This is a genomic window from Bifidobacterium sp. ESL0769 (assembly GCF_029395495.1).
Lineage (GTDB): Bacteria > Actinomycetota > Actinomycetes > Actinomycetales > Bifidobacteriaceae > Bifidobacterium.
This window is the reverse complement of sequence record NZ_CP113918.1, coordinates 2,306,858-2,364,528: the sequence shown is the minus strand read 5'-3', so window position 1 is coordinate 2,364,528 and position 57,671 is coordinate 2,306,858. Positions and strand designations below refer to the sequence as shown.

The 57,671-nt window shown below is 55.2% G+C and carries 38 protein-coding genes (2 of these 38 running past the window's edge); 24 read left to right on the top strand and 14 right to left on the bottom strand.

Annotated features, from left to right (window positions below):
* Positions 1-270, bottom strand: partial view of an InlB B-repeat-containing protein gene (locus OZX72_RS09140; RefSeq protein WP_277158380.1) — the 5' portion only. The gene continues 2,451 nt to the left of window position 1, outside the view; the window shows 270 of its 2,721 coding nt (coding positions 1-270); it begins with the start codon at positions 268-270; its stop codon lies off the left edge, out of view.
* Between the two features lie 597 nt (positions 271-867).
* Here OZX72_RS09140 and OZX72_RS09135 point away from each other — a divergent pair.
* The 16 genes from OZX72_RS09135 to OZX72_RS09060 all read left to right on the top strand — a co-directional run bounded on the left by OZX72_RS09135 (position 868) and on the right by OZX72_RS09060 (position 23,856).
* Entirely contained in the window at positions 868-2,886 is a 2,019-nt protein-coding gene (locus OZX72_RS09135) for a trypsin-like peptidase domain-containing protein (RefSeq protein ID WP_277158379.1), read from the top strand.
* A 296-nt stretch (positions 2,887-3,182) separates the two neighbouring features.
* Positions 3,183-8,222 carry an SdrD B-like domain-containing protein gene (locus OZX72_RS09130; protein ID WP_277158378.1) on the top strand — a complete coding sequence of 1,680 codons (5,040 nt, stop codon included), beginning with the start codon at positions 3,183-3,185 and terminating at the stop codon, positions 8,220-8,222.
* A gap of 232 nt (positions 8,223-8,454) precedes the next feature.
* Complete coding sequence (locus OZX72_RS09125) at positions 8,455-11,019, top strand: heavy metal translocating P-type ATPase (RefSeq protein ID WP_277159427.1); 2,565 nt, start codon at positions 8,455-8,457, stop codon at positions 11,017-11,019.
* Between the two features lie 159 nt (positions 11,020-11,178).
* The gene (locus tag OZX72_RS09120) at positions 11,179-11,622 is read left to right on the top strand and encodes a DUF1310 family protein (RefSeq protein WP_277158377.1); all 444 of its coding nucleotides are present in this window, start codon (positions 11,179-11,181) and stop codon (positions 11,620-11,622) included.
* 31 nt (positions 11,623-11,653) lie between these two features.
* Positions 11,654-12,883 carry a hypothetical protein gene (locus tag OZX72_RS09115; protein WP_277158376.1) on the top strand — a complete coding sequence of 410 codons (1,230 nt, stop codon included), beginning with the start codon at positions 11,654-11,656 and terminating at the stop codon, positions 12,881-12,883.
* Positions 12,880-13,293 carry a hypothetical protein gene (locus OZX72_RS09110; RefSeq protein ID WP_277158375.1) on the top strand — a complete coding sequence of 138 codons (414 nt, stop codon included), beginning with the start codon at positions 12,880-12,882 and terminating at the stop codon, positions 13,291-13,293. The genes OZX72_RS09115 and OZX72_RS09110 overlap by 4 nt, the downstream gene beginning before the upstream one ends.
* Positions 13,286-13,627: a hypothetical protein gene (locus OZX72_RS09105; protein WP_277158374.1), complete on the top strand. Its 342-nt coding sequence runs from the start codon at positions 13,286-13,288 to the stop codon at positions 13,625-13,627. The genes OZX72_RS09110 and OZX72_RS09105 overlap by 8 nt, the downstream gene beginning before the upstream one ends.
* A gap of 8 nt (positions 13,628-13,635) precedes the next feature.
* Positions 13,636-14,082, top strand: coding sequence for a DUF1310 family protein (locus OZX72_RS09100; protein ID WP_277158373.1), 447 nt, complete (start codon positions 13,636-13,638; stop codon positions 14,080-14,082).
* Between the two features lie 65 nt (positions 14,083-14,147).
* A complete protein-coding gene (locus OZX72_RS09095) occupies positions 14,148-14,546 on the top strand; it encodes a DUF1310 family protein (RefSeq protein WP_277158372.1) in 399 nt (132 codons plus the stop codon).
* Positions 14,547-15,021: 475 nt separating this feature from the next.
* The gene (locus tag OZX72_RS09090; RefSeq protein ID WP_277158371.1) at positions 15,022-16,692 is read left to right on the top strand and encodes a PTS transporter subunit IIC; all 1,671 of its coding nucleotides are present in this window, start codon (positions 15,022-15,024) and stop codon (positions 16,690-16,692) included.
* 135 nt (positions 16,693-16,827) lie between these two features.
* Positions 16,828-17,829, top strand: coding sequence for a LacI family DNA-binding transcriptional regulator (locus OZX72_RS09085; protein ID WP_277158370.1), 1,002 nt, complete (start codon positions 16,828-16,830; stop codon positions 17,827-17,829).
* A gap of 13 nt (positions 17,830-17,842) precedes the next feature.
* The gene (gene rpe / locus OZX72_RS09080; protein WP_277158369.1) at positions 17,843-18,523 is read left to right on the top strand and encodes a ribulose-phosphate 3-epimerase; all 681 of its coding nucleotides are present in this window, start codon (positions 17,843-17,845) and stop codon (positions 18,521-18,523) included.
* 276 nt (positions 18,524-18,799) lie between these two features.
* Positions 18,800-19,705: a ribokinase gene (locus OZX72_RS09075; protein ID WP_277158368.1), complete on the top strand. Its 906-nt coding sequence runs from the start codon at positions 18,800-18,802 to the stop codon at positions 19,703-19,705.
* A 218-nt stretch (positions 19,706-19,923) separates the two neighbouring features.
* Complete coding sequence (locus OZX72_RS09070) at positions 19,924-21,225, top strand: adenylosuccinate synthase (RefSeq protein ID WP_277158367.1); 1,302 nt, start codon at positions 19,924-19,926, stop codon at positions 21,223-21,225.
* Between the two features lie 414 nt (positions 21,226-21,639).
* Positions 21,640-23,214 carry a ClC family H(+)/Cl(-) exchange transporter gene (locus OZX72_RS09065; RefSeq protein ID WP_277158366.1) on the top strand — a complete coding sequence of 525 codons (1,575 nt, stop codon included), beginning with the start codon at positions 21,640-21,642 and terminating at the stop codon, positions 23,212-23,214.
* A 477-nt stretch (positions 23,215-23,691) separates the two neighbouring features.
* Entirely contained in the window at positions 23,692-23,856 is a 165-nt protein-coding gene (locus OZX72_RS09060; protein WP_277158365.1) for a hypothetical protein, read from the top strand.
* Positions 23,857-24,291: 435 nt separating this feature from the next.
* On the opposite strand, the gene OZX72_RS09055 is transcribed toward OZX72_RS09060, so the two are convergent.
* Positions 24,292-24,750: a type II toxin-antitoxin system antitoxin SocA domain-containing protein gene (locus OZX72_RS09055; RefSeq protein WP_277158364.1), complete on the bottom strand. Its 459-nt coding sequence runs from the start codon at positions 24,748-24,750 to the stop codon at positions 24,292-24,294.
* Between the two features lie 353 nt (positions 24,751-25,103).
* On the opposite strand from OZX72_RS09055, the gene OZX72_RS09050 reads away from it, so the two are divergent.
* Complete coding sequence (locus OZX72_RS09050) at positions 25,104-26,147, top strand: DUF3039 domain-containing protein (RefSeq protein WP_277158363.1); 1,044 nt, start codon at positions 25,104-25,106, stop codon at positions 26,145-26,147.
* Between the two features lie 66 nt (positions 26,148-26,213).
* On the opposite strand, the gene OZX72_RS09045 is transcribed toward OZX72_RS09050, so the two are convergent.
* The 7 genes from OZX72_RS09045 to OZX72_RS09015 all read right to left on the bottom strand — a co-directional run bounded on the left by OZX72_RS09045 (position 26,214) and on the right by OZX72_RS09015 (position 32,828).
* Positions 26,214-26,657 carry a helix-turn-helix domain-containing protein gene (locus tag OZX72_RS09045; RefSeq protein WP_277158362.1) on the bottom strand — a complete coding sequence of 148 codons (444 nt, stop codon included), beginning with the start codon at positions 26,655-26,657 and terminating at the stop codon, positions 26,214-26,216.
* A gap of 930 nt (positions 26,658-27,587) precedes the next feature.
* On the bottom strand, positions 27,588-27,752 hold the full coding sequence (locus tag OZX72_RS09040; protein ID WP_277158361.1) for a hypothetical protein: 165 nt from the start codon (positions 27,750-27,752) through the stop codon (positions 27,588-27,590).
* Positions 27,753-28,072: 320 nt separating this feature from the next.
* Entirely contained in the window at positions 28,073-28,426 is a 354-nt protein-coding gene (locus OZX72_RS09035) for a hypothetical protein (protein ID WP_277158360.1), read from the bottom strand.
* Between the two features lie 264 nt (positions 28,427-28,690).
* Positions 28,691-29,848, bottom strand: coding sequence for a hypothetical protein (locus tag OZX72_RS09030; RefSeq protein ID WP_277158359.1), 1,158 nt, complete (start codon positions 29,846-29,848; stop codon positions 28,691-28,693).
* A 296-nt stretch (positions 29,849-30,144) separates the two neighbouring features.
* The gene (locus OZX72_RS09025) at positions 30,145-30,780 is read right to left on the bottom strand and encodes an Abi family protein (RefSeq protein WP_277158358.1); all 636 of its coding nucleotides are present in this window, start codon (positions 30,778-30,780) and stop codon (positions 30,145-30,147) included.
* Positions 30,781-31,419: 639 nt separating this feature from the next.
* On the bottom strand, positions 31,420-32,466 hold the full coding sequence (locus OZX72_RS09020) for an Abi family protein (protein WP_277158357.1): 1,047 nt from the start codon (positions 32,464-32,466) through the stop codon (positions 31,420-31,422).
* A 140-nt stretch (positions 32,467-32,606) separates the two neighbouring features.
* Positions 32,607-32,828, bottom strand: a complete 222-nt coding sequence (locus OZX72_RS09015; protein ID WP_277158356.1) for a hypothetical protein — start codon at positions 32,826-32,828, stop codon at positions 32,607-32,609.
* 632 nt (positions 32,829-33,460) lie between these two features.
* On the opposite strand from OZX72_RS09015, the gene OZX72_RS09010 reads away from it, so the two are divergent.
* From OZX72_RS09010 to OZX72_RS08995, 4 genes are all read left to right on the top strand, one after another.
* Complete coding sequence (locus OZX72_RS09010) at positions 33,461-42,196, top strand: InlB B-repeat-containing protein (protein WP_277158355.1); 8,736 nt, start codon at positions 33,461-33,463, stop codon at positions 42,194-42,196.
* Between the two features lie 508 nt (positions 42,197-42,704).
* Complete coding sequence (locus OZX72_RS09005) at positions 42,705-44,135, top strand: ATP-binding protein (protein WP_277158354.1); 1,431 nt, start codon at positions 42,705-42,707, stop codon at positions 44,133-44,135.
* A gap of 381 nt (positions 44,136-44,516) precedes the next feature.
* Positions 44,517-44,663, top strand: a complete 147-nt coding sequence (locus OZX72_RS09000; RefSeq protein WP_277158353.1) for a hypothetical protein — start codon at positions 44,517-44,519, stop codon at positions 44,661-44,663.
* Between the two features lie 167 nt (positions 44,664-44,830).
* The gene (locus OZX72_RS08995) at positions 44,831-46,462 is read left to right on the top strand and encodes an LPXTG cell wall anchor domain-containing protein (protein WP_277158352.1); all 1,632 of its coding nucleotides are present in this window, start codon (positions 44,831-44,833) and stop codon (positions 46,460-46,462) included.
* A 368-nt stretch (positions 46,463-46,830) separates the two neighbouring features.
* Here OZX72_RS08995 and OZX72_RS08990 read toward each other — a convergent pair whose 3' ends face one another.
* The gene (locus OZX72_RS08990) at positions 46,831-50,103 is read right to left on the bottom strand and encodes a BspA family leucine-rich repeat surface protein (RefSeq protein WP_277158351.1); all 3,273 of its coding nucleotides are present in this window, start codon (positions 50,101-50,103) and stop codon (positions 46,831-46,833) included.
* A gap of 112 nt (positions 50,104-50,215) precedes the next feature.
* On the bottom strand, positions 50,216-51,658 hold the full coding sequence (locus OZX72_RS08985) for a DASS family sodium-coupled anion symporter (protein ID WP_277158350.1): 1,443 nt from the start codon (positions 51,656-51,658) through the stop codon (positions 50,216-50,218).
* 539 nt (positions 51,659-52,197) lie between these two features.
* Between OZX72_RS08985 and OZX72_RS08980 the strand changes: the two genes are divergently transcribed.
* Positions 52,198-52,404: a hypothetical protein gene (locus tag OZX72_RS08980; protein ID WP_277158349.1), complete on the top strand. Its 207-nt coding sequence runs from the start codon at positions 52,198-52,200 to the stop codon at positions 52,402-52,404.
* A 7-nt stretch (positions 52,405-52,411) separates the two neighbouring features.
* Here OZX72_RS08980 and OZX72_RS08975 read toward each other — a convergent pair whose 3' ends face one another.
* On the bottom strand, positions 52,412-52,978 hold the full coding sequence (locus OZX72_RS08975) for a PBECR4 domain-containing protein (RefSeq protein ID WP_277158348.1): 567 nt from the start codon (positions 52,976-52,978) through the stop codon (positions 52,412-52,414).
* A 562-nt stretch (positions 52,979-53,540) separates the two neighbouring features.
* Positions 53,541-53,906: a PaaI family thioesterase gene (locus OZX72_RS08970; protein WP_277158347.1), complete on the bottom strand. Its 366-nt coding sequence runs from the start codon at positions 53,904-53,906 to the stop codon at positions 53,541-53,543.
* Positions 53,907-54,039: 133 nt separating this feature from the next.
* Here OZX72_RS08970 and menB point away from each other — a divergent pair, with 133 nt between their 5' ends.
* Both menB and OZX72_RS08960 read left to right on the top strand, forming a co-directional pair.
* Positions 54,040-54,897 (top strand): 1,4-dihydroxy-2-naphthoyl-CoA synthase, encoded by an 858-nt coding sequence (gene menB / locus OZX72_RS08965; protein WP_277158346.1) that lies wholly within the window; start codon positions 54,040-54,042, stop codon positions 54,895-54,897.
* A 94-nt stretch (positions 54,898-54,991) separates the two neighbouring features.
* Positions 54,992-56,914: an AMP-binding protein gene (locus OZX72_RS08960; RefSeq protein ID WP_277158345.1), complete on the top strand. Its 1,923-nt coding sequence runs from the start codon at positions 54,992-54,994 to the stop codon at positions 56,912-56,914.
* A 177-nt stretch (positions 56,915-57,091) separates the two neighbouring features.
* On the opposite strand, the gene OZX72_RS08955 is transcribed toward OZX72_RS08960, so the two are convergent.
* Positions 57,092-57,671, bottom strand: partial view of a hypothetical protein gene (locus OZX72_RS08955; RefSeq protein WP_277158344.1) — the 3' portion only. Its footprint extends 227 nt past the window's final position; 580 of the gene's 807 nt are visible here — the last part of the coding sequence; its start codon lies off the right edge, out of view; its stop codon occupies positions 57,092-57,094.

Genomic DNA, 57,671 nt, shown 5'->3' with positions numbered 1-57,671 from the left:
CAGGTAGGCGCGGAAAGCTGCGTCGGGGAAGCAGTCTTTGAAGGTGCTTGTGCCCTCGGTGCAGGCGTAGGGCGTCTCACCCTGAGCGCTTGGCGCGGCTGGTGCTGCAGGTGCAGACGTCCGCGTTTCTGGCGTCGTGGGCTCCTGCCGCAGGGTTTGCTGGCCGGGGGCCGGCTTTTGCGTGGCACTTTGGCCCGCTGCCGGTTCTTTCGGCGCAGATGTGGTTGGAGTGTCGGCCATGGCTATTGCAGGCGACAACGTTAATGCCATTGCGGCAACGGCTGCTGTTATACCAGTCAGAAGTCGCGCCGGACTGTTCAACTTCGAATTCCGCATAATTTCTAGCTCTCTACTACCATTTTTGTTATGAATGATAGTAATTATTCTATCATGACGTAGTGCAATTAGAACGTTAGACGTAACCTGAAAAAATGGCTTTTACTGCGTAATTATCGATAAATAATCGTTTGAATTCTTCGTCTGTTTTTATGGTTTGATGCAGCAAAAATCCGTGAGATAAGCGGGAATATAACACAAAAGAATAACTCTGATTATGCGCAGTGAAGGTGTCTTCTCGAATCCGGTTTTATGGTTTGATATCTCATAGAATTTTGCTTTCGGCAGAAAACTTGGCATGAATAACCAAGAAAAAGCGCTCGGAATCGGTTTATGGCAACGGTTATTATGTCTAACTGATGCCGATTTAGTGGACATAACGGTGATGTTTCGTAGTGCTGGGATTATTCTTTCAAGAAATGTTCAGGAAACATCCAGACCGGGTGTCTTTACTCATTATTAAGGCTCAGGGGTGGCTTTCGTGACGGATGTCGCCGATGGCATACCCGTTGGAGGAAATAAGGAGCAGCAATGGCTGAAGACAATAAAGACGAGTGGAGCAGCGGTCAGCCTGCACGTCCCAATCAAGACAATATGAATATAACGCCGGATTTGCCGGACTTTCCCGGCAGCGCTCACACGGATGAAGCGGCGGGGAACGGCAATGACGCGGCTGCATCGGGCGAGAACCAGACGGATGCCACGCAACCGACGCAGCCCGTGCAAGATACGCAGGGCTTCAATAGCGAACCGGACGCGGATTCCAGCAGCTCATCCGGCAGTGCCTCCAATGGCACGTCGACGGAAGTGTTCTCGACCGGGTACCGGCCTGACACCACCAATTCAACGGATGTCGCCTCCGCAAACACCCCTTCGGACAATCCCTACGAGACTTCCGACCTGGTGAATTTCGGCAACGCGAGCAACCCTAACAGCGATGCCAGTGCGTACCGTCCGGCGCCGGAATATGGCGCCTATGGTCCGCTGCCTGACCACATCGGCAATAATGACAACGGCGGTAACTTCGGCAATGGAAACGCGCCGTTCGGTGCGGGTAATGCCTCTTCCTCGAACGTCCCGGGCGCCAACGGCCCGAGCATGCCGTGGAACGGTATTTTCGGCAGCGCCGGCCAGAACCCGAACGTCGGCCAGAACGGTGGCAACGACGGCAACAGCCAGAACGGCAACGGCGGTCCCTACAACGGTGGTCCCGGCAGGCCCGATGGCCCCAATGGCGGCAACTTCGGCGGGCCGAATGTGCAGGGCGGCGGCTATGGAAACGGTTACGCGGAACCCAAGTCGCACAACAATATCATCACTGCCGTCGTCGCGGCCGTGGTGACCGCGGCGCTGTGTTTGGGAATCGGCTACCTCGGGATTTCCAAGGGATGGGTCACGATTCCGGCCTCCAGCACCATGTCCGGCATCACTTCCAACAAATCCGGATCCGGCTCCGCCACCGTCAAGGGCGGCCAGGCCCCGGACTGGGCCGCCGTCTCCTCGCAGGTCTCCAATTCCGTGGTCTCCATTACCACGCAGGTCAGCCAGGGCATAGCCAAGGGCTCCGGCGCGATTATTGACGACAAGGGCCACGTCGTCACCAACAACCACGTTGTATCCGGCGGATCCAACATCCAGGTCACGCTTTCCAACGGCCAGATGTATAAGGCCGATGTCGTCGGCTCAGACAACACCACCGATCTCGCCGTAATCCAATTGGAAGGCGCTCCGAGCGGTCTTAAGCCGGTGCAATTCGCAGATTCCAGCAAGCTTGCGGTCGGCGAGAACGTGATGGCAGTCGGCAACCCGCTGGGTTACGACGACACTGCCACCACCGGCATTGTCTCGGCGTTGAATCGCCCGGTCTCCGTGATGGACGACAACAATTCCGAAATCGTGACCAACGCGGTGCAGATTGACGCGGCCATCAACCCCGGCAACTCAGGCGGCCCGACCTTCAACGTGGCCGGCCAGGTCATCGGCATCAATTCCTCGATTGCCTCCGCTTCTTCGTCGTCCGGCCAGTCCGGCTCCATCGGCATCGGCTTCGCAATCCCGTCGAACCTCGTCAAGCGCGTGGCCGACCAGATCGTCTCGAAGGGCTCCGTCGATCACGCCATGCTCGGCGTGACCATCAAGTCCGCGAACGCCGAATCCGACGGCATCACCCGCGGCGGCGCGCAGATTACCTCGCCTACCGGCGGCGGCTCGGCCGTCGTCAAGGGCAGCCCGGCAGACAAGGCCGGCCTCAAGGCCAACGACACCGTGGTGGCCTTCAACGGTCAGGCGGTCGGCAGCAGCTCCGCATTGCTCGGCTACGTCCGCGCGGCGAGCCTTGGCGACAAGGTGAAGCTCACCATTGTGCGCGACCACAAGACCATGGACGTCGACGTCACCCTCGACCAGAAGGAAAGCAGCGTCAAGGGCAGCAACCGTTCAGAAAACCAGAAGCAGAACAGCAATGGCCAGAACGGTCAGGGCCAAAACGGCCAAGGCGGCAACAGCAACGGAGACGGCGGCGGTCTCTTCGATCCCTTCGGTTTCTGGTAAAGCGAGGCTGTTGATCGGCATATGCATTCGGCCTGCCGGCTGATGTGCAGTGCCGGAGTTTGTGATTGGTTCCGGGTTATTCCGCATTTTTGGGATAGCCTGGAACCATTCGTATTTTGTGGGCGATGAGGCGCATTTAACTTAGAAATAATAAGATATTTATTATTCATATGTCGTATTTTGAATATATAATTCAGCCGCTGCTTAAAGGTAATGCAACCTTTGGCAAAATTGGGGAATTTAGAAAGACTGAATTTATTTTGTCGCGCTTTAAATTTGTGCATATTTTAATTAGTGTGGTCAGCGGTGTCATCGTGTTGGGAATGTTCGCTCCTTCTGCGGTCTGTGCTCCGAATACGATTGGGAACAATGGCGAGGAAGCGTCGGTGTCGTCGCCGTCCAATCCGTCGTCTGGCAGTGAAACGTCCCAGGTTTCTTCGCAGCAGGTTTCGTCGCAGACGGGAGGCCGGATCGTCGTTGATTCCCAGAATGCGCAACAGCAAGGTTCGGGTTCCGCCGCCAGCAGTCAACTGATTCGCGGTTCGCTGAGCAACAAGTCGGCGGTTTCGCAGCAGAACGGCGGTTCATCGGTATCGAATCCTGACATTACCCGCAGCGGCAACTCCTCGGCCAAACAAGCCGATGGCGGCTCCAAGGCAGGCGTGCCATTGGTCAGAGACGGCACTATCGTTTCCCATGACGTCGCCACCGCTGCCGACAACATCACCGTCAGCAGGCTCAGCCTCGACAGCATGCACACCGGGCAGGCGCCCTTCGACTCCGACGACAACCCTGGCGATGATTCCAGCGCCAGCAATGCCATCGTCCGCTCTTTTGACAAAGTCACCTACGATTACAATTACACGCTCACCCCGCAGTCCCCGATGGACTATTATCGCGACGCTCGTGTGCGTTTCGACGTCCACATCCCGGTCGATAAGAACAAGGCGGTTCTGGACACCGATGACATGAGCTGGATCGACCAGAATCCGCAATATCCCAGCACCCATACGGACAATCCCGACGGCTCGCAGGACTACGTCTTCTGGCGCCACACCACCGCCTCCCGGCCGGGCACCTACGTCGCGCCGGGCACCGCCACGGTGACCATCGTCCTTAAGATCAACGTCATGCTCAACGGCCAGACGCTTGCACCGAGCGTCAACGCGCGTTCCGAATATACCGGTGACACCGTCGGCAAAACCGATACGCCGCGCACGCTGACCATCAGCGCCAAGACGAGCCTTGATATTCGTATTGGCAATTTCGCCGGTGATTCCACCGTCACCCAGGCCTCGCCCATCAGGAAATTCGATTTTGACAAGCCCGATGCGGCAGGTCAGCTCAACTACGGTCTGGGCAAGAAGCGCGGCTACATCACCGGCATGCCTTGGGCCGTCGATCTGCGCTGGCCCAACGCCGATATCGTCCGCGGCAAGGGGATGAAAGGATTGGAAGCCCCGCAAGGGCCGATCACCTTCAACCTGAGCACCACCGACAAGTGGAACAAGGACAACGGAGACGTCGCCGATGCCGGAGCGGACGTGCAATCCAGATTTTGGGGCCTGGCACCGGTGACGACGCCGACCATGAGCCATGCGGACGCGGCCGCGCAACAGGCGACGCCGTCGACGCCGGGCAGAGAACTCAACAACGACACACAGAACTATGTGCCGCGCTCGGACAACTATAAAATCGCCGGTGGCTTCCGCTCCCATACCGACAGCAGGGACCACAACAGGACCTATGACAACGGCGACTACCAGGTCACCCAGGAGATCGGTGCCGACTACACCGCCTACCATTTCACGCTCAGCGGTTACGCCATCGGCCCGTTTTGGCCAAAGCAGGGGAGCTCTCCCCAAGCCGGCTCGTCATGCAGCGATGAGTTCATGGGCAACAATTGCAACGTCCAGAATATCGGCGAGATTTCCACTGGTTATCTCTATCTTTTCCATCCAGTAAACAAGAGCGACAGCCAACTCCAGGCGGCCTATGGATCCGGCGTCACCGTGACCCTTACCGCCGACGAAGGCGGCATGAGCTACACCGATGTCAGCGGCGTGGCTTCCAATACCTCCGGCTCTGATCGCAGCAATCAGGCGGTCAACGACCACAATACCGACGGCAGCACGGTCAATAACGACAACTGGCGGCCGGACAGGTTCAGCCTCGTCGTGCCGGGTTCCGTCGCGCCGTTCTATGCCTATGCCTGCTCTACCGATCGTGCCTATGAGGAGAACGGCCTCGATTGTGCAGGGTGGACGGGCGACGACAACCGCAAAGACACTGATGTGGCCACGCCGGGCGATCCCATCCGTATTTCGGCCACATACGTATTCCAGCAACCCGATGCGAAACTGCCTGTCGGGCACATGATGCTTATCAAGATCGATCCAACGGTCATCGATCTGGCGGATGAAAACCATCTCGATGCCGGAGGTTCCGGCGGTTCGGGAGCGGATACGGGGAAAACCGGGTTCTTCCACAGTTGGAATGATCCCGATCCCTTCTTCAACCGGGCCACTTCGGTCAAAGCCAAATACGCGGTCAAGCCGAATGGTTCGGGATGGGCTAACGATACTGAGGAACGTACCGCCGTGCTCGGCGATCTTAGGTATTACAATTCCAAAGCCGAGGCCCAGAGTCACGGCACTATCGTCGGCGTCCTGCTCGCTTCCAACCAGCCGGCATACAGCCGTAGCGCAGGCATCGAGACCAAATTCAGTATGGGCAATATCCGTGCGACGGTTCGCAGGGACGCTCCGGACGGCTCGGTAGCTCAGCTCAGCGCCATCAGCTATATGTATACGCGTCAACAGATGAAGACCGCGAAGGGCCTGTCCTTTTCCGTCGAAGGTCAGGACTCCGATTGGAACGATTGGGCCATGACTCAAAACCCCATGGATTGGTATTTCAACGACCATCTGCAGGGTGCCGTCGATACCGATATATTCCAGCGGAAGCCATATGTAAAGCCGTCGTACACCGCCGCTGGCTATCAGGCAGGCTCCGGCACCCACGAACGTCAGTGGGGCGATGCGCTTTATGTGGCGGGCGAGCAGCCGGCGGTCGACATCTCCGTCGCACAGAAAACTGGCGGGCATCCCAAAGACGAGTTCGATCTCGACAATCGGCAGCGTACCGTGGATTGGAAGATTGGCGCCAGAATCCGCAGTATCAGCGGAAGAGGCACCAGCAACGCCATTGTCACCGCCACCTTGCCGGTTGGCCTGCATTACCTGGCGAATTCATCCAAGCTCGACGGTATATACACGGAGCATACGCCTGACGCCGGTACGGTGATCGGCGGCACGGACTTCGAGCCGACCGTTACCAATAACCCCAATGGCACCACCACCCTCGTCTGGCATGTTCCGGATATTCCGCGGGACAGCCGTGACCGGACCATCCATTTCAGCACCACCATCGGCAATGAGGATGACTCCAGCCAGGACGCGAAAAACAATGACCACTTTACGGTCAGTGCGTCCATCTCCTCTGACGGCTACCGTGTCGCGCCGAACACCGAAAAGGGGACTCTGAGTTCGGCGAGCATGGGCGTCTCCAAGCTCCGGGAGGCAGGACTCGCCACGCGAGCGAAGACGCTGATTAACGAAATCGGCCGTCCGTTCGTCTACCGCTCGATGTTCGGCAATTATTCGCAGAGCGGCAAAGCCAACCCCTTCTCCGTGGAGATTATGCCGCACCATGGCGGCAACGATAGCCTATCCACCTTCCATGGCACCTACCAGATCCAGAGTGTGCGCATCAAGGCGCAAGGCAGCGCTTCGCTGAGCGGCTTGGTGGTGCGCTATTCCACCGATACGAGCCTGCAGGGAGCAGGCGTGAGCCCGGAAGACATCACTCGTACGCAGATCGATACGCATGCGGATGTTTGGAAGACGGCTGATGCCGTTCCCGACGGTGCCGACGACTTGGTCCGCATCGATTTCAGCAGGTCGCTTAGCATGCCTTCCAGCGGTGTTACGGCTATGGCGTTTGAGCTTCCGACGTTGCCTGCCGGCTCCAGTCTGCTCATTGATACCACGTTGAAGCCCCAAAGCAACAAGGCGGGAGATTTTTACGAACAGCAGTGGGCCGATGGCGCCAACAATGTCATCGCGCTGACCCAGACCTGCAACCGCATCGTCAGCGGCACGGTGTGGTATGACTCCAACAGGAATGGCCTCAACGATCCCGGCGAGCCCGTCGTCCCCAACGCCTCGGTGAAGTTGGTTGATGGTTCGGGCCATATCGTGACGGATACGGGTGGCCATCCGCTGCAGGGCGTGACCGACAGCCATGGAAACTATAGGTTCGACGATGTCTCATCGGGGTCAGGGTATCGCGTGCTCGTCAATGGGCCGAGGGGCCTGACGCCCACCACTGCTCATGTTGGTGGCGACAGGACCATCAACAGCAAGGCCGACGAGCACGGCTCCATCGCCATCGCCGGCATACCGTCATTGGCGAGAATGGTCAGCCCGACTTACGAAGATGACTATGAGAACGAAGGGCTCGTCGGCCCCTTGGATGCCGGAGAAACCGGATTCGTCATCGTCAAGAGGCTTCTGGGCCGTGATTGGCTGCCTGGCGAGCAATACCGGTTCAATATCGCTCCCATCGGCGGCGCGCCGGCCACGGGCGAGGGGCAAGCGGTGCCTTCCAGCGTCCGCGTGGGAGGCTCGGGCAGTGCTGCTGGGCGGAAGACGGTACTCGTCGACGCTTCCAAGTTCACGCTCCCAACGACGGCTCACTACACGTTCAGATACAAGATCACGGAGGACAGTACGGATCATCATGCGCGTGTCACTCCGGCTCCGGGCACTCCCGTCGAGTATGTGCTGACGATTGTGACCTACGATGATTACGTCGATTTCACCCGTCATGTCACTGCGACGTTGAGCGATGCCAGTGGCGTCAGCGTCCGTACCGCGGTTTTCATCAACAAGTACACGCCGGCTTCGTCTGGGCCGGGTATCGGCGGCCATGCGCCCAGTGTGCCTGGGCCTGGTTCCGGCAACGGCAACGGGCATGCGCCTAGCGTGCCTGGGCCTGGTTCCGGTTCCGGCAATGGCGGCACGCACGGACTTGGCTCCGGCAACGGTAATGGTGGCGGATTCATACCGTCTAAGCCGGTGCTCGGCAGTGTCAATGGGCCGGTTTCGCTGAATCCGGTTCGCAGAAACGGTGCCTCTGCCCGGTTGAGGCCGGTGAAGAAGGCGCTGGCGAAGACCGGAACCGAGACGTTTGTGATTGTACCGGTTGCCTTGCTGACTGCGGCTTTGGGAATTCTGATTATCTGGCTCAAGAGGTTGCGATACAACGCATGACAACGAAAATCCAGTGATGTGCTTGGGCCGTTGGCTTCGGCTTGCGGCCCTGCGACCCGCACGAGTTTTTGGGACTGATTGTCGGCATGGTTCCGCTATACTGTGTTCCATTATCTTTACGCCGTGTATCGGGGGTTTGCGCCGCCGGTGGGTTAACAAGGCGTGACCAACTTGCTTGGTCGCGCAACTTGTGCGTCCGGGCAGTACACGCGCAAGGAGAATCATGCGGATTATTCGCAGAATCGGCGACATCTGCCGGCAAGTACCAATGCTTCCCATCACCATCGTGGCTGCGATTTTCGTGGCTTTATTTTGGAATTATCGGCCTTGGTTTAACGGCATCGGGGCGCTTGATATTGGCAATTTCGTTGCCGCTCCGCCCGACGCCGGGACATGGCATATCGGGCCGTTCGCGTTCAATCCATCTGTCGGCCAGCTCATTGTGGTGCTGCTCGTTGCCTATTCGGTTTTCGATTCGGTTCGCGGCATGATCGCCTCGCTCAAAGCCGGGCACGTGGGCATCGACGTGCTGGCGATCTTGGCGTTGCTTTCGACATTGGGTGTTCAGGAGTACTGGGCCAGTTGGGCCGTGGTGCTGATGATCTGGTCGGGCGAAGCCATCGAAGAATTCGCGCAGACCAGGGCCGAAAGCAATCTGAGCGCCCTGATCGCCGCCGCTCCGCAGATGGCCCATATCTCCGATTTGCCGGGAATCGGTGCGGCTTTGAACGATGAGGGTGGAGTTCGAAGCCGCACTTCTAAAACGAACGAGGACGCCGATACCCGAAAAGCTCATCTTACGGCATTATTTGCCGATAACAACAAGCGTTTGGCCGATGGTTTCCGCGCGACTTTGGCTGCCGCGTTGCCGCAAGTGGACGTGCGCGATTTGGAAAATAACGTCTGCAGAATTGACGCGAAGGATTGCAGTTGTGAACTTGCGTCCGTAGCCAAGGATGAGGCTGGAAGTTCACAGACTGGTTCTCAGGGCCGACATTCGCAGATTCCTGGTTCTCTGGCTCGGCATACGTTCATCGGAGGTTCGCTCGCGCGCAATTCGCAAGCAGTGAAGATTATGGAATCGCAGGCCGCGCAGGATGCGCATTTCCGCACTGTTCCTGTCGATCAGGTCGCGCTGGGCGACGTGCTGGTGGTCTTGCCCGGCGAAACGATTCCCGTCGACGGCAAGCTTCTGAGCGGCACGGCAACGCTCGATCTAAGCACCATCAACGGCGAACCGTTGCCTCGCACCGTCTTTGCGGGCGCTCGCGTGATGTCCGGGGCGATTAACGGTTCGACGATGATCGTAATCCGCGCCACGCAGCTGGCCAAGGATTCGCAGTACCAGCAGACGATGCAGCTGGTCGATTCCGCACGTTCCTCGCGTGCGCCCGTGGTCAAAACCGCCGACGTGCTCGCGGTGCCGTTTACCATCATTTCGTTGGTCATCGGCATTGTTGCGTGGATTGCTTCCGGCACTCCGGAACGCTTCGCGCAGGTGCTGGTACTCGCCACGCCCTGCCCGTTGCTCATCGCCGCGCCGGTAGCGTATATGGCCGGAACCGGGAGGCTTGCGAAGGCAGGAATCCTGACGAAAACACAGGAGGTTCTCGAAAACCTCGGCAAGGTTTCGCATATCTTCTTCGATAAGACGGGAACGCTCACGGTGACGAAGCCGCAGGTCGTGCGCGTTGACGTGCCCGAAGCTGCGCGTAAGCGGTTGCCGGTCGTGTTCGATTTCGATGTGAAAAAGCCGGGGTCAAATTCCGTGCAATATATAAAGGACATCATTGTCGAGCTCGCCGCGGTGGTGGAGACCTATTCGGTGCATATCCTCGCGCAGGGCATCGTGGCCGCCGGAGCCGCCGCGTCGAAGAAGTTGCACAACGGCCGCACGGCTTTTCCGGTGGTCAAGGGCGTGCACGAGGATGCCGGCAACGGCGTGCAGGGGATGGTCGAAGGCCATACGGTTCGCGTCGGGCGACTGAGTTTTGTGATGAGCGCGAGTGGTGATAACAGCGTCGACCGGCCTGAAACCAAGACGGCCATGGATTCGTCGGTTTCCCAAAATTCAATTTCTGTATTGTCTTCGGATGAGGCCTTTCCGACTTCGCAATTCAAGCCGCGTTCGGCCGATGAAATGGTAGCGTATGTTTCGGTCGACGGGATTCTCGCGGCCCGTATCGTGCTGCGTGACGTGCCGCGCGATAATGCTCGCGAATCGTTGCAACGTCTGCGTTCCATGGGCATCGGCAAGGTGACGATGTTGACCGGGGACTCCCGCAGTTCCGCCGACGTGATCGCCGACGAGGTCGGTATCGACGATGTTCGAGCCGATTTGCTCCCGCAAGACAAGGTATCCGCGGTCGAGGCGGCCTCGCAAGAAGCGCTGCAACAGCCGTCGAAGATCGAAGCGTTCCTCGACCGGCTTTCCGGCCAGCCCAAGCCGCGTCCGATTTCGGTGATGGTCGGCGACGGCGTCAACGATGCGCCCGTTCTGGCCGCGGCGGATATTGGCATCGCCATGACCGACGGCACTTCCACTGCCGCCTCGCAAACGGCCCAAGTGGTCATCATGAACGACGACATCGCCGACGTGCCCAAGGCCGTGGACATCGCCCGCCAGACCAAGCGCACGATGCTGCAGGCCGTAGTAACCGGTCTCGGCCTCGCGCTGGTCTGCATGGTTGCCGCCGCGTTCAATTTCATTCCCGTGGTCGTCGGCGCTTTCACGCAGGAGGCCATCGACGTCGTCTCGATTCTCTGGGCGCTGACCGCGCTGCGCGAGCGTGGGTGATGAATGCGACTCTTTGTTGGCCGTATGCCTGAATCGATGTAAAAGATATTATTTTGTGTTCAAGGGTTTTATGCTAGGCGATTAGTTGAATAGAGGAACCCTATGGGTGTTATTGTGTTTTAATACTTATTATTGATTAATGATGATATGGTAGCTAGTATGCAAAGTGTTCAAAAAAGCCATGGCGGCAAGATTGCATTGATTGTTGTTGCGTGTGTGCTTGCTGTTGCCGTAGTAATTGGGGGAATCGTGGTCAAGCGTCATAACGATCAAGAGCGGTGGATGCACGACGTTGTGTATAGCAAAGAAGCCGACAAGGTTTTTAGAGACACGTTGGTAACTCAATATGATTCAAAAGCTTTTTCTAAAGACGGCGTCATCCAGTCTTATAAAGTTGACGACAAGAGCATTAAACATAGTCCTATGGGAGGAATATTAGGGGTCCTTATTATTAATGACAATCCGGACCTATATGTGTATTTTTCTCTTGATAAAAATATTGAAACTGGTGCGTTGAAGGGCGGCGGGGGAGGTAACTCGGCTGCACTCGGAAAACTTTTGAAGAATGAACAAAAAGGTACAAGTGGACCGTCCGTTTCGTAATAACTGATTTTAGCTGGAATCGAGGGTATGCATGGCTTTCACTGATGAAGATAGGGTCTCGATTGCGAATGATGAGTATAACGACTATACGCTTGGTAGCGAGGTAAAGACGGATAGTGGCGCTCGAGTTGGCTATGTGGCAGAAGTGCATTATGACCAATCAACAGGGGAAAACTCGTACATTATCGTTGACACTGATCCAACTGCCAAGGGTTACAAACCGAGTGACGTAAAACATGTCACCGTTCTCTACCAAGGGTCATCTACTAATTTCACAGGGGATACCGGAAATGCTTTGAACGATTGGATCCAGAATGATGTCCCCCTGGCGGTTGGGTCTATATTTGGCGGAAAACCTACGCCGCAGATGAAGTCTGGTGCGGCGACTTTGCAGCGAGTGCTATCGGAATATAAGAACGCCGATGTGGATGTATACGGCCATTCGTTGGGCTCATCGGTAGGGCAGTATGCGATTGCCTCTATTGATCCAAAGGATGTTGATAGGATAAGTGGCGCTTGGTTTTATGAAGGTCCCAATTCATGGAATTTCCTGACTCCTGAACAGAGAAAAGTGGCTGATGAGCTGACTGCCAAGGGTTTGATACACAACTATATCGATCGCAAAGACCTTGTGCCGATTGGATATGGTAATAATGCCAGACACATCGGCGATTTAGGGATTGTTGATTCCGAAGATGTTGGGGATATTTCAAATCAGCATATGTGGAAAGGCTATCGCTATTATAAGGATGGACGGCTGAAACTTGTAAGCTTCCTTGATGAAGCTTCGGAACTGGCCGACAAGGAACTTGGCGCTGTCGACGATGAGCGCAAGGCGCTTGCGAAAAATAATGGCGGCAAACTCACCGGCGCGGAAACGATTTATTTGGACGAACAGGAAGCTGGCGCAATCGTCAACGGTATTCATCCCCTGACGCAAAACGAATTACAGGGGATGCAGGGATGGTGCAACGCAGCGTGCGCCAAAGCCGGTGAGGAATGGCAGGGAACGTTGCATGATGCCACCGTTGTCGGGCAAAATCTTTCTGCAGGAGAGGTAATGGACGCCTTGGCAGCGGGCAGCGCGACCGAAGAGCGTATTGCCAGCAATCCCCAAGCGCAGTATCAGGCTGAACTCAACGGTTTCGTCGGGCAGGTGAGTGTCTTCGACGACCTTGCCAGGAAAATTAATCAAGCGGCACAAACTCTGGTATCAACCGATCAGCAACTTGCGTTGCAGCTGAGGGCCATCGGGCGATGAGCAGGGCGGAAGATGAACAGCGGGAACGGGAGATTCGCAGCCGTGCGGTTGAGCTGCGGGATGCCAGGGATCGCGAATATGAACAGTATCGGCAGCGAGACAAGCAACTGGATAGTGCCGAAGATGAGGTTCGTCGTGCCCAGTGGGATTTCAATGAGCAGCTACAGGATTTGGGCACTCGGGTTGTTGCGTTGTTGAAGCAGGGAGACGGTGATTCTGGCGATGCCATCGAAAAGGCCGTGACGGTGATTGAACAGAATCGTCAAAGCGGCGAAGCCGTGATCAACGAAAAACTTCGTTATATCGATGACGCCCGTGAACAGCTTGCCCAGTCTCATCGCGAATGTGAGCGGGCTTTTGAACGCGGAGAAGAAGATAACCGTAAACGAGCGAGAGGGAACAATGGCTAATTTCTGGGATCAGGCTACTGCTGAGGCCGATCGGCTCTGGAATGGGGTGAAAAAAGATTGTGAACAGGCTGTTGCGGATGCGCAGGCGATGCTCAATAGATGCCTCAAGCAAGCACAGACGGGTATTATCAAGGACGTTGTGGCTCCATGGCATACAAGTCTCGCCTCGATTAACGTCAACCAGAACGAACGCGACAAGAATGCGTTTCTTCGCTCGGTTGCCGATGATTGGAGCAGTTATGCCGATAATATTGATGTCGGCGCTCAAGGTGAGTGGGCGACTCGGACCAAGCAAACAATGCAGGATGAAGCTACGAAAGTTCGCCCAGAATGAGCGGAATTATGGCGGATTCGCGCGGCCGTAAGGGGCATGCCGGCAAGATCGCATTGATTGTTGTAGCGTGTGTGCTTGCCGTTGCCGTAGCGATCGGTGGGATTGTGGTCAAATATCATCACGATCAAGAGCAGTGGATGCGCAGCGTTGTGTATAGCAAAGAAGCTGACAAGATTTACAGGGAAGGAATTAAATTCTTTGATCCGAAAGCACTTACCGAAGACGGCATTATCCGTTCCTACAAAGTTGATGATGCCAGCATTGGTCATGATCCGATGGGCGGGATTGCGCTTGAACTTGTTGTGAACGATGACCCGGATATGGAGGTCGATGTCAAGCTTGATAAGAACGGTGGTACGGGGCCTTTGGAGGGAGGGGCTACGAGCGTATCGCTGAAGCTTCAAGACTTGTTGGATAAGGCCTATCCGCATCTGCATGATGGCAATGCTGGCTGAATGCAAGCGCTTCTTATGCCATCGTTTTGGTCATATGTTATTAATCCATAGGGAAGGTAGAAGATATGCGTCGTCGTGGCAAAACCGCGTTGATTGTTGTGGCGTGTGTGCTTGCCGTTGCTGTGGCGATCGGTGGGATTGCGGCCAAATATCATCACGATCAAGAGCAGTGGATGCGCAGTATTGTGTATAGCAAAGAAGCTGACAAGATATACAGGGATATTTTTAAGTATGATGATCCAAGCGCTTTTACCGAGAAGGGGAAAATTCGTACATATCAAATCGACGACAAAAGTATTCGACATAATCCTATGGGTGGCATCAATCTCACGCTTTATGTAAATCGCAGAAATGATTTGTGTGTATATGTCACGCTGAATAAAAACGGGAGTTCCGGGCCTTTGGGGGATAGTGTGGGTGGTTATTCCAAGGGATATTCGGATTTAATCGGTGCTAAATCGTAAAACCGTTAGAGAAATGTGTTGATGGCTCATACCGATAAACGGTGTAGGGAAATCGCAAATAATGGGTACAACGATTATGTACTAAAGCAAGAAGCGACGAATAGGAAACATCGTGAAATCCATATCGGCTATGTTGTTGCGGTAAGTCATAATTCTTCGACTGCGTTGATAGGGAATAACTGACAGAGCTTTGTCGTCTTTATACTAGTCGCGCAAAAATAGAGTAATCGGTTTCGTAATTTACTGTTATTTATTTTGTGATTTATTCTTTTCGACATGTCATTTATATTTTTTTGAACTAAATAAAACGCTGCAATAGAGCCATTTTATAAGTTTCATATCAAGAAATTTGCTGCTCGGCTTGCAATTTTCAAAAAACGACATATAGTGTTATTTACGTAACCGGTTACGTAAAGGGAAACCGGCGGAAAACCAACGAAGAGATATCGAAAGCTCTACGAGGAGGTAGGTATCAATGGATTTCTCCAAAGTCGTGGGCGCATTGGACCAAGGTTTCAATTGGTTCATCAGCTTGGGCGGTGCGGCGATGATGTTCATCATCATCACTTTGCTGTCGCTCGCATTTGGCGTCAAACTCAGCAGGGCGTTCGAGGGCGGTCTGCGTATGGCAATGGCCCTGACCGGCATGAGCGCTGTGATTTCATTGCTGACCACAGCATTCGGCCCGGCGTTGAAGGCATTTGTCTCCTTCACCGGTCTGCACCTGTCAATCAGTGATTTGGGTTGGGCGCCGATTGCAGTGATTACGTGGAGTTCGCTGTATACGCTGTATTTCGCGTTCATCTGCATCATCACCAATTTGGTGATGTTGGCGCTCAAGGCCACGAATACGCTGAACGTCGATCTGTTCAACATCTGGAACGTATCGATTCTCGGTCTGCTCATCAACTGGAGCTCGGGTGGCAATTTCTTCCTGATGTCGATATTCGTGGTCTTCATCTATGCACTGATGCTGTTCAATGCCGACGCAATGAAGCCGACTATCAACGACCTGCTTGGTTATGATGAAACGAATATCACCACCACCGCGCACCCCGAGCTGTTGGTCACGCCTATTGTGGTGCTGCTCGACAGGCTGATCAGCAAGATCTTCCCCTTCATCGACAAGTTTGATTTCGATGCGGAAACGCTTAACAAGAAAATCGGTTTCCTTGGCAGCAAGGGTGCGATTGGTGCGTATCTTGGCGTGTTCGTCGGTCTGCTCGGCCGTCAGGATGCCCCGCATATCTTCACGCTGGCGTTCACCGCAGGTGTGGCTCTCGAACTTTTCGGCATCGTGGGTGATTGGTTTGCCCCGGCCATTGAACCGCTTTCGGAAGGCATCACCTCCTTCATGGAGCGCAGGATGCACGGCCGCAAGCTCTACGTCGCCATTGACTGGCCGATTCTCGCCTCCCGCGCTGAAATCTGGGCCGTGGCAAACATCCTGGCACCAATCCTCCTGATTATTGCCATGGTGCTTCCGGGCAACAACGTGCTTCCGCTGGGTGGCATCATCCTCACCGTCCTCGCCCCGGCGCTGCTTATCGGCACTCGTGGCAAGGTTGTGCGCATGACGCTGATCGGCACCATCATGATCCCGATCTTCCTGTGGGCTGCGACGCTGATTGCGCCGTTCCTTACGCAGACCTCGAAGGCTATGAGCGTCTTCCCTGCTGGTCTCGGCAAGAACGAGATGTTCAGCGCCGTCGATTCCGACCCTATCGAAAAGATGCTTGCGTTGCTCTTCGGCAATGCGGCGAAGACGCTTGATTGGAAGTTGATTCTTTGCTCCGTGCTCGCGTTGGTCGCTTATGTCGGGCTATTCATGTGGTATGTGCATACGTTGCGTAAGGAAGCAAAGCTGCGTGGTGAGAACAATACTCCGACAGTTGCGGTGACTGCTCATATGGCTTCCAAAGCCGTTGAAGAAGATGAAGCAGATGTGGCTGCTCAGTCCAATGAATCCACTGGTTCAGTTGAAAAGGATGAATCGTCTCAAAAGAGCAAAAGAACTGTTGGCGCTCGCGTTGCGATGACATCAATGGTTCCGTCCTTGTTGGCTTGGATAAAGGATTCTGGTTCGGGCTCTTTACGTAATCGTTTACGTTCATTTATCCCGCGTGAACCTGTCGCAGTCGGATGACCTAAAACTTGGAATACGGCCGCGACTCTGACAAATCTTGAATTTTGGCCGTATTCCCCGTTGGATGCTTGCCAAATCATGACTCCGGTTTAGTGTGAAGATACCTGACCCTATCCGATACCTGACTAGAAGGCAATGATGGCAACGATAAAAGACATCGCGCAAATGAGCGGAGTGTCCACCGCAACCGTATCGCGCATCATCAATCAGAAAGGGGGAGCGAGTGAGAAGACCATAAAAAAGGTCAATGCCGTAATCAGCAGACTTGGCTATGAACCTGATTTCGTTGCAAAAACATTGTCGCAGAAGGCTTCGGACCTTATCGCTTTGCTCGTTCCCAATCTGACCAATCCCTTTTTTGCGGAATTGGTCAGCAGTATCGAGAAGGCGGCGGATGCACACGGCTATCGCGTGTATCTGTGCAACAGCGAAGACGACCGAGACAAAGTCGAATATTACCTGAAGTTCATGTGCAATATTCGAGTTCGGGGAGCGATTATCAATTCGCTTTACGTTGATGAGGATGATCTTGAGGTTCTCAGCAGCCGCGGGATTGTGCCGTTGACGATCGATAGGGCATGTTTTTCGCATCCTTATGCAGCAATGGCGGTCAACAACGTAAGCGGTTCCTACCAAGCAACCAAGTATCTGATTCAGGAAGGCCACAGTTCGAGACTGGTCTTCATCTCGGGGCCGCAAGGAGAAAAAAGCTCTGAGGACCGATATGAAGGTTATCTGAAGGCCATCAACAAATGCAGTGCCACACATGTGGCCAAGCTTTACAGCGACTTTTCGGTCTCCGAAGGCTACCGGACAGCCAGTGACCTGTTCAAAGTTCGCAGGGATATCGACGGGATTGTGTGTTCTGACGATGCCATCGCCTTGGGGGTACTGAGAGCGGTCGCGGACGCGGGCTTGCGGGTTCCTGAAGATATACGAGTAATCGGTTACGACAACATCGAAATGAGCAGGTATTCGGTTCCGCGTCTGAGCACGGTCAACCAACTTCCCGAAAACATTGGGGATCTGGTGTTGGACATGTTCGAGAAAAGCGTTGAAGCCGGAAACAAACCTCAAAAAAACGTGATTGAGCCGCACCTTGTCATACGTGACACTTCTCAGACAAGGAGCGCATAAAGGAGTGTTATAAATGTGTGAGATAGGTCCCTCGTTGATGTGCGCGGATCTGGGTAATCTGGAGCGCGATGTCAAGCAACTTGATGCCGCAGGAGTTGATTTCTACCACATCGACATCATGGATGGTTCGTTTGTCCCCAACTTCACGCTCGGCCCCGATTTGGTGAAAAGTGTGCGTGGCATGACGGAGAAGCCGTTGGATATGCATCTGATGGTCGATAAGCCCGAGCGCTACATTTCCATGTTTGCCGATGCGGGTGCCGATAGAGTCGCCGTGCACGCTGAGTCCACGAACAATCTGCAAGGTACGCTTACTGCGATCCGCCAGGCTGGCATGGAAGCCGGTGTGGCGATCAGCCCAGCCACGCCTCTGGAAGCTCTGGATTATGTCTATGACGTCACCGATTACGTCATCATCATGACCGTCAATCCAGGGTTCGCTGGGCAGAAATTCATCGATCCGATGTACGATAAGATCGGTGATCTGTCCAGCCGAATTGCGAAACGTGGTCTTGTCATTCCCATTGAGGTGGATGGCAATATCGGTGCAGAGACAATCCCGGAATGCGTGCGCCGCGGAGCCACAAGGTTCATCGGCGGGACCAGTGCGATTTTCCGCAAGGGGTCTACGCTGGCCGACAATGTGAAGGCGACCCGTGCATTGTTTGGCAAGGCCATGGCCGGTTCGCGCTGATAAACCGAGAATTCTATAAGCCTCAAATTGGCTTGTTGGTTGCACGGTTCTGCAATCCAAATCCGGCTTTTCAAAAATTCAGTAGCCGATAGTTTCATAATCAAATAATCGAATAAAAAACACAACAAATTCCATCACAGGTGCATGTTTTTCGACCAAAAAACGTGTACCTCGGCGAAAGCTATACCTTTTTTCGGCATAAACGTTCGTTAAAAGGTTACGTAACCGGTTACTGCATAATCTTGCAGGCGATGGAGCACAAGAAGGAATACAGCAATGAACATGAAATACGATGTGGTGGTTCTTGGCAGCATGCACCTTGATATCAAGGCGTTCACCAAAACATATCCCAAGCACGGAGACACCGCGACCGCCAAAAGCATCACGATGATTCCTGGCGGCAAAGGCGCGAATCAGGCTGTTTCAGCAGCCAAACTCGGTGGGAAAGTAGCTATGCTCGGCAGTGTTGGTGATGACGGTGCTGGAAAGCAAATTCTGGACGATTTGGCTTCGTGGAATGTCGATACCAAATTCGTCAAGCAGACCAAGGAGCTGGGGACAGGAACGTTCATCGTCGAAATCGACGACAGCTCCGAGAACACGATGCTCGGCACGATGGGCGCGGATAACGCCACCACCGAGGAGGATATCAAGACCGCGATAAGCCAGATTGACGCTCCTGTCCTAGATCTGCAGCTGGAGACTTGCAAGGAATCGGTGATGGCCGCGCTCAAAGAGGGCAGGAGAAAGGGCATGTATATCATCCTCGATCCCGCACCGGCCGACAACTACTTCCCCGAAGCGATGCAATATGCTGACTGTGTGACTCCCAATCAGCAGGAAACCGAGAAGATTACCGGCATCAAGGTTAACAATCGCGTCGATGCCATCAAAGCCGCAAAGGCAATTGTCGAACTCGGTCCGAAAACCGCCATCGTCAAAATGGGCGGCAACGGCAGTGTCGTTTATCATGACGGCCAAATATACGAAATCGATGCGGTAAAGGTCAATGCGGTCGACAGCGTATGCGCGGGCGATGTGTTTGCAGGTGCTCTGGCGGTTCATTATTCACAACACAATGATTTCCTTGCCGCCGTGAACTTTGCCAACCGAGCTGCAGCGGTAAAGGTCAGCCGTGTCGGCAACCACGCTGCTTTCCCGACGCTCGCCGAAATGAAGTAACCGGTTAACTAGAATTAAGCAGAGGTTCTCTTCGCCGGGCCGTCCTACCGGGGAATGCCTGACGAAGAGAACAAGCCGGCCGGGTTTGACGCTTGGGCCGGGTACGTCATAAATAACAAACGCATATTTGGTTGGGAATTCGAATATTCGTCAAACGCTGGTATAGGCGTGACGGTAGGCTAATAACGGCGGAATAACGCGTATCTCGGGAGGTTAGTATGCCTGGAATTGTTCTGATTGGTACCCAATGGGGAGACGAAGGCAAAGGTAAGGCCACCGACCTCATTGGCACGAAGGTCGATTATGTCGCTCGCTTCAACGGCGGCAACAATGCGGGCCACACGGTGGTGGTCGGCGACGAAACCTATGCGCTGCACCTGCTGCCTAGTGGCGTCGTGAACCCTCACGTCACGCCGGTTATCGGCAACGGCGTGGTGGTCGATCCCGAAGTGCTGTTTGAGGAGATCGATGGGCTGCAGAAGCGTGGTGTCGATTGCTCGCACTTGAAAGTTAGCGAATCAGCGCAAATCATCGCTTCCTACCATCGCGTCATCGACAAGGTGACCGAGCGCTTCCTCGGCAAGCACAAGATCGGCACCACCGGCCGTGGCATCGGCCCGGCCTACGCCGACAAGATCAACCGCGTCGGCATTCGCGTGCACGACCTCTTCGACGCCGAGCGTCTGCGTGACAAGGTCGAGGCGAGCCTGCACCAGAAGAATGAGATGCTCGTGAAGCTCTACAACCGCCGTCCGATCGACGTTGACGAGACCACCGACGAGCTGCTGAAACTCGGCGAACGCCTGAAGCCCTATGTTGCCAATACGTCATTACTTTTGAATAACGCACTTGATGAAGGCAAGACCGTGCTTTTCGAAGGCGGTCAGGCCACCATGCTCGACGTTGACCACGGTACTTATCCGTTTGTGACATCCTCGAACCCGACCGCCGGCGGCGCCTGCACCGGCACCGGCGTCGGCCCGACGAGGATCGACCGCGTCATCGGCGTGGCCAAGGCCTACGTCACCCGCGTGGGCGAAGGCCCGTTCCCAACCGAGCTCAACGACGACTCCGGCGAATGGCTGCGCACGCAGGGCCACGAGTTCGGCGTGACCACCGGCCGTCCGCGTCGCTGCGGCTGGTTCGACGCCGTCGTCACCCGTTACGCCACGCAGGTCAACGGTTTGACCGACATCGTGCTCACCAAGCTTGACGTCTTGACCGGCTTGAACGAGATTCCGATTTGCGTCGCCTACGACGTCGACAACGGCGACGGCACCCACACGCGTTACGACGACATGCCCATCGACCAGGCTGCGTTCGCCAAGGCCACCCCGGTCTACGAGACCATGCCCGGCTGGACCGAGGACATCTCCAAGGTGCACAAGTTCGAGGACCTGCCGGCCAACACCCAGGCCTATGTCAAGCGTCTCGAGGAGATCTCCAACTGCCGCATCTCCGCCATTGGCACCGGCCCGCAGCGCGACCACATCATCGAGGTGCGCTCGCTCGTCGACTGAGCGTTGGAAGCCTCCCCATTGCTGAACGCATGCTATTGATGTCAGCGTAAGAAAAGTGCACTTTACGATTGCTAAGGTGCACTTTTCTGGCATTGGCGTCGAATTAATGCACATTGGAAGCGTTAGGGTGCACTTTTCTGACAGCAACGTAAAAATAGTGCACCGTAGGGGCGCTAACTTGCACGTTTTATACGGTACCGTTGAATTGATGCTCTGATGAGTGACATAGTGCACTTTCGACGGTAGCGTTCCAATAGTGCACCTAAGGACTGCTAACTTGCACGTTTTATACGGTGACGTCAAGATAATGCACTTTGGGCATGCTAACTTGCACTTTTTTGACGCTAGCATCGGGGAGGTGCGCAAGGGAACGACGGTTTTGTTGAGCGACAGTGCAGGAAGGGTTCGGTAGCAATGGCAACAGTAGGCATATCGCGGCGCAGCCAGTGGATTGTGGCGGCGCGTGCGGTGATCTGTGGCCTGATTGCCGGGGTGCTGGTTACCTGCTACCGTCAGGGCATCGAATGGGGCACGCAGTTCGCGCGCTGGATGTATCCCCAAATCCGTAGCAATCCGTGGCTTCTCGCGCCTTGGGCGCTCGCAGCAGTAGCAGTCGGTTTCTTCGTCGCTTGGCTGGTCAAACTCGAACCGATGGCATCCGGCAGCGGCATCCCGCAGGTCGAAGGCGTGGTGAGGCTGGGCCTTAAAATGCGGGCGGGAATCGTTCTGATTGTTCGCTTCGCCGGTGGTCTACTCTGCGGGATGTTCGGCCTTTCGCTTGGCCGTGAAGGCCCGTCGATTCAGATCGGTGCCGCGGCCAGCCAGGGTGTGGCGCAGGGGATGAGGAAACTGCGACATAAAGGTAAATCCGTCGCGGATTCGGTCAATTCAAATGGTTCCGGTCGCGTGGATGTTAAAGCCGGTATGGAGGCGAATGAGAAGCCAAGCAAAGTCTCGAACGTAAATCTGCGCATGAATAGAGCCAAGGACACGAGCGTAAATGCGGGCACGAATACGAGCAGGACCACGAACGCTGATGATGAGTTTGCTAGTGCTGGTTCGTCTCGTCAGCGCGTAGACGGCCACGAAGGCGCGGGCGGCAGCAAAACCGCCGAAACGAACATCCTCATCACCGCCGGTGCCGCAGCAGGGCTTTCGTCCGCGTTCAACGCCCCGCTTTCCGGCATGATGTTCGCGCTTGAAGAAGTACACCACAACTTTTCCCCGGCCATCCTGCTTTCGGCGGCCGCAGCTTCGATAAGCGCTGATTTCGTCTCGAAATACTGGTTCGGCCTGAAACCGGTGCTCGATTTCGCGCGTCTTTCGCAGCTGAGTCTGCCGCAGTATTGGTGGATGATTCCGCTCGGCCTCATCGCCGGCCTGATCGGCGTGGCGATGAACAAGCTGCTGCTCGGTTTCCAGACGCTATACAACAAACTGCCGTGGCAAATCCGTCCGATGATCTCCTTGGCCATCGCGCTGCCGGTCGGTATCTTCCTGCCGCAAGTCTTGGGAGGCGGCGAAAGCCTGATTGGTTTCGCAGAACGTGCCACTAACGGCATCGCATTCCTGACAATCCTGTTAATCGTCAAAATGCTCTTCACTTCCACGAGCTTCGGCAGCGGTGTTCCCGGCGGTATTTTCATGCCGATTCTTGCGGTCGGTACGTTAACTGGTTCCATTTTCGGGGTCGCTCTTCACACGGTGACCATCAACGGAAACCCGCTCGTTTCAACGAAAATCATTCCGCTGTTCGCCGTCTGCGCGATGGCGGGAGCGCTGACGGCCTCCGTCAAAGCCCCGATGACTTCAATTCTGCTCACCGTGGAGATGAGCGGCACCCTGATGCACATGCTCCCGGTCGCCGCGTGCAGCTTCATCGCCCTCTTGGTCTCGGATCTGACAAACACCGAGCCGATCTACGACGCCCTTCTGGATCGCTATATAGCGGGCCATCCTGAACAAGTTTCTAAAACCGCTGGTCTATAAACCCCGGAACGCATGTTCCCCTGGTCGTGTGGCCGGGGGAACATGGAATTTATGTACCGTCTTGCGGTGAATACTTGACATAGTAAATCAACCCACAATTTGGCCTATAACCCCGAAAACGGATTCTAAAACCAAATATTCTGGCCTATAACTCGATTTTAAGGAGGCCGGGGTACACCTCGGCCCCGGTGTTCGTTTCCGAGCATCGGGGCCAGCGGCATTAGTAGCGGGATGTAACAGGCACCCCATCCGTTGCAGCCTCGCTGAGTAAAAGCTTTAATGGCCGGCTGAAATCTCAGCGAGTTACCCTGCCGCAACTGATACCGACATCATATCACAGGCGGTAATATTCCTTTTATCGGATAGAATGAAACCGTCGCTAAGCCCTTTACCCGGGTGGAAACGACCGTGCGGCCTTCCGGCCGTATCGACCCCGCCGCGCTCGTCGTGGCGCGGCATAAGCAGCAAGGACATGTTATGTCCCATAACAGAAAAGGCTCTAACGGCCCTGAGGCTATCCAGGCCATCGTGGCGTTGGTCGTCGTTTTGGCGGCCAACGCGGATAACGCGGTGGTTGACGTGCTGCTCGCGATCGTTGTCGGTTGCGGGTTGGTGGTCATCTGGAGGTGTCGCAGGCGTTAGTTAGGGCCGGCCCGGCGCGGGGCCGACCCGTGCCGGGCACTTCCTTCTTACTGTCCTTGTTCCTTGTTTCCCGGTTCGGGGGTTATCGGCCAGATGGGCGGTGTGCGGCTGCAGTTCTCTTGGAGCGCTCGGTTGTCGTTGATGCGTCATAGTAAGCCCACTCGCCGCTGAGTATAAAAAATGCCACCCTAGGGTGTCCGTAACGAAACGATAAGAACCGTTTCTTTTATTGTTACGATAAGTCTGGTGGCTTGAGCAATTCTTTTATATCACTGAAGGTAAGACAACATGTCTGGATTGATGTAAAAAGCGGGTTATAGGCCAAAAAGCGCGGAAGCCGGGTCCCGTACCAACGCTGGCTCCCCGGCTTCTGCTTCCGTACCTTCTCGAAGGCTGGCATTACGCCACAGACCATAATTTTAAAAAACAGCGCTGTCAGGCGGGTTGCATATTCAAGGCCGATGGATTCTGCGAATAGAAAGTCCGGATGGAGTCCTTGCTGATAATCGTCTTGGAACGTGCCGTCGGCGGCAAACCGCCGCGGGCCGTCTTCCAGGGCGCCTCGCTATGGGTTTTCCGGCTGAGCTCGTTGCCGCTCATCCGGTCGAATTGCGCTATGATGAAGCCGGTTTGCCGGCGCTCTGTTGCGGTCAGGTTCCCCGAATTGCCGGGGAAATCCTTGGCGGTGATGCTGAAGTATCCGCGGTGCTGCCTAAAGAGGTCGGGCGCGGCGGGACCGTTGGCCCACGCCTCGAAATCGGATTCGAATAACGGCTTTCCGGAAGATGCCAACGAATACGCCTGGGAATAAAAGGCCAGTTTTTGGAGCTTCATCGTGGTCTCGCGCCCGCAGCGTTCGAGGATATGCTTCGCCACATCAACGATGTCTGCCACGTCCATCACCTCCTACAGTTTTGAGATACACAGCCTATTTTAAGATAAATGTATGACCGCTGTTTTCACGGCTGATTTTCTGGACACGCGACCGGATTGTGTTGTCGTCAAAGTTATGGTTTCATAAGTTGTGAATGCAGCGCTCAACGTGTTGGATCTATCGAGGCTTCGGGTGCCGTGCCAGCGTAGCGAAACGGCTCCCTTCAAATTTCTGGATGCAAAGGTTGCAACCCTACAAAATTTGGCCTATAACCCTTATAACCCTAAATTGTCGATATATAAGGATTGTTCTCATTGGTTGCAAATCAACCTACCGAGGTATCGTAAATTTCATGAGACCTGTACGACCGACGTTGAAGGCATTGAACCAGTTGCGTTTGCTACCTGATGATTTGTTTCTCGCTGGCACCCCCTGGAAGCTTCTGAAGGAAAACATACGTAGAGGGGAGTTGAATCCCTTTTATGGAATCGATTTGTCGTCCTTGCGGCACCGTCTGCTGCTCAAGGCGAATTCGATTGTGGATAGTGGATTCAATAGTGATAGATATCAGGCGGCTAGTAGATCGGCAGGTCGCCAAGTATATGAAGTGAGGGATCACGCTTCGGGCTGCCGTGGAGCCATGGTACTTGATGATGACGGGAATCCATGGCTAGTCTATGCGGGTCTGCACGATTGGTCTGATGCAAAAGTTGCTGCGGAGCTTAAGAAGTCAAGGTCCCAGTATTGGATGCCTACCGATGAGGATATGGGAATTCGTCGTGCTGAGGATGCATGGCTGTCTTCGAGGCAAGAGGCGGTGGATATTCTGGATTCTTTGGTCCGTACTATCCACGACGCTCTTCAATCGCCAAATGAGGTTAGTGAATTTGCCGTGTCTGGAGCCAGCGGGGAGGCTAAGGAACTTGTACAGGTCGAGGTGATTTCTTTTAAAGGGCAGGATCTTCCCATAGAACAGGCTGGTACCACTGATGCGTTTCTTAATATTTCCATCCAAGGGAAGGGCTATGACTATGAGTCTCGTCAACGGTTGAAACGTGCGGTGTCTTATCTGAAGCCTAAAGACATTAAGTCTGATATTGTGCGCGAGGATGGCTCCGTGTATATGGAAGTGATACTTAGCGAAGCGGTTGTGACGCAGCTTTTCGCTTCTGTTTGTTTGTCGCCGCCAGCGACACGAGTCAAGCAATTGCCTCCCATTGATTGTGATGCGCAACCGGTTCTCCATTACATCGATACGACAAGTTTTGATCAAGGTATGATTTCTGGTAAGGCGGCGCTTTCTCTCTGTGGAGTTTGGTTTATTCCTCGTGAGGATGAGTCCTCGGGGAAGCCGATTTGTCGTGATTGCGAGAAAATCAGACCTATATTTGCTGGGTTGCACCCGTCAAAAGGATGAAGTTAAACAGAGTCCGTCAACTAACGGTTTTTGAAACCGACAAGTGACGGACTCTGTTGGTCCGCTTTACAAATCGGCAAACATATCAGCAATATGTGCCGATTGCTGCTTGGTGAGGCCTGAAGCGGCATTGGCGATGCGACGGTCCTGTTCGTCCTGCGTGGTCGTGGCGGCTTCGGCGTATTCGGCCATGGCCTGTTCGTGACGTTTGATGTAGTCGGCGAGATCATGGCTTGAGATTTTGAAATGAGTACCTTTCTTGTCGGCCTTAAGCAGGCGCTTGTCGATGAGATGACGTACGTAAGGGCGGCTCACGCCCAGGACTTTCGCCGCATCCTCGGGAGACATATCCTTCTCGGCGACAAAGATGGAAGCCTCTCCGGCCAGCATTTCGCGCAATGCAACGGCGACTGGCGAATCGGCGCGCATGTGAGACAGAGCTTCTTTGAGGTCTTCGATGTCCTGTTGTTCCATTTCGTTGGTTGCAACGTGTTCGAGTACTTTTGTCATCTTTCCCAACATTCCTGTGTAGAGGATAGTTGCATCACCGCTAACTGTAATAACTGCAATAAATGCAACAACTGAAATAACTATAACACAGGAAATTGCTCTCCGAGCGGATTCTTGAATTATCGGTCGAAAAATATTCGGGTTAAAGTCGGAATTTCGGGTTGTCAGGCCAGCGGTTTTTGGAAAAACGATGCGCCTTTTCCTCTAATAAGAGCAAATGCTCAACTTGCATATTCTTTCTCCTTGTGATGTGTCTTCGTTGACTTCTCATCCAGTGAGAACACTTCTTTTATTGTGGCGTTCTGGGGAACTGCCGATGCAGTAATTTCGACGGGGCTATGACCCATGCCTCATCGTTTTCTGTTGAGAGCTTTAAAAATGCGTTATCTATTTTGACCTATAACCCATAACCCCCGTATTCTAGCCTATAACCCAACTTTCCTTGGTAAGTGATAAAAAAGAGCCGCCTTACGACGGCTCTCAACAAGTTGATGACTAATAGAAATCAGCCTGTGATCTCAGCCCAATTACCTGAAAAATTTAATGACGGCGATGATGGCGGTCTATTAGGCAATTGGTCGAATAGCTTCAATCACTGAAGCCCAAGTATACCAAAACGTACTACACAGTTCCCTGTTTTTCTTTCAGCATGTTCCTGTTTTTACGCTTTCCCCCTACTGCCTATGGCTCGTTTTGGCCTATAACCTCTTATTTCCGGACCTCGAGCTAGGCCTCCAAGCTACCGGGAGCGACTATTTGCGAAACAATCCATGCTTTGGGTCTATAACCCCATAACCACGGAAGAAAAATGAGGACCGCCCCTAAGCCATGTGCATGGCATCAGGACGGTCGTAACGCTATCGGAATACCGAAAAAGTGGATATGTGCGTCAAACGGGGGTTATAGGCCTATAACCCGATATCCCGGTGTTCAGGCGTTTTTCTTCCGGAACAACAACGCGGAGAGCTTGTTCTTCCCGCTCACCATTTTTACAGCGTCCTCGTAAGCCTTTCGCATCTCAGGGTCTTTCAGATTATTGGGATCTATGACCTTGTTGAGACTCGGGGCGATTTTACTGCTGCTCGTCTTGTTCATTGTTTGTTGGTCAAGCCAGAACATTCAAGTAAGCGGAACATTCCGGAATGGCAGTCATCGCCTTCTCTCTGCTATCTTCTCTGATTTTACTTCAGGCTACTTTTTACTTCAGACATGGAAGTCGATGAGGATAAAAACATATTCTGGCTTATAACCCCGAAACGCATGTTCCCCCGGTCGCATGACCGGGGGAACATGGAATTTATGCACCGTCTTGCGGTGAATACTTGACATAGTAGCATCAACCCCAAGGCCTTCCAGACGAGCCGTCCGACAGGAGGGGCGTTTGAGGGTGCCTGACCGGTGTGGCGGGCTATTCGTTAGTCAAGATTCCCCTCTATGACTCTTAGCGAGCCTTTACCGATGTAGTGATTGGCAAGGACTTTGAATTGGTTGACGGTTTTGATGGCGTTGAGAACGAGTTCAGGGCTGTATGTGCCTCTTATGTCGTGTATGTTGCGCCGTGTTGTCACCTGTCCGCTGCCTGATAGTTTTATGCCGTATCTTTTCAGGATCTGGTTTACGCGGCTCAGGAAGTCTTTGGTGGCGGCGGGGATATCAAAACTTGCTGTCCCTTCCATCTCGTTTGCTGCTTGAGTCAGCAAGCTCTCAGCGCTTTCGTAATGGCTGAAACATAACCAGATGTTGTCTTCGATGACTGTTTGTTTAAACATCGTGTGCTTTCTTGATAATTTACGTAGTGGGTTGTAAGCCTCATATTCTGGCTTATAACCCTTCGAAACGAGTTAACAGTTTTACGTTGCAAGGTAATTGTATGACGATTAGCGGGCTTGTCAATTCGGCATTAAGCTGTAGTTGTTATTGGTTGGGGCGCGGAATGGGAACATCTCCGACTTTTCGTCCGCACCCCGTAATTTGTCAATTGTAAGTGACTCTGAAAATTAAAAATATAAACAAGCTGCTAATTTGGCTCGTCGTTATTGTTTTCTGGCTTTCAGCGTATTGATTATTTGTTCCAACCTAATATTTAATGAGTCCAGTAGCGCAATTAGAGGTCTGTGTCGATACTGAATACAGGGCTTCGATTCGAGGTCGTCTAAATGGTTTACGTCCTTGGCATTTTTGTGATTTCCATTTTTAGAATTCAGAATGGATTTTATTAATTCTTCTTGATTAGTCAAACGATTATTTATTTGTTCAATTTCTGGCGCAGCAGTGCTATTCAGATTTTCTATAAGGATTTTCTGCAATTTCTTTTCAGAGTATTCGAGATATTCTTTGGTGACAGGTGTTCCGTGTTCTTTACGAAACTCATTGAATTTCTGAAGATAAGTTATGGTCAGTAATGCAAAAAATGTGCCCATTCCACTTGCTACGCCGGGGTTCCATACGGTTCCAGCGAACAAGCTTATAAGCCACATGAAGCCGAATAAGCAAAATCCTGCAATTGGATAGAAAGATAGTTGCCCTAGCCATTGGGGAGTGTCTGGATGTTTTTTATCCCGTTTCGCAAACATGTATCCGGTTACAATCATTTCAGAGATGGTCATTGTTATGAATCCAACTAGGAAAAATGAATAATCTCCATACGATTTTGAGGTTGATTGTTCGCAAGCATAGTTGTGCCATAGACTTCCAGGAATCATGGGATGGCAGTCAAAGTATGTTGTAGGATGCTTATCGGCACTATATGTTTCATTCAAAATTAATATTATTATGAGAATAGAAAACATCGCATATCCGCAATGCAACATCCATGATTTTAGTTCTTTGTTTTTGTGAGATGTCACAATTCCATTGATTCCAATAAAGCCGATTACGCTTACTGCCCACCCGCAATACCAACACATGCATTCATCGCTCGTGAGCCAACCCGGTAAGAATGCTGTCTCGGAAAATTTATTTTGAGCTACTGCCAGTATGAAGAGACTTATAGCGAAAATTGGGGAATAGCCTACAATGCTACGCCAATGTCTTCCGAATTTCTTCCATTTTTCTTTCCTGTTTTCTATAAGGAATAAAATCACGCAGAATGAAATAAATATAAAACTTATAATACTCATGATTAGACTAGTGTGCGTAGAAGCATAGCTGGTGAATTGATTATCAAACTTATTAATCCATTGATTGTTCATACGTAAAATGTTAATCAGCAAATAACTAATTAAGTTTTTCCTTTAATAAATTTTCTTAGATATAAGTAGATGACATTTCACTTTTATTGTTATTCTGAAGTTTTCGATTTGTTCTACTTGCGATTATGGGTAGCTGACTCATAATTGGTTGCTCGTGATCTTGTACCATCCGTTTTCATCAGGTGGTGATGACTTGGTCGGGGAAAGTTGTGGATTGGTACGAAAACCGAGTAGGTGTCTTCTTCGCGTTCGCGGACTGGACTGACTTAGCCGCGGCGACGTAAGTGGAAGCCATTTCATTTCCAAAGGTTCTGGTCCTGCCAGTCGGGCGGGAATCCCATTTGAGTGATGGGGATGTGGGGGTTGTCGCCCATGAGCTTGATGAACTTGTCCTGCCAGGCGGATGTTCCTTCGATCTGTTTGAGCAGATAATTCTCCACGGTGAGGAATGCCGCAGGCCCCTGTCGGTCGCGCAGGAAGTCCCACGCGTGGCCCCACCAGTCGCCCCGGTATGTCTGTGCGGGGGAGCGGTCTGGCAGTTTTGGCGCTATCAGGTTTGATCTGGAGTTCCATAGGCGGTCGTGGTGGGCTGTCATGTTCCTTACGCATCTGATGGTCTCGAGCCATTGGTCGAGGCGTTTCACGTCGCCTCTTGTTGATGTCTGGGGGTTCGAACTGGGGATGCCCAGTCTGCATGCCAGTTCGTTTTTGATGTGTTTCGGAGCCCCTTGATATAAGAAAAGCTTCAACGCGCCATAGTCGAGGCAGCCGGCGAGCATCCAGTATGGTGGCAGGGGATTGCTGTATGTCTTTCTGAAATGTCTGATGTAGGGTAGTTGTGAGCGTGAGTAGGAGTGGAGGAAGCTTGCGAGAGCGGCGGGCCAGGCTTTTGGGCCATAGTCGGGCAGGTTCGGTAGTCCCGCTTTCTCCATGTAGCCGAAGGTCCGTGGAACAGGGCCAGTTTGGTGCCGAGAAAACTTCTCAGAAAAGCTTCTATGGTGATGATGCCGTCAAATACCACGACCCTTAGCTCTTGGTCGAAGACGTAGCGTTCCCAGATGTCGTTGAAGTTGGTATTTTGGCGGAATGGCAACTTACGTTTGCTTGGGTTGCCGTCTGTGGGTGTTAGGAATGGGTACCAGTAGCCTTTGAGCCGGTAGTAGCCTACTCGTTGTATACGGTTGGCCAGGTCGTCGGGTGCTATGCCTTGCAGTCCGTTGTCCAATAGCTGCGAAGCTAGCTGTTCTGCGGTCATGGCCTCGTGCGGAGGGTAGGGGATGAGTGGTCGTTCAGCCACGGTGCTGTCCTTTTTCGCGTATGAAAATGCCACCCTAGGATGTCCCCTTACGAGGTACTGGTGGCTTTTAACAACTACAGATTATCGAAAAGTCAAACGACGACACGCGTTTTTGCCAAAAATTCACATATGTTTTCAGCAGGAAAATCTCGACCTATAACCCACAACCGGGTTATCTGGTCGATAACCGCGTTTCTCGATATTTTTTAATTTCGGTTGGTATTCTGGTGACGTTTCCGCAATCGTCAGCTGGCAGCCGGAAGCAACGGGGAGTTCATTTTATATCGTCTGCCTTGTACGGGTAACGGAACAGCGAATATATGGTTGTGTCGTCGTGTAGGTCTTGAAGTTTGCCTGTGTTAATGGCATTTGCCTTGAGTTCGGCTTTCTTGATGAACGCCTCGAAGAGTGTGACCAAAGACTGGAATGTCCGTTCCACCCCGTAGTTAGGGCTGAAATATTGTTGTCGATTGCGGTTGATTCTTGTCGTCAATGTGTTCGTTTCGTTTATAGCGTGCTCAATCATGGCGGCGCTGTCGACGATGTTGAGGAAGCAGATCAAGACGGCGGCTGTGTTGTTGACGACCAGCTGGTTGAGGCTCTGGCGGAACGCTGCTGGTTTGTTGCCTTTGCGCTTGGTAGATTTGTCACACATGCGTAGAGTCAGGTGGATGAGTTCTTGGTCTCCGTGCCCGGTTTCGATGTATTTGGGTGTTTCTTGTTTCATATTCGCCAGAAGACAATTGCCATGGGAGACGGCGTTGCGGACTTGTCTGACAGTGCCCAATAGGTGGATGATGGGGTCTTCGATCTTTGCGGCAAGAAGGTATTTCCGGTATAGTTCCTGCTGGTCCATGAAAGTCAGTAGCTCCCATAGTGTCCAGATGGTGTATTCATGCCCATATTTGATCTTTAAACCGTCGGTGTAAGGGGAGCTGTGTTCGAATCGTGGTTCGGAGGAGCCGTACATCAGCTTCATGCATTTGGATTCGTAGTCGTTCCCCCTGTTCTGCATGAGCAGGTTGTTGAAGCGGATTTTCATGGCGTGCTCGATTGCTGAGCAGAAGTCCCACATGGCTCGGCTGAGTGTGGAATCTATGGCGTACAGTTCTTGCAGGTAGGCGAATTCCAGTCCCTGGTATTGGTAGGGAGTTTGTGAGTTGTCTTTTTGGTAGTTCTGTTCATATGCTTTGAGTTTGAAGAAGTATATGTTTTGTGTGAGGAACCTTGCCGCTTGCTGTTCAGTGGCGATGGTGAATTGAATCCCATGCGATTTCATCGTCTGGATTTGCTCGTTGACTGTTGCGGTTTTCTTTTGCATTCACATCCTTTGTGAAAAAACTTGAGACCAGCTCCTTGCGGAAGATGGTCTCAAGAACGTCGAAACAAGTCAACAGTTTTTACGTTTCAAAGTAATTATATTAAAATTTGGCAGGCGTGTCAAATTTGGTGGAACCGGGGTTATGCGGTGATTTTTGAAAGAATGTGTGGCCTATGGCGTTTGGAGCTCGCCGGGCTGGTGTGGTGAGCTTTTCTGTTGCCTTTGAGCAGCTTGTGCGCCTTGAACTCTTCGCGTACGGCCTTCTCCTCCAGATCGCATAGGCTGATGCCGATCATATATCGCGACAGGTTGTCGTGCATGCGCACGCTCTCATCGCCCCATGCCTGTCTGGCCTTTGCCATGTGCGCTCCCCCTCGTTTCGTCGCGTTGCTGGTTGGTTCTCAGTCTGTCACCGCCCGGGGGAACTACGGTGTCGTCTTTTTGCCTGTTCGGGGCTGTTGCTTGGCTGTATCGTTTTGTGGTGTTCGGCGTGTCTAATTATTTTGTCGGGGAGTTTTTCGAAAAAATTTTCTGAATTTTCTTAAAACGTTATACATAAGCGGGGTGCAGGGAGGCAGTAGGGCGGAGGGTTACGAAGCTAGCGGCTGTGGTGACAACATCGGAAGTGTTGCAATGCAAAGCGTCCAGCATGAAAAGATGATCTGGAGAACGGTGTTGCCATTGTTTTGCAAATCAATGATGATTGTCTGAATATAACAATCCGGAAAGTCGTTTTAAACGTTTGAAGAAGAGAATTGTGTTTTATTAATTAGGCAAAAATTGGATGCTCGTGTCGCGGTCGTGTTACAGTTTTGCATGTCTGAAGTGTAATTCCGCGTCGAGGTGGTTTGCGGTGCGGGAGTTTCCGTTTATATAAGAGAGAAGAAGGATGATGTCTCGTTTTACTGAGTGGTTGCGCAGTGTGCGTAACGTTGCCTCGCATCGCGGGGGGGGGGGCGTTAGAGCCCTAGTTTGCCTTTTGGTTGGTGTGGCGATGGTGCTGCCCACCACGGCCACGGCGGTCGAGCCCGAAAGCGGCGAGGCCTCCCAGCAATCACAGTCCCAGTCTTCTTCGACTCAACAAAGTCAGGCAGCGTCGCCTGAACAGTCGCAATCGACCCAATCTCAGCAGTCACAGAAGAAGCAAAAGTCCGCTGAATCTTCGGAACCTGTCAAGCAGGGCAAGAGTAGTATTTCCGCGAAGAGCGGTCTGCAACCGCGTGGTGGCGGCATGGTGGTGGGTCCGCAGAGCGTTTGTATGATCGGTTATAGCACGATTGCGCAGTGCTTTCAGGACGCATGGGGAGATTCGGCGCGCACTGTGCTGTCGGCTATGCCGGCGTCGGTAAGACCGACGAAATCGGTCTGGAACTCGGCCCAAGGCAAATATGTAACGGAGAATGATCCGGACGGCACGTTCACCCAGCAGAGGGCGGACAGCATCACATCGCTTGATTTCGCTCAGGAGCCGCCTACGGCTTTGGATGGCGTGCGGTATATGCGGAACTTGCAGACGCTTTCTACTAATTCCTCGAGGGAGGCTTCTTTCACCGACTTGTCGCCGTTGTCCGGGCTGACCAATCTACGCAGTTTGTCGATTGGCCAGGGCAAGGTCGCCGACTTGTCGCCGTTGTCCGGGCTGACCAATCTTCAGAGCTTGTCTTGTGTTCATAATCGAATTAGTGATTTTTCACCGTTGCGTGGCTTAACGAGGCTGACAAGTTTTTCAGGCAGCCGGCAGGAAGTCGATAAGACTGCGGTTGATGATGGCGTGCATGTGACGATATCGACTATGGGCCTGAAAGACATTGGCGGTTCGATTATTGGGGATCCGGGGCACGGGACCATCACTCCGAGTCCGGGCGGCGTATATGATGCGTCTGCCCATGTGGTGCGTTGGCCGACGGGCACCGCGAACACGAGTTTTGTTTTCGACGGCACGCTTCCTCCTGGCGTTACCGGCGTCGAGCCTCATGGTACGGTGAAGCGTCGGGTATGCAGCCTGGGATCGAGTACGGTTGGGCAATGTTTCCCGGACGTCAATCTCGCGCGTGGAATCACAGGAGAAAATAATGCTATGGATCCTGGGGGCAGTTATACCACTTCTAGTGCGTTTACCCAGCGAATGCGTGATTACTTGCTTGCGAACATTTATTTCGGCATGTATGGCGGCAACGGAGTCAGAAGTATTGATGGCATGGAAAACCTTACCAAGACCACCATGGTGAGTGTAGGTACCAACTGGGCAATCACCGATTACAGTCCTTTGTCGGGTATGGCAGCATTGAGACGTCTGAGTTGGGACGGCACATCCACTTCCAATTCTGATGTGGGGCAATTTTCCACAGCGTTGTCCGATCTGCACGATTTGACGGCTCTTTCTTTTACTAGCAATCATGTTTCTGATTTTTCGTCGTTCCGGAATCTATCTCATCTGACAAGTTTCGGTGGAAGCGCTCAGGATGTTAAGGAGACGGCGTATGACGATGGCCAGTATGTGACGATGTCGACGGCCGATGTGAAGAACATTGACGGCACGATTATCGGGGATCCGGGGCATGGGACTATAACGCCGAGCGCAGGCGGCACGTATGATGCCAGTGCTCATGTGGTGCGCTGGCCTTCCGGCACTACTAATCCCAAGTTCGATTTCACGGGAACGCTTCCCGGCGGCGTGACCGGTACTGCACCTTCTGGAACAGTGAAGGGTAATCCCATTATCCATGCGTACAATGTCTCGTATGATGCCGGCTTGGGCACGTGGACGGGCAAACCGGGCCAGTCGGGCCCGTACACTGCCGGTGACACGGTCCCTGCTCTGTCCTCGTCGGATATATCAGGTATCTCCGGTCCGGACCATTATCATCGGGATGGCTGGGAGTACCGCAAGACTGACAGCACGGACGACTGGACTGCGTTCACATTCGACAGCACGCCGATGCCGGCCTACAATATCACGGTGCGTCCGAAGTGGGTCGTCAATTCAAGCGATGTCACGTTCGATCTGAACGGTGGAACGTGGGATGGCGCGGCGCAGGGCGCGGTGCCGGCGGCGTATGACTCTACGCCCTCCGAGCCGGCGAACCTTGCGCATCTGAAGGCCCCGGCGCACAAGCAGCGCAGTGGCTGGCAGTACCGGAAGACGGACAGCACGGACGATTGGGCTGCGTTCGCGTTCGGATCAACGCACATGCCGGATTATGCGATTACCATCCGGCCGACTTGGGAGGCTATCCCACGGCATGTGACTTATGACAATGGCGGCGGCACGTGGACTTCGATGCCTGGCTCGCCGGTTGCGGTGGGTGAGGACGAGACCGTTTCGGCGCCCCCGCTGACCGGTTTGAACGCTCCGAGCAACAAGCATCAGGACACGGCGACGAGTGGCTGGGAGTATCGCAAGACGGACAGTACGGAAAATTGGGCCGAGTTCAAGTTCGGTGTGACGCATGTGCCGGCCTTTGACATTACGGTGCGGCCGAAGTGGGTGACCGACCAGTACAACGTGTCCTATGCGACCGGCGATGGGGCTTCGTGGTCTTCGATGCCTTCGGGTTCGACGGCGTATGACTATGGTTCGACGATTCCGACGGAGCCCCCGACGACGGGTATGACGGCTCCGGCTCACAAGCATCGTGACGGCTGGGAGTACAAGGCCTCGACCGGCGGCTGGAACACGTTCAAGTTCGGTGCTCCTGGCACTGGCACGGAGATTCCCGCCTCGAACATCACGATCCGCCCGAAGTGGGTGCTGAACACCAATTCGCTCTCCTACGTTCTGAACGGCGGCAGCGGTGGGAGCCTGCCTGCTGCGGATCCGTCGGTGGCGTATGGCACGGCTTTGACGGCGCCGGCCGCTTCGGCCCTGCCCGATGCTCCTACGGGCCATGAGTTCGACAAGTGGCAGCACAAGACCGGTTCGGGCAACTGGACCGACGGGTTCCCCGCGACGATGCCCGACGATGACGTGCAGATTCGTCCGGCTTGGAAGGCGAAACATTACAATCTGACGTTCGACCTGGGCGGTGCGCCCGGCACGGCGCCGAACGGCGAGTCGGTGGCGTACGGCACGTCCGATGCCACGGATCCCGGTGACCCGACGTGGACGGGCCATACGTTCCATGGCTGGAAGGACGCGTCGAGCAATACGTGGACGTTCGCTGGCCCCGGTGTCTCGTCTCCTTCGCTGATGCCGGCGAATGATGTGGTGCTGACGGCTCAGTGGACGCTGAACACGAATTCGGTGACGTTCAAGGACCGCGGCTCGACGGTCGCGACCCGGACGAATGTCGGTTACGGCACGCTGGTGACGCCTCCGACGGATCCGACGCGTACCGGTTACACGTTCAAGGGCTGGCGCGAATCGGGTGCCAGCGCGGACTGGGTGTTCTCTGGCCCTTCGGCCGATACGATGCCCGACCGCGCCGTGACGCTCGAGGCACGTTGGGAGGTCAAGAGCTACGACGTGTCTTACAATCTCGACGGTGGTTCGTGGCCTTCGGGCACGGGCTACACCCCGGTGACCGGTTCGAAGGATTTCGGCACGACGCTTCCCGCGCCGACTGCCGTGCAGCGTCCGACGAAGACGGGCTACACGTTCGACAGCTGGTCGTATACGGTCAATGGTGGCACGTCTCAGACAGGCTGGCCGAACGCCGTGCAGGCCGGTGCGATGGTGATTACCGCTCATTGGCGGATCAACCACTACAACGTCACTTACAATCTGGGTTCCGGTGGTGCCTGGCAGGGCGGCTATACGCCCGTTGACGGCTCGCAGGAATATGGTACGACGCTTCCCGCACCGGCTACGAACCAGCTCCCGACGCGTCCCGGCCATGCGTTCAACGGCTGGGAGTACACCGTTGACGGCGGCAGCGCGCAGACGGGATGGCCGTCTGCCGTGAAGGCCGGCGCGATGGTGATTACCGCCAAGTGGCGCACCAACAGCTACGGCGTAACCTACGACTTGGGTTCCGGTGGTGCCTGGCAGGGCGGCTATGTGCCTGTTTCTGGCACGCAGCCCTTCGGCACGACGCTTCCCGCTCCCACGACGGGGCAGGAGCCGACGCGTCCGGGTTATACGTTCCGTGGCTGGGAATACACGGTCAACGGTGGCACCCCGGTTTCGGGCTGGCCCGCGAGCGTGCAGGCCGGTGCCATGGTGGTCACCGCTTTGTGGGACACCGTAAGCTACGACGTCTCGTATGATCTGGGTTCCGGCGGCGCTTGGCAGGGCGGTTATGTCCCTGTGTCAGGCTCGCAGCCTTTCGGTACGGCTTTGCCAACGCCCACTGGGGCGCAGGAGCCGACGCGTTCGGGTTATACGTTCCAGGGCTGGCAGTACACGGTCGGCGGCGGCAGCGCACATGCCGGCTGGCCGACGACTGTGCAGGCTGGTGACACGGCCATCAAGGCCATTTGGACCACCAACAGCTACAACGTGACCTACGATCTTGGCACGGGCGGCGACTGGCGGGGCGGCTACACGCCTGTGTCCGGCTCGCAGCCTTTCGGTACGGCTTTGCCGACACCCACCGGGGCGCAGGAACCGACGCGTACGGGTTATACGTTCCGCGGCTGGCAGTACACGGTCGGCGGCGGCAGCGCTCAGTCCGGCTGGCCGGCGAGCGTGCAGGCCGGAACCATGGTGGTTACGGCCCTCTGGGATCCCGTGAGCTACAACGTCTCGTACAATCTCGGCGCGGGCGGCGCTTGGCGGGGCGGCTATGTGCCTGTCTCGGGCTCGCAGCCCTTCGGCACGACGTTGCCGACGCCTACTGGTGCGCAGGAACCGGCGCGTTCGGGCCACTCGTTCTCCGGCTGGCAGTACACGGTCGGCGGCGGCAGCGCTCAGTCCGGCTGGCCGTCCAGCGTTCAGGCGGGCGACATGGTCGTCACGGCCCTGTGGGACACGGTCAACTACAACGTCTCCTACGACCTCGGTACCGGCGGTAGGTGGCCTTCGAGCTACACGCCGGTGGAGGGTTCGACGGCGTTCGGCACGACTCTTCCCGCCCCCGGCAGCGACCCGACGCGTGCGGGCTATACGTTCCAGGGCTGGCAGTACACGGTCGGCGGCGGTTCCGCGCAGCCTGGCTGGCCGACAGACGTGAAGGCCGGCGACATGGTCATCACCGCCCTGTGGCGGGCCAAGCACTACAACGTGTCCTACGTTCTCGGCAGCGGCGCGTCCTGGCAGGGCGGTTATACGCCCGTTGACGGCTCGCAGGAATACGGCACGACGCTCACCGCGCCCACGACGCTGCAAGAGCCGGCACGTCCCGGCTACGCGTTCGGTGGCTGGTCGTATACGGTCGATGGCGGCGCGTCTCAGGCGGGTTGGCCTTCCGATGTTAAGGCTGGCAACATGGTCATTACCGCGTCGTGGACCCGCAACAGCTACAACGTCTCGTATGCTTTGGGCGACGGCAGCTGGCCCTCGAGTTACACGCCGGTGGAGGGTTCGCAGCCTTACGGCACGACGCTCACGGAGCCGACTACGGCCCAGCGTCCGACCCGCACCGGCTACTCGTTCGACGGCTGGTCGTACACGGTAGACGGCGGCGCGTCCCAAACGGGTTGGCCGAGCGATGTGAAGGCCGGTGGCATGGTGATCACCGCTCATTGGCGGATTAACCAGTACGACGTGTCCTACGACCTCGGTTCAGGCGGCTCGTGGTCCGGCGGCTATACCCCGGTGTCCGGTTCGAAGGATTTCGGCACTGCGCTTCCTGCCCCAGGCAGCGACCCGACGCGTCCTGGCTTCACGTTCGACCATTGGGAATACACGGTCGCGGGTGGTACCGCGCAAACGGGCTGGCCGTTCGATGTGAAGGCCGGCAATATGGTCATCACGGCCAAGTGGACGCGTAACAACTACAACGTCTCGTACGCTTTGGGCGGCGGCAGCTGGCCCGGTAGCTATACACCTGTGTCCGGCTCGAAGACCTACGGCACGACGCTTACGGAGCCGACTGCGGTCCAGCGTCCGACGCGCACCGGTTTCGCGTTCGATCACTGGTCGTACACGGTCGGTGGCGGCCCGTCCCAAACGGGTTGGCCGAGCGATGTGAAGGCCGGCGACATGGTTATCACCGCGTCGTGGACGCGCAACAGCTACAACGTTTCGTATGCCCTCGACGGCGGCGCCTGGCCCGGCAGTTATACCGCGGTGTCCGGTTCGCAGCCTTACGGCACGACGCTCACGGAGCCGACTACGGTTCAGCGTCCGACCCGTGCGGGCTACACGTTCGACAGCTGGTCGTACACGGTAAACGGTGGTACGCCTCAGGCCGGCTGGCCTGCGGATGTGAAGGCCGGTGCGATGGTGATTACTGCTCATTGGCGGATCAACCAGTACAACGTGTCCTACGATCTTGGCACGGGCGGCAGGTGGCCTTCGGGCACGGGCTACACCCCGGTGACCGGTTCGAATAATTTCGGCACGAGCCTTCCCGCCCCGAGCGCGGCCCAGCAGCCCACCCGTCACGGCTATGACTTCGACGGCTGGTCGTACACGGTCGGCGGCAGCGCCCCGGTTTCGGGTTGGCCTGCGGATGTGAAGGCCGGTGCGATGGTCATCACCGCGGCCTGGCGTGCGCACACGCATGCGGTCGCCTACGAGGCCAACGGCGGCACAGGCGGCAGCCTGCCCGCCACGGATCCCGCGGTGCCTTACGACACCGCGCTCACCGAGCCGACGGCCCTGCAGCGTCCGACGCCTCCTTCCGGCAAGTCGTTCGCCGGCTGGCGCTACGCCAAGACCGGCACAACGGACTGGGATACGTGGGTGTATGGCGTGAACACGACGCCCGACTACGACATCACGATCCAGCCGGTGTGGAGCGCGAACCCGTACAACGTCTCCTACGACGCGAACGGCGGTGTGGGCGGCAGCCTGCCGGCCACGGGCCCGATGACCTATGGCTCTGCGCTGACGGCGCCGACGGTGAACCTGCCTGAGCCTCCGACCGGTTACTCGTTCGACAAGTGGCAGTACAAGGTCGGTTCGGGCAGCTGGATCGACGGTTTCCCGTCCGACGTGAAGGCGGGCGACATGGTCATCCGCATGACGTGGAAGATCAACCACTACACGGTGCATTACGACCGTAACAATGGTTCCGCACTGCCCGCCGACGCGCATCCGGAGTACGGCACGGCCCTGACTGCGCCGTCGAATCCGAACCGCACGGGCCATACGTTCGCCTCCTGGCGCTTCCAGGTTGCGGGCGGGGCATGGCAGCCGGGCTTCCCGGCCACGGTGCCCGCCGGCGACACGGTCATCCAGCCGACTTGGACCACGAACCCGTACAACGTCTCCTACGACGCGAATGGCGGTGTGGGCGGAGGCTTGCCTGCCACGGCGTCGATACTCTACGGCACTGCTTTGCACGCGCCTACCGTCAACCTTCCGGCGGCCCCGGCTGGTCACTCGTTTGACAAGTGGCAGTACAAGGTCGGTTCGGGCAGCTGGATCGACGGTTTCCCGGCCGATGTGAAGGCCGGCGACATGACCATCCGGATGACGTGGAAGACCAACTGGTACCGCGTGACTTTCGATCTGGATCACGGCACGGGCTCGGCCCCTGCGCAGACCATCGAATACAACCACCACGCCACCGCGCCGGGCAACAACCCGACGAGGGAACACTACCGGTTCGACTTCTGGACGCTCGACGGCTCGCACGCCTATGATTTCGATGCCACTCCGGTGACCGGCCCGTGCACGCTCAAGGCGCACTGGACGCGGATCACGCACACCATCACGTTCAACGTGGAAGGCGGCATCACCATCGCGCCGCGCACCATCGCCGACGGCGACCAGCTGGGCACGCTGCCCACGCCGACGCGGACCCACTTCCGTTTCGACGGCTGGTTCGTGGAGAGCATGGTCCGTAGCTTGGTTCCGTATGATCCGACGGCCCCGGTGACCGGCGACATCACCGTCATCGCACGCTGGACCCGCATCGAGCCTGACAACCCCGGATGGCTCGTCACCCGGCCCGGCCAGGAATGGCTCGGCACGCAACCTGGTCACGAGTGGTTGGGTACGCAACCCGGCCATGAGTGGCTTGGTACGCAACCTGGGCACGAGTGGCTTGACACGCAGCCCGGTCACGAGTGGCTGCAGACCCCGGAAGGTCAGCACTGGTCGGCGACCCCTGAAGGTCACGCGTGGGTTTCTACGCCGCAGGGCCATCAGTGGCTCGAGACTCCACAGGGCCACGCCTGGCTGCAGACGCCCGAGGGCTCGGCTTGGCTGGGCACTTCCGAGGGGCACGCCTGGATCTCCTCTCCTGAAGGTCATGGCTGGCTGAACACCCCGGAGGGCCACGCCTGGCTCGGGACCCCCGCAGGAGGCGCTTGGCTCGGCACCACCACTGGCGGCCATGCCTGGCTCGCGACGGCCGAAGGCCAGCACTGGCTTTCGACTCCCGCCGGAGCCGCCTGGCTCGCCACGGCCGCAGGCCATGCTTGGCTCGCTACTCCTGCGGGCGCGGCTTGGCTGAAGACCCCGGCCGGTCAGAACTGGCTCAAGACTCTGGCCGGGCAGGCCTGGCTTGCCACGCCCGAGGGCCGGAAGTGGCTCGCCTCCCAGGCGAAACCGCAGCCGAAGGTCAAGTCTGTGGCGGCCACGGGTTCGGATACTGCGGTGCCGTTGGGCCTGATGGTGTCCGCCCTGATCATGGCGCTTGGTTTGCAGCTCATCCGCAGGCGCCGCCGCGACTAGGTGATTAAATACTGGCCGCGTCTCACACACCCAACCTAGGCGCGGCCTCAGCTGGCAATTGCATCTTGCCGGCTCTTCTAGGGCCGGGCGCTGTCCGAAGGAACCGGGGTTCTGCCCTTTGCATTCCCTAAGACAGCGCCCGGCTTTCTTTATTTCTGCGCTGGCTGTTGTTTCGTGTTATTGACGCTATATGGCCGAAAAGTGCACTTTACGATTGCTAAGGTGCACCTTTTCGGCATTGGTGTCAAATTAATGCACGTTGGAGATGCTGAGGTGCACTTTTCTGGTATCAGCGTCAAATTAGTGCACTCTGGAAGCAATAAGGTGCACTTTTAATCCTCTTTGGTTTTCAGGCGAGCGAACTTCCGGATTTTAAAATAAGATAACTACGAGTAAGATACCTATAGTTATCTTACTTATACTTCTTTTATAGTAGACTTGTAATCATTCAAGTTGTGAATCGTTGCTTGTTAATAACGAGCAATAAGCGGAGTAATCGAGGTGGCGGATGTTTATCGGGCGAAAACAGGAATTGCAGGATTTGGAAGCGCTCTATGCTCGTAAGGATTACGAGATGGTAGTCATTTATGGGCGTCGACGTGTGGGCAAAACCTCGCTAATCGACGAGTTCGTGCGAGGCAAACAGGTCCTGTATGTCACTGCGTTGCAACAAAGTTCAAAACTTAATCTGGAGCTTTTTTCGCAGGAAGTCTACCGTTGTTTTGGCATTCCTGAGGGCACACCGGGGTTTGCTGATTGGCGTTCTGCGCTGAACTACGTCGTTGCCCGTGCGCGGGAGGTAAAAGCTGGTACGCGCAAACCGTTCATTTTCGTTTTTGATGAGTTTCCGTATGCCGCGCAAGCTGAGCCTGCTCTGCCGTCACTGCTGCAAATCGCCATTGATCATGGGTTCAAAAACACGCCGGTAATGATCATTCTTTCTGGCAGTAACCAAGGCTTCATGGAAAGCGAGGTACTTGGTTCCAAGAGCCCGTTGTTCGGCAGAAGGACTGCGCAGATCAAGCTGCAGCCGTTTGACTATTATGACGCCGCGCAATTCTTGCCGAAGGCCACCGCAACGGAAAAGGTCGAGTATTATGCTACGTTCGGGGGAACGCCATATTATCTTGAACGGATTGACTCAGCGAAAAGTTATCGCGAGAATGTCATTGATCTTGTTTATTCCAAGCTGGGTATGCTCAGCGAGGAGCCGATGATGCTTTTGCGCGAAGAGATGCGGGAACCGGCGATTTACTATTCGGCGATGCAGGCCATCGCCGCAGGTAGCAATACCCCAAAATTGATTGCCGAGCGTGCCGGTTTGGAAGTCTCCGCAATTGGAAAATATCTGAAATCACTAATGGGTTTGGGATTGGTGAAGCGGCTGGTGCCGTTCGGCGAGAACCCGATTAAAACAAGGAAAAGCCTGTATGTCGTCGGTGACCCGTTCTTCGCGTATTGGTTCCGTTTCGTGGCCCCAAAGGCGTCCATCATCGAGACCGGCGGTGGTGCGGCTTTGGCAAAATCCAGCGCGTTCGGCGAGGTGTTCGCTACTTATGTTGGCGGACAGTTCGAGGATGTCTGTCGCCAGTGGCTTGTCAGAAAGAACGTAGCTGAGGAGTTACCGTTCGTCGCAACCGGGTTCGGCAAGTGGTGGGGTAATGATCCCGCTGCGCACGAGCAGACCGACATCGACGTGGTGGCCGCGAACGACGATGAAAAGCGCATCATTATAGGCGAATGCAAATGGCGGAACTCTTTCAACGAGACCGAAGCGATTGACAAGCTGAAAGCCCGGGCCGGTCTGGTCAAAGGCTTCCCCGTTGATCGAACAGGATTCATACTTTTCAGCAAAAACAGGGTCAGTAAACCCACATTGGAACATTACAGGAATGATGAGCGTATGAGCCTCATTGCAGCTGATGATTTATATTGCTGAACTTCATCCAGAGGTGATGGTTTTCATTGCTCTGGTAAATTCTCAGGTTATTCTGGTCTGAATTGATTTACTCTTGCGCAAGATGCGACGCTGGAAAGCGACAAACGTTGCGAGCAAGATAGCCGCGGCGCCGGTCCGTAGCGAAACTGCATCATCGAGGTACGCTCGCTCGTCGGCTGAGCGCTGAAGGCCTGTTGCTGAGCGCATGCGATTGATGTCAGCGTAAGAAAAGTGCACTTTACGATTGCTAAGGTGCACCTTTTCGGCATTAGCGTCAAATTAATGCACATTGGAAGCGTTAAGGTGCACTTTTCTGACGGCAGCGTAAAAATAGTGCACATTAGGGTCGCTAACTTGCACTTTTTATACGGTGCCGTCGAAATGAGTGGTACTTTGGTGCACGAGCACCCGGTCGCCATCTGCAGTTTTATCGGCCTGCTGGTCTCTGACCTCACTTATACCGAGCCCATCGACGACGCTCTTCTCGAGCGTTATGTCAAATCTCATCCGCTGGAAGCAATGTTGTAAACCGCTGAATTGATTGCGATTCCAAGCATCAATCGACAGTAAATCTATTACAAAATAATTAGACATACTCTAAAATAATACACAATTTAGTCTTTCGCGATTGATAACCTAATTATGTGTCTTGCAACTGAATCTGAACTATGACGTTTGGAGATGGGAAGAAGAGAATGGCAAAGAAACAATATACGCTCGTCGCGTCGTTTGCGGCGGCTTGCATGATGTTCGCAGGTGTCGGTGTAGGTGTTGCGAACGCTGGCGAAACTCCGAGCGCCCCGGGTGCTCCTGCTGCCGCGCAGAGTGCTCAGACCGCTACTGATGCGTCTTCGACTAGTGCTCAGCAGAGTTCAGCGGCTAAGTCTGCTCGAGCTGCAGAACCTAAGGCTTCTGAGCAGCAACAGACCTCGACGGTTGGTTCTCAGTCTGTTCAGGCACAGGCTGATGAGCCCTCAACTCAGGCGTCTCAGTCTGTTAAAGACGGAGCTACACCAAAGTCGGCGCCAACTCCAAACGTTCAGGGTGTGGAACCTAGAATCGGTGGCGGAGTATCGTGTGCCGATTCCGTCAAAATCACCAACGTCAAAGTCAGCGATATCGGCGCGCATACCGCCAATGTCTCGTTTGATTATCAATATATGAATGGCGGCGCTTGCGAGGGTGGATTGCCGCTGCACGAGCCTTCTCAGCCGGCTGACGGCGAGCACCCGGCTACGACTCCAATGCTTCAATTCAGCCATATCACGAGCATCGTACCTAAGTGGAATAAGGGCAGCAGCTTTGTTGATGGTTGGAACTTTGGTTTCTTCCCTCCGGATATCGAAGGTGGGGTCAACGACACCGATCTGACATCAAGCAGTTACCAACAAGTCTATGGCGTTCACGCAGATGAGCCCTATTACGATGCTGTCGGCAACAGCGGCAGCGAGGTGACATCGCTGGTGAGCGGCGTGGGATACTACCGCTGGGGTGACAACTCCATGTACAAGACGGAAGATCATGTCAATATCGCGCTGATGGGTCTGCAACCGAATACACATTATGAGAACAAGAACGTCAATGCCAACGGCAAGGATCTGTCTCTGGCTCCGGCCTCTCAGATGGTTGCAGAGCATGCCACAGAACTGGCAAATCAAGGTAAACTGAACCAGCGCGTCAACACCGACATCACGCAAATGGTGGTCGGAGTCAACTGCGGCCCTGCCGGTATGAGCGGTTCTGGTGCGGCATTGATTCCTGCTTTTACCACCAAAGCTGAGCCAACAGCTCCTGCCAGTGGCGACTTGAACAACGGCAATCAGGGAAGCCTTGTGACGCCGTCGAATCCGGTCGCTGGCTCGCCTTCCCGCATCTACATCAACAATCTCGGGCAAGGCTGCAAGGCCAGCGTCGACGGTAAGGATACGCCTTCCTGCTTCTGGTCCGGTTATATTTATTCCAACCCGACTCAGCTTACTGATCCGTCCGGTGCTCCGTATCTCGAGGTGAAGAAAGACGCCAGCGGATACTATGTCGAGCCGCTTTTGCCAGCGGAGAAGACCGGTTTGCACAAGATTGCACTGTTTGACGAGAATGGCAACCTTGCGGGTTGGACGGCAGTGAACATTGCCGCGAAGTCGCAGGCTTCCGGTGGACAGCAGGGTGCCCAGAATGCGAATCAGAATCAGAATAACCAGAAGCAGCAATCTGGCAATGGCGGCAAGCTTCCTGAAACGGGTGCCTCTGTCGCGATGGTGTTGATTGCTGCCGTCGTGGCGCTCGTCGCTGCAGCCGGAATCGTGGCGCTGCGTCGTCGCCGGGCTTGATTCGCTCCGTGGCTCGATTCGCGATTGTGTAGTGAGGTTTTGAGCCTGAACGCGAATGCCTTTGAGTCTGAACCTGAACGTTTCTAAACTTCTAAAGTTTGCGCGATAAAAGTTCAGGCAACGGCTAAAACGCAGAATAGAGAGGCCGGGTAATCGGTTACGAACGTTGGTATAACATCAACGTCCCGTCAGCCGGTTACTCGGCCTCTTCGTTGTTGTAGACGTTCTTTTGTCACTGCTCTACTGACCGTTTTTCTGCTTGTTGGCTAGCGGAAGTGCTGGGAGCGGCGCTGAGATTGCGTGAGCGTCGTGTTTATCGCATGTTTGGTAGTGGATGCGTTAGACGCGATATCGGGCAGCTACTGGTCTCATTTCTGCAAAACCCTCCGCCGGAAGACGACGAACGCAGTGAGCAGGACGGCTGCGGAACCGATCAGAGCAGCGAGGGCTATCATGATGCGCCGGAAAAGTCCGCCGGTGAAGGGCAGAGCGTTCGTGGAAGGCGGAGCGCCGCCGAGGAACGCTTCAGGCGAGATGACGCTGAGCCGACTGCCTCCGCCTCCGCCTCCGCCTCCCGAGGCGTTATTCCTCCAGACGTCGTCAATATAAAGGTGCGAGCTGGTGTCGTAAGCGTTGGCGCTGTCGAGAGCGGTGCTTTCGGGCAAATCGAGGCTCCAACTGTGGGCCGTGGTCCCGTCGAAAGTCGCCGTGTTATCCATGGTCGCGATGCCGCAGACGTAGTTGCTGGGATTGGTGTTCGCGGCCTTGACGCAGGTTTTGACCGAATTGTCGCTGCCTTGGGTGAGCGGGGTGAGCATGAGCGGCCCGTCGATAGAACCGTTTTGGTACTGCGTATAGACCCAGATATACGGTCTGGTGCCGATGTCGAGATTGGCGGTGGACCATTTGTTGTTGATGCCGGCAAGCCAGAACGAAAAGGGGAAATAGCTGAGATGATAGTTGGGTATTCCAAAGTCCTGGACGCAGCCGGACGGGATGTTGTTGTTGTCGTTGCTCCACCTGGCTTTCGACGGAGGTGCCGTGCCGTTGGGCCCGGAAGTATTGGCGTAACAGGCGCGCACGCGTACGGTGACCACTTGGCCGCCAACGGTGTCGCCGGTGCCGGACGCGAGACCGGCAACGGAGAGTTCGCCGTCCGAGGTGAGCGAGGCACTGGTGACTTTCAATCCCTTGCTTGAGTTGCCGCTGACGGTAGGTGTGCCGATGACGTTGAAAGGCTGTGCGGTACCGGTTACGATGACGTGGTTGCTTGACGGGTCACGATGTACTTCCGTGATGACGGGTGCTTTCGCTTCGTGCCAGACGGCGTAAAGCGTGAGGGTTTTGCCTGCGTCCGTGCTTAAGAAATAAGTCGGCGCATGGTTGCCGGGGTTATAGGCGGGGTCGGGCTGGGTGGCCGTCGGGCTGGTGGCCCAGCCGGCGAACATATCGTGTGGGCCTTTGGTGGGGATGACGTCAGCGGGGATGGTGAACTGGGTGAGGCTGTGGTTGTCCGGGTCGCCGAAGCCGGACATGTCGGATGGGGCGCCTGTGCCGCCGTTGGCGTTGAAGGTGACCTTGAGATAAGGCAGTATGCCGCTTTTCTGTGTGAAAGCGGTTACAATGTTGCCGGTCGAGGGGTCGGTCATGGTGGTGACCGCTTTGATGACGTAGGGGGCGCCCATGTTGGGCTGGAGGTCAGCCATTGGCCTACTCGTGTAATTCCATGTGCCGGGCCCGGTTTCGGTGGACCAAGGGCCTTGGCCCGTGGTGATGGTGGTCGTGCTGCCGGTGAGCGCGTTGGCTGCAGGTCCGCCAGCTGGTCCGGCGGCTGCAGTGGTGTTCGATACGGTCACGTCGACGGTCGGGTTTGCGCCGACGGGAGCGTGGACGGTCGGCGAGTAAGGATCGATCACGGGTGAGGGCGCCTTGACCCACTGGGCGTATAGCGTGATGGTTCTTGTGGGGTTGGAATCGCCTTGGGCCACGGTGATGGTGTCGTTCGGTTGGTAGGATTGGCAGCCGCCCGAAGTGCCGCCGTTCGCGCAGGTGTTCCAGCCGGCGAAGATGTTTTGTGACTTGTTGAGGGTGATCACGTTGCCTCGCGGCACGGTGATGGCCGCGGCTGCGGTGGTGGTGTCGTAGGAGACCGGGGTGAAGTTCGTGGCACCGCCGTTCGCATTGATCGCAAGCTGCACGCCGGTCGGCGTAAAGCGTGAGTCCCAAAACGAACCGGCAGGGTTGCTGGAAGCCGCACGCGTTTGCAAGGCGCTCAGATCGCCGACAGAACCAATCTGGGTTGCGTTGTTGTCGAGGCTCGACATTTCCTTCCAGTTGATGGTGTTATTGACGTTTGAAAAAGCGGTGTTGCTCAGTCGTGTGTTCGTTCCCAGCTTCAGGCGGCGCAATCCGTTCGGCAGAAGATTGGTCATTGAAGATATGGCCCGGCTGGTATTGAAGCTCGAAATATCAAGCGTCATGAGGTTGGTGCACCCGTCGAACATATAGGCCATATCGTTCACGAGGGGGGTGGTGAAGTTGGGTTGAACCCATGAGGTGAGGGAAGAGCAGTCATTGAACATGTAGCTCATGTCGGTCACTTTGGTGGTGACGAAACTTGAAAGATCGACCGAAGCGAGTTTATTGCAGCTTTGGAACATGGCATTCATGTTGTTGACGTTGCCGGTGTTGAAGTTGGAGAGATTCAGGTCGGTAAGCGAGGAACAGCCGGCGAACATGTGGGCCATGCTCTTTACGGCGCGGGTGTCGAATTTGTGCAGGTCGAGCGAGGACAGGAGTGAGCAGCCATTGAACATGTCTGACATGCTGGTGACGTTGCGCGTCGTGAAATTGTTTGAGAACTTGATTGAAGTGAGGGCATTGTCGGCGTCGAACATGTTGGACATGTCTTCTGCATTCGCGGTGTTGAAGCCGGAAAGGTCCAGTTGGGCCAGCCCGGTGCAGAAGTAGAACATGCTGGCCATGCCCGTGGTCTGGCTGGTGTCCCAGCTGGTAATTCCGTTGATGGTGGTAAGCGAGGTGCAGCTGTCAAACAGTCCGGCCGCTGCGGATTCGGCCAGATGCAGGGAGCCGCCCGTGGTGTCGACACTGGTGAGGTTATACATATCGGTGAACATGGGATTCAGGTCGATATTGCTTTTGAACAAGGTGAGGTTGCCCTCAACTTTGACCCCGACAATGGTGCCGCGCCGTGAATTCCAGGGAATGCTGCTTTGTCTGTTAGAGATATCAGGGCTTGTGCCGCCGGTAAGATGTAATACGCAATCGCTGGTGACCTGCCATTGAACGGTGCTGCTGTCCTGGCCGCTCACGCCTGTGGCTCCACTGTAGGGCGTACCCCAGTTGGCCCAGCTTGTCGCCCTGCAAGTGGCTTGGGGCCCTACCTGCGGTTGGGATGTCTCCTCTTGCGGCCCGATTTGGCTTGAGGCCTTTACGCGGTTGTTGTTTCTGGAGTCGCGGAAGTTGGTTTGTGCCGTTGCGGACGGAGTATTCGAGCCGTTTGTAAACGTTGTGCTGTCGGTTCCGCTATCGGCGCTCGCAAAAACCGCGCAGGAGACCATGGCTGCGCAGACCGTTGTGGCGATGATACACAGTGCGGATGCGAACGAAGGCTTTTTCATCGGAAATCACCCAACCGACACGTCTGAGGCAGCGCATAAAAAGCCCACGAAGCCCTCGTCCTGTTTTCGAGGACGGAGGTTTGCAATGGGCTCTGTAATGCGTATCGGCGATTTACCATAGGCCAAGTAGCTTCCACCAAAGGGTGCCGATTCCGGCGTAGATAAGGAGATTGACGAGGCTGACGATGAAGCCGACCTTCCACCATTCCTTCTGGCTGACGTAACCGGTTGAATAATAGATTGACGCGGTGCCAGTGCCGTAATGCGTCATGCCCGGCGAGATGCAGGTCAACAGTCCCAGCAGCATGGTGGCAACGATCGGCGGGACGCCAAGCGAGACCAGAATGACCGCGAACGGGATGAAGAACGTCTGCACGTGGACGAGCACGCTGGTCAGCAGGTAATGCACGTAGAGATAAAGCAGCACGATGACTGCGATGGCGAGCCATGCGGGGATGCCGGCGACGCTGGAAGTCAAGACGCGCTTGATCCAGCCGACCACGCCGGTTTTGTTGAGATATTCGGTCACGCCGATTAGAGGGGCCAACCAGAGCAGGATGTTCCAGCCTTGCTTTTCGGCGAAGACGTCGTCGAGATCGATGATTTTCAAAATCAGCAGGGCGGTGAGGCCAAGCATCGCAATCAGGGTGTTGTCGAGCTTGGTGATGGTCGAAGTGCCCCAGAGCACGACGACGAGGACGAAGACGGCAATCATCAGGTATTCGTTCAATGCCATCTTCGGCATCTTTTTGAGTTCGGCCTGTGCGGTTTGGTGCACGACGGTCAGGTCGGCGCTTTGATCCTGCGGATGATGGATGGCCAGGATGACGATCGGTACGATGATGGCCGCGAGCAGCGTCGGGACGCTGGCGTAGGCGAACCATTGGAACCACGAGATCTTGATGCCAAAGGTGCTGGCGGCCATGCTGGCGACCAGCGGGTTGGTGGCCATCGAGGTCAGGAAGAGCCCGCCGATAATCAAGTTGAGATGGAAAGTAGCCAAAGTGAGGAACGAGCTTACCGAACGCTTGCTCGGGTCTTTGGGTTCGTTCAGCGCCTCGACCAACGACTGGTTGATGGGGAAGAGGATGCCGGCGCCACGTGCGTTGGTGTTCGGAATGACCGGAGCCAGGACCAAATCGCAGACGGCCATGACGTAGGCCAGTGCCAGCGGGCTGCGGCCGAAGTGGGCGATGAGCCAGTAGGCCATGCGCGCGCCGAGGTTCGTTTTGCGGAAGCCGATGGCCATAAAGAAGGCGAAAAGCACGAGCCAGACCGGGGCGGAACCGAAGAACGAGATCAGCGTGGTGGCGGGCATCGTGAAGGTGACGCCCAAAAGCGTCATCATCGTCAGCGAAAGTATGGAAAGCGGGGCCACGTTGAACACGCACCCGGCGAGGAAGAAGAGCACGATGGCGAAGCTGTGCCAGCCCGTGGTCTGCACGTGCGCGGGCGCAGGCGTGAACCACATGAAAATGAGGCCAATGCAGCACAGGAGGAACAGGGCTAGGGGAATTTTCTTCTTGGTGAGTACCGAAGACATAAGGCTGCTCACGGTCCTTTCAGGTCATGGCTTTGTCATTCTCTTTTAAGCTTTCCGTAACTTGCCGCGCGCGCCATGAAGCGTACGAAATCCACTGTTGTTCCAACCGTACATGATGGAGTTTTGTATTGCATTGGATGACTTGAGGCGTTCTGCCTAAAGGATTTTTGAGAACCTGCCATTTTTGGGTGTCGTGTCGGGGAAACGAAGATTTCCGCCGTCGATTGTTGCGTTATTCGCTAAAGAAACTAGCAAAAATCCCCGATTTCGTCTTCGCTGATAAAGAAATGTGAGGTTGTAAAAATTCCGTTGCATTCGTGGCTCAATTGGTTTTGTGGGCAAGTTAATTGAGGCGAAGATATTGCGCCAAAAAGTTGCAACTCCAAAAAAGTGTCAATAAATACATTTTTATCTCCAAAAAAATGTAAATTTCTGCACTTTTTTGGAGATAATTGGGAATCGGCACTGCAGCACGAGCTGGGTATACTCAGGAATTGGATTGTGCACGCGATGAAAGCGCGTGAAGGCTACCTTAAGAAGGAGGGATTGCGATGAAGTTTTCCGATTTATCGAAGGAAGAGCAGTGGGAGTTGGCTGCTTACGGCGAGGAAATCAATGATGAGATGGATGCGCGTGTCTCTCCTGCGCCGGGAGACCCCACGATGGATTCGCGTTGGGATCCTTCGCGCGAGTTGAAGCGGCTTAATTATCAGCGTCATGCCATCGAGCGCGAAATCGACCATACAGTCCAGTGTTGAAAAGAGATTAAATTATCTGAACAGACTGAATCGGGTATTGAGACTTGCCGCTTTTGACATTGATGTTTTGTTTCCTCATGCTTTTGGGATAGCAGACATTGGTCCCTTTGACATAGGACGATTCGTTGTTGCTCTCTCCTAACCCGATGAACCAGACGGTATTGCCCATCAGCCAAGCCAACGCGGCAATGGTTGAGTCGGTGATTTTGCATGAGGTCCAGTTGGAGTGGTCCAATGCGGTTGGCAACACTAGGCTTTTCGCAAAAACTGAACTGAAGTTCTTTGGCGAAAAATGCAGGAGTCTCCATGTGGATTTTTTCGATAACATGCAATCGTAGAAATACTCGGCTTCGGTGGTATTTTTTACCTCCTTGCCAGGGCGGTCGCACCATGCCCCGCAGAGATGTTTGAAATTCTCTTTCGACCAAAAGATGTCGAGAGCGAATCCGTTGGCGCAATTGACGATGGTATGACAATTAAGCAGTTGGGTGTAAGTTTGGGCGGCAACTTGGAATTTGGGGAATAAAAGCTGCTTGTGTTTGCTCTCCAAGCTTCCCGATGATACTCCACTCACTGCGCCTCCTTTGGTACGACGAATCCCGGGTATGTCTTTCGCGCGGAATACCCGGGATTCGTATGAAGAATCGTTTTCCCGTCTTCTGCATGACACCCTTGGGGTTCTAAGACCCTGAAGGTTGGTATATGAGCTCAGCGCAGTGCCGTCACACTACCTGTATCACCCGCTCCCCGGGGCTAGGCTTCCTGTTCACGCAAACACGATCTTGCATGATAAGACCGTGGGTCGCCTGCGGCAGATTCGGTTCTTCAATTTCAAGACTTCAGCTTCTGCTTCGCATCCGGACGGGAAGAGAAACAAAGCACAAAGCCTTATAGGCAACTATACGCGTATCGATAACATATTGTGTGACGCAGATCTGGCCTGTTTGCGCTCATCTTGGGAATTGCAACGAAATGTTTAAACGGTTGTTTCGAAAAGCTTGAATGGATACCGACTTGCGAATCTCGCGATTTGAAGTCGAGATGCGTTGAAAAAAATATGCGCAGCTTTTCTTCCGCTCATCTAGCGCGAACTTGTGCTTTTCGACGGTGGAGAGACTCGTAGAATCTGCTGAAAATTACTGGCGTTCGCGGACAGCTAATGTGACTGTCGAAATACTCGTGAGCTTGCTGCCCATACGTACCTCTACACGCCATGTTTGCAACGTTTTACCGATGTTTTCCGGAGTGGCGGTGGCGGTCAATGTGCCGGAAGTCACTGGGCGGAAATGGTGCGTGCTGATATCCACGCCAACGGCGGTATGGGAGGCGTCAAGCCGCGCCATAGCGCCCAAACTCGCGGCTTCCTCGGCCAAAACGGCATTGACTCCGCCGTGCAGGATACCGAAAGGCTGTAGAACGTTTTCTGTAACCGGCAATGTTAAGATGACCTTTGACCGCGAGATTTCCTGTTGTTTGATGCCCAGATAATTCGCAAGTGACATAATATCGAACCTCGCATTCATCTCGATAACTTCATACCTTTACGTTGTACGGCCAAATGTAGCGCTAACGAGCGCATGCTCGGTTGTGTCAGCCGTATGGAGCTGCGACATGACGTATCCAGAAGGAGCCACCATGACAACTAGCAAGGACGTTGATAGTCAGTATGACCGGCATCAGCGCACTTTCGAGACCGTCAAAACATATGATGAAATACTGTTCGACCGCCTCGACCATATAGCTAAAATTACCATCAATCGGCCCGAGAAGCGAAACGCTTTCACGCCGAAGACCATCGAGGAGCTGATCGACGCCTTCACCGTCTGCCGTGACGACGCGACAATCGGCGTCATCATCTTCACCGGCGCGGGCGACCTCGCCTTCTCGTCTGGCGGCGACCAAGGCGTGCGCGGCAACGGCGGCTACGTCGGCAGCGACCACGTCGCGCGCCTGAACGTGCTCGACCTGCAGCACCTCATTCGCATCATCCCCAAGCCCGTCATTGCGATGGTCAAGGGCTGGTCGGTTGGCGGCGGCAACGTGCTGCAGCTGGTCTGCGACCTGACCATTGCGGCCGACAATGCCAAGTTCGGCCAGACCGGCCCCAAGGTCGGCAGCTTCGACGCGGGCTACGGCTCGGGCCTGCTCGCCGACGTCATCGGCCAAAAGCGCGCAAAGGAAGTCTGGTTCCTAGGCCACTTCTACACCGCCGAAGAGGCGCTGCAGATGGGCTGGATCAACAAGGTCGTGCCGCTCGCCGACATCGAAAAGGAAACGCTCAAGTGGTGCGACGAGCTGCTGACCAAGTCGCCCATGGCCCTGCGCTTCATCAAAGCCTCCATGAACGCCGCGACCGACGGGCTCGCCGGTCTGCAGCAGTTCGGCGGCGACGCCACGATGCTCTTCTACACCACCGACGAGGCTAAGGAAGGTCGCGATGCGTTCAACCAGAAGCGCAAGCCCAACTTCGACCAGTTCCCGAAATTCCCGTGATCGCGGGCCGTTGCGCATATCGCGGGGCCTGCACTCGCGTGCGCGTAACGGTTGCTTGACTGGGCTAGTCGCAACAGATCGGGGGAAATCTGTTATGGATAATTGGGTGCTGAAACGCGCGATACTGACGCCGGAGCGTACGGCGGTTTACGACGGCGAGACGCGCTATACGTTCGGCGAAGTATTCGACGAGGCACAGCGGTTGGGCGCGGTGCTCGATAGGTTCGGCGCGTTCAAAACGCAAAACGTCGCGATGGTTTCCAACAACAACGTTCGCGGTTATCTGCTGGCGGTCACCTTGCTGCTATACGGCAAGACGGTGGTGTGGCTCAACAAGCGTCTGACCAATGACGAGCTCGCCGGCCAGATGCGCGACGCCGGTGCGGCCTGCTGCCTCAAGGACGACAGTCTGCCTGAAAATCTGCTGGGTGGCATTCGTGTGAATAGTTCGAATAAGAAAGCGGCCCACCTAACCAAGAGCGTTGGTGATGCTGACGTTTCGGGGGATGACGGATTTCGTATTGTCGGTTTCGATGAGATATTTGCCAAAGCTGATGATTTTAAACTCGGCGGCACTGGCACGGATTTGGCCGGTTCGCAAAAGACTTCCCGCAATCCCGTTTCCGTTTATCGTTCTTTTGCGTCTGAACCTGCATCCTCATCCCCGTCAGAAGTCTCGGCCGTGAAGAATTCCTTCAGCGATAACGGCGTGGACCCCATAGTTTCGGCTCCGTCGATTCCGCGCGAATTCGACGACGACCAGGTGGTGAGCATCATGTTCACTTCCGGCTCGACCGGCGCGCCGAAAGGCATCCAGCAGACCGTGCGTAATCACTTCACCTCGGCGACGAGCGTGGCGTTGAACCTCGGCACGAGCCCGACCGACGAGTGGCTTTGCGCAGTTCCGATTTTCCACATCAGCGGTTATTCCATCATTCTGCGCGGTCTCATTTTTGACGTCGCCGTGCGTCTGATGGACCACTTCGAGGCTTCCGAAATGGAACGGATCCTCACTAACGAGCCAATCTCCTGGGTTTCCGTCGTGCCGACGATGCTCAAAGAGCTGGTGCCCGAGCATGAGAAGCGCATTGCGGTGGTTGCGGGTTCGGCAGATGGCTCCAATCCCGGTTTGCCGGATTCGAGTTCTGGTTCAGGCGTATCGGCCACCGGCACCGGTTCCGACATTTCCTCTGACAGTGACGCTCCCGTACCGTTGCCTGCCAACTTCGGCTATTCGCCAGCGTTTAAGGGCTTTATTCTAGGTGGCGAAAAGTCCGACCTCAAACTGCTGAAACGCTGCCATGCGCTTGGCATGATCGTCGTGCGTTCGTACGGCATGACCGAAACTTGCTCGCAAATCGTCGGCACCAGTACAGGCGACGGCGCTCGCAAACTGCTGGCAAGTGGCAAGCCGTACTTCACCACGTCGCTGAAACTCGCGGACGAAACCGATGAAATCCTCATCAAAACCGACGCACTCACGCCTGGCTACCTCAACCGGCCAGGCATCTTCGAAGCCAAGAAAACCGCTGATGGCTGGTACCGGACCGGCGACGTCGGCCATATCGATGACGACGGCTACCTTTACGTCGACGGCAGGCTCGACAACATGATGATTTCCGGCGGCGAGCACGTCTTTCCCGAGGAGGTCGAGCGCGTCTACGCCGAGTGCCCGGGCATCGATGGAATCGCCGTCACTGCCGAGCCCGATGAAAAGTGGGGCGAAGTCCCTGTCGCCTACGTGGTGTGCAAAGAGGCTGGCACTGGAACATCACAGGGTGTTGGTGCCGGTACGGGCAGTGGCGCTGGTGCTGGCACCGGAAAACCCCCGGCAAGTAGGCAGGGCAAGCCGAAAGGCTCCAAGATGGAAGTCTCCGCTTCCTTGACCGCTCAATGGCGCGAGTTCGGTCGGGGCAACCTTGCGCATTACAAAGTCCCGAAGCGCTTCTACCGGGTCGATTCCCTGCCGTGCACGAGCACGGGCAAGGTTCGTCGCTTCCTGCTTGGTAAAAGCTGAAGCCGAAGGCGGTCTATATCGGGGAATGCTGGCTGACCGTTGCAGAGGTCAGTTGCGCGTTATCTTTCTGCTGTCAATCCAATCGTCGTTCATCCAATCGTTGCCACTGTGAGTGTTTCTGCCAGATTCGACGTGAATTCTGCTATCACGCACAGCTTCGGTTGTAAGGCATTGTGCCTATAGGTCGTCGCCGTAGAACCAGCGTCGGAAGCGGAGGCGGCGGCCCTTACTGGAGTTGGGAGCGAAGTTTAGGGTGCGCTGGTGGGCGTTGAGCATGCGGGAGCGGCACCAGTCGGCGAACCCGTCCGGATCGGCGAGGGCGCGGGTGTCGACGAGTACGCAGTCGTCCACGTTGCCGAGCCGGTAGCCTCTGCCGTTGAATATCGTAGTGTTGATTTTGCCTGCGGCGGAAGGGCCGATGACGATGGCGTGTGGTGTGCGGCGCACGCATTCAACCTCGTCCCATGGCACGCTGACGGTGTATGTCTTGCCGGATACCCATCGAATTAGTTCCAATCCTCTGTTGGAGGCGGTGAGCCGGCATGGTGTCTCCCAGCCGGGCCCGTAAAGCTGCGCGCCCGTCACTCTGCGCCACTGCAAGCGGTGCAACATTGCGTTGGATGTAACCGCCGGGAACCAAGTGTGCCATTGCCTGTACAAGCCAAACATCATTGCCATATGCCGGATTCCGCGCGAGAAAAAAATGATCAGGAAAGCCGATAAAAGGATAAATGTGACAGCGCCAAAGAAGATGGGA

What these genes read in the sequence shown, in the direction of transcription:
- OZX72_RS09020 (WP_277158357.1), bottom strand. Translation starts at nt 32,466, where the DNA reads ATGCAAAAGAAAACCGCAACAGTCAACGAGCAAATCCAGACGATGAAA.
- OZX72_RS08960 (WP_277158345.1), top strand. Translation starts at nt 54,992, where the DNA reads ATGGATAATTGGGTGCTGAAACGCGCGATACTGACGCCGGAGCGTACG.
- OZX72_RS09110 (WP_277158375.1), top strand. Translation starts at nt 12,880, where the DNA reads ATGAGCAGGGCGGAAGATGAACAGCGGGAACGGGAGATTCGCAGCCGT.
- OZX72_RS09030 (WP_277158359.1), bottom strand. Translation starts at nt 29,848, where the DNA reads ATGAACAATCAATGGATTAATAAGTTTGATAATCAATTCACCAGCTAT.
- OZX72_RS09005 (WP_277158354.1), top strand. Translation starts at nt 42,705, where the DNA reads ATGTTTATCGGGCGAAAACAGGAATTGCAGGATTTGGAAGCGCTCTAT.
- OZX72_RS09135 (WP_277158379.1), top strand. Translation starts at nt 868, where the DNA reads ATGGCTGAAGACAATAAAGACGAGTGGAGCAGCGGTCAGCCTGCACGT.
- OZX72_RS08970 (WP_277158347.1), bottom strand. Translation starts at nt 53,906, where the DNA reads ATGTCACTTGCGAATTATCTGGGCATCAAACAACAGGAAATCTCGCGG.
- OZX72_RS08980 (WP_277158349.1), top strand. Translation starts at nt 52,198, where the DNA reads ATGAAGTTTTCCGATTTATCGAAGGAAGAGCAGTGGGAGTTGGCTGCT.
- OZX72_RS09045 (WP_277158362.1), bottom strand. Translation starts at nt 26,657, where the DNA reads ATGACAAAAGTACTCGAACACGTTGCAACCAACGAAATGGAACAACAG.
- rpe (WP_277158369.1), top strand. Translation starts at nt 17,843, where the DNA reads ATGTGTGAGATAGGTCCCTCGTTGATGTGCGCGGATCTGGGTAATCTG.
- OZX72_RS09060 (WP_277158365.1), top strand. Translation starts at nt 23,692, where the DNA reads ATGTCCCATAACAGAAAAGGCTCTAACGGCCCTGAGGCTATCCAGGCC.
- OZX72_RS09040 (WP_277158361.1), bottom strand. Translation starts at nt 27,752, where the DNA reads ATGAACAAGACGAGCAGCAGTAAAATCGCCCCGAGTCTCAACAAGGTC.
- OZX72_RS09015 (WP_277158356.1), bottom strand. Translation starts at nt 32,828, where the DNA reads ATGGCAAAGGCCAGACAGGCATGGGGCGATGAGAGCGTGCGCATGCAC.
- OZX72_RS09075 (WP_277158368.1), top strand. Translation starts at nt 18,800, where the DNA reads ATGAACATGAAATACGATGTGGTGGTTCTTGGCAGCATGCACCTTGAT.
- OZX72_RS09010 (WP_277158355.1), top strand. Translation starts at nt 33,461, where the DNA reads ATGGTGCTGCCCACCACGGCCACGGCGGTCGAGCCCGAAAGCGGCGAG.
- OZX72_RS09115 (WP_277158376.1), top strand. Translation starts at nt 11,654, where the DNA reads ATGGCTTTCACTGATGAAGATAGGGTCTCGATTGCGAATGATGAGTAT.
- OZX72_RS09100 (WP_277158373.1), top strand. Translation starts at nt 13,636, where the DNA reads ATGGCGGATTCGCGCGGCCGTAAGGGGCATGCCGGCAAGATCGCATTG.
- OZX72_RS09095 (WP_277158372.1), top strand. Translation starts at nt 14,148, where the DNA reads ATGCGTCGTCGTGGCAAAACCGCGTTGATTGTTGTGGCGTGTGTGCTT.
- OZX72_RS09070 (WP_277158367.1), top strand. Translation starts at nt 19,924, where the DNA reads ATGCCTGGAATTGTTCTGATTGGTACCCAATGGGGAGACGAAGGCAAA.
- OZX72_RS09035 (WP_277158360.1), bottom strand. Translation starts at nt 28,426, where the DNA reads ATGTTTAAACAAACAGTCATCGAAGACAACATCTGGTTATGTTTCAGC.
- OZX72_RS09065 (WP_277158366.1), top strand. Translation starts at nt 21,640, where the DNA reads ATGGCAACAGTAGGCATATCGCGGCGCAGCCAGTGGATTGTGGCGGCG.
- OZX72_RS09085 (WP_277158370.1), top strand. Translation starts at nt 16,828, where the DNA reads ATGATGGCAACGATAAAAGACATCGCGCAAATGAGCGGAGTGTCCACC.
- OZX72_RS09000 (WP_277158353.1), top strand. Translation starts at nt 44,517, where the DNA reads ATGAGTGGTACTTTGGTGCACGAGCACCCGGTCGCCATCTGCAGTTTT.
- OZX72_RS09025 (WP_277158358.1), bottom strand. Translation starts at nt 30,780, where the DNA reads ATGGAGAAAGCGGGACTACCGAACCTGCCCGACTATGGCCCAAAAGCC.
- OZX72_RS09105 (WP_277158374.1), top strand. Translation starts at nt 13,286, where the DNA reads ATGGCTAATTTCTGGGATCAGGCTACTGCTGAGGCCGATCGGCTCTGG.
- menB (WP_277158346.1), top strand. Translation starts at nt 54,040, where the DNA reads ATGACAACTAGCAAGGACGTTGATAGTCAGTATGACCGGCATCAGCGC.
- OZX72_RS09090 (WP_277158371.1), top strand. Translation starts at nt 15,022, where the DNA reads ATGGATTTCTCCAAAGTCGTGGGCGCATTGGACCAAGGTTTCAATTGG.
- OZX72_RS09120 (WP_277158377.1), top strand. Translation starts at nt 11,179, where the DNA reads ATGCAAAGTGTTCAAAAAAGCCATGGCGGCAAGATTGCATTGATTGTT.
- OZX72_RS08990 (WP_277158351.1), bottom strand. Translation starts at nt 50,103, where the DNA reads ATGAAAAAGCCTTCGTTCGCATCCGCACTGTGTATCATCGCCACAACG.
- OZX72_RS08995 (WP_277158352.1), top strand. Translation starts at nt 44,831, where the DNA reads ATGGCAAAGAAACAATATACGCTCGTCGCGTCGTTTGCGGCGGCTTGC.